Genomic DNA, 57,272 nt, shown 5'->3' with positions numbered 1-57,272 from the left:
CGGTGAGCGCCCCCCACCAGGACCAGGTGATCAGACCGCCCAGCACCGCCGGGAGCACGAAGCTGGCCACCGTCCACAGCGGGAAGAGCTTGTTGATCCGCGCGAGCACCCGGTCCTTGAGCAGGTCGGGGGCGAAGCGGTCGGCGTTGGTCACGTCCCGCTCGAACAGCCATCCCATGTGCGCGTGCCAGAAGCCCTTGGCCAGGGCCGCGGCCGAGGCCCCGAACCTCCAGGGCGAGTGCGGGTCGCCTTCCCGGTCCGAGTAGGCGTGGTGCCTGCGGTGGTCGGCCACCCAGTTGATCACGGGCCCCTGCACGGCGCTCATGCCGGAGATGGCCAGCAGCACCTGCACGCCGCGGTTGGTCTTGAACGACTTGTGCGTGAAGAGGCGGTGGAATCCGACGGTGACGCCGAGACCGCTGAGCACGTAGAAGAAGACCGCCAGGGAGATGTCCACTGCTCCGAGCCCCCATCCCCAGGCCGCGGGGACGGCGGCGATCAGGGCGATGAGGGGAACGATGACGAACAGGTAGACCAGGGCCTGAGCGACGCGGGGACGTTGCCCCGCGGTGAGGGGTTTGGGCGCCGCGCGCCGGGGCCGCTGTTCGGCGCCCGCGCTTTCGGTCGGTGCGGTCATTTCGCTACCTCAACTGGATCGGAGGAACGGAGGTTGTACCGGCTTTTTCGGAAGCGGCCCACTACCGCGTGCGCATCCGGCTCTCGACGAACACCTCGCCGCCCGTACGACCGGAATGCACCGTTCAGCCTACGGCAGCGTAACCTACGGGAGCGTAGCTTTCCCAGGTTCCTTGCCACTCGGAGATCACCCCGTGGGATCCCCTGCTGCCTCAAGACTCACACCACCCGGGCCCGGAGTCCAATCGATCGCCCCGCGGCGGAGGACGATTCGGGGCGCGGACGGGAACCTCCATCCGGCTGCCGCTGCCGGAGCGGAACATGACATCATGTGTTCGGACACGGCAACGTGTGACCTGACGTCGCCGGTACGCCGCGTGACCGGTAGGCTGCGGCAGCGATACCGCACCGGGCGACATGAGGCGAACAGTGCGATGTCGTGTCGTGCGATCCGCCGTAGTGTAAAGGCAGCACCTCGGATTTTGGTTCCGATAGTCCAGGTTCGAATCCTGGCGGCGGAGCGACCGGCACCCCGGTTCACAACACGCGCCGACCGAGTCGGTCGGATTGGTCAGGGGGTGTGTGCCGCTGCGCGACGACGTGGTTGACGCGCGGGAGGAGGCGGCTGCTTCGCTCGGCGAGATGTCCGACGCGTGGGTGGTCGGTCGCGCCCGCGAACTTCAGGTCGTCGGTCAGCACAGTGACCCGCAGAGGCGGGAGTCCACCCTCCGCGAGGCGGACGAACTGCTGGCCGAAGCCCGTCGCAGGGGCAATCCCAGGATGATCGGGCAGCTCCTGTGCTGTTGCGTGACCTTGCGCCTGTGCACCCCCGGACTCGCCGAGCAGGCCGTTCCGCTGCTCGACGAGCTGCTCACGCACGCCCGCAGGCACCGGCTCGACGTGCTGCGCGCCGACGCGCACGCCCTCCGCGGCCGTCTCGCCCTCATGGACGGCAACGAGGAGAACGCCCTCAACCAGGCCGCCGAGGCCCTGGTGATCCTCGACGACGACCTGGTGCCCGACGCGACGCTCGGCAGGCGCTCCTGGGAACGCCTGCTGGCCACCGCGCTGATCGACATCGGGCGCGTGCTCACCCAGCTCGGGGTCTACGACATCGCCGACGAGGTCATGGCCCGGGCGCACCACCGGATCAGGGAGAGCGGCGGCCCCTACGAGATAGCCACGCACCTGATCAACCGGTGCCGGATGCTGCTCGGCTGGGGGCTGCGGCTCGAGCGGATCGGCAAGCAGGACGACGCGCACGCGCGGTTCGACACTGCCGCTCAGATCGCGCTCTCCATGGACGGGAGCTCGCAGGAGGGGTCGTTCCCCCGCATACCGGGGATGCAGGACGCCGAGCAGCTGCCCGTGCTCGTCGCAGCGTGCGCTCTCGCCGAGCCCGACCCCGCGCACATCGCGCGGCTGGAGCGGGTTTCGCCCCCCGAGCAGGAACTGCCGGTGCGGGAGCGGATCATCGTGGCGATAGCGCTGTTCCGCTGCCACCGGGCGGCGGGCCACCGGGACGCGGCGAACGAGGTGCTGTCCGCGATCAAGGAGGAGACCGCGGGGGACGTCTCCGAGCCGAGCCTGCGGATATCGCTGGTGCGCGAACACGCCCAGCAGACCGAGCTGGACCCGGAGAGCGCCAGCGCCGCGCTCCGGGACTACGCCCAGGAGCTGGAGTCGGAGCTGTGGACCATGCGCGCCTCGCGCAGCGCCACCCTGATGGCCCGGCTCGACCGCCAGCGGTTGAACCGGCAGCACCACGCGATAACTCGCCAGGCCATGCACGATCCGCTGACCGGACTGCCCAACCGCAGGGCGTTGGACGCGAAGCTGGAGAGCCTGCTGCGCGAGCCCGCCTCCCAGCCGCTCTCGGTGGCCCTGGTCGATCTGGACGGCTTCAAGGAGGTCAACGACCAGCGCTCGCACGCGGAGGGCGACGAGGTGCTGCGGGTGGTCGCGCGCACGCTGAGCGACACACTGCGCTCCGACGACCTGGTCTCCCGCTACGGCGGCGACGAGTTCGTGGTGCTGCTTCCCGGGGTGGCGCTGGAGGCCGCCGAGAGCGCCCTGGAGCGCGCGGTCCACGCGGTCGGCGGACTGCCCGGTTCCCTTTCCAGGGGGGTGACGCTGTCCATCGGCGTGGTCGCCATGCAGCCCCAGGAGGACGGCAACGAGGTGCTGGCGCGCGCTGACATGGCCATGTACCGGTCGAAGCGTCGCGGCGGCAACCAGGTGGCGGCCGTGTCGGTCGACTCCGCTCAGGAGCTCTCCCCCGAGCAGCCGATCTGGATCCCCCCGGAGGCGACCTGACGGTCCCGGTAGCTCGGCAGCTCTCCCGAGATCGGGCTCGGCGGGTTCCGCAGCGCAGACCGCACGGGCGGCGCAGTCCGGTGGCGACAGCTCGCCGCCGAAACCCGGGCGTTCGGCGACCACCGGGGGTAACATCCGGACCACCGGCACACCCGCACACCCGTACGAGGCCGGGGCAGCGGTCCGATACCGCGTCCGGGCGGTTACCCTTCACCCGATTGGACGTCACAGGCGCCGTTCTTCCCGTGGTCGTGAGGGCTCGGTTTCCGCGGAGCCCGGCACTGCCTGCGGGTGGGCACGGTGAGTCGACGTCGAAACCGCTGGACTCCGAGGGAGAGCATCGATGCTCGAGGGCGTCACTGCCCAGCCGCCTTCGGACGGCATGTCCTCCGACCCGGTGAGTGTGCTCGTGCTGGCCGCGGGCGAGGGCACTCGCATGAGATCCGCGACCCCGAAGGTGCTGCACCGGATCGCGGGAAGATCACTACTGGAACACTCCGTCCGCGCAGCCGCGGGTATCGCCCCCGACGAGCTGAGCGTGGTGATCGGGCACGGCAGGCAGGCCGTCGGCCAACATCTGGAACGGCTGGAATCCGAACTCGACCGGGGCATCACCCCCGTGGTGCAAGAAGAACAACTCGGCACCGGGCACGCGGTGCGGTGCGCGACGGACCAGCGGGACAGCGCTGGGACCGTGGTGGTCACCTACGGGGACATCCCGCTGCTGGACGCGGACACGCTGGCGAGTCTGCTGCGCGAGCACAGACGTCGGAACGACGCGGTGACGGTGCTCACCGCCGTGGTCGACGAGCCGCACGGCTACGGCAGGGTCCTGCGCGACGGCGCGGGGGACGTCACCGCCATCGTGGAGCAGAAGGACGCCGATTCGGAGCAGGCGGCCGTCCGGGAGATCAACTCGGGGGTCTACGCCTTCGACGCCCGCTTCCTCGACACCGCGTTGCGGCGGTTGTCCACCGACAACTCCCAGGGCGAGCTCTACCTCACGGATGTGGTGGAAATCGCCCGCGGCGAGGGGCGCGGGGTCGGTGCGCTGGTCTGCGCGGACAACTGGCTCGTGGAAGGCGTCAACGACCGCGTGCAGCTGGCCTCCGTGTCCGCGGAGCACAACCGCCGACTGGTGCGGCACTGGATGCGCGAGGGCGTCACGGTCACCGACCCGTCCAGCGTCTGGCTGGACAGCGACGTCGTGCTCGACCGGGACGTGGTGCTCGAACCGAACGTGCAGCTGCGCGGCGGCACGAGCGTCGCCGAGGGAGCTCACATCGGCCCGGACACCACGCTGACCGACTGCTCGGTCGGCACCGGGGCGCACGTGGTGCGCTCCCACGGGGAGAACGCCGAGGTGGGCCCCGCCGCCTCGGTCGGACCGTTCGCCTATCTTCGTTCCGGTACTCGATTGGGCAGCGACGGTAAAGTGGGAACCTTCGTCGAGGTGAAAAACGCCGAGATCGGCGAGGGAAGTAAGGTCCCGCACCTGAGCTACGTCGGTGACGCCACGATCGGAACGCACAGCAACATCGGGGCCGCCACGGTCTTCGTCAACTACGACGGCGTGGCCAAACATCACACGGTGATCGGTTCTCATTCCCGCACCGGTGCCGACAACATGTTCGTGGCCCCGGTACGGGTCGACGACGGTGCCTACACCGCGGCCGGATCGGTCATCACCGAAGACGTTCCTCCTGGCGCGATGGCGGTCGCCCGGGGGAGACAACGCAACATCGAGGGCTGGGTAGCCAAACGGCGCCCGGGCACAGCCGCCGACGAGGCCGCCCAGCGTGCGCTGGCCGACCGTGACAACTCCACCGAAACCGACGAGTGACACCCGAGCTTTTCAGCGTCAACGGGAGGGGACGATGACCGTGAGCGCCATGTCTGCGACGCCGAAGAAGAGCCTCAAGCTCTTCTCCGGACGCAGCCACCCGGAACTGGCCGAGGAGGTCGCCAAGCACCTGGACGTTACCGTCACTCCGCAGGCGGCGTACGAGTTCGCCAACGGCGAGATCTTCGTCCGCTACGACGAGTCGGTGCGCGGTTGCGATGCCTTCGTCATCCAGTCGCACAGCGACCCGATCAACGAAGCGGTGATGGAACAGCTGGTCATGGTCGACGCGCTCAAGCGCGGCAGCGCCAAGCGCATCACCGTGGTCATGCCGTTCTACGCCTACGCCAGGCAGGACAAGAAGCACAAGGGTCGCGAGCCCATCTCGGCCCGCCTGATGGCCGATCTGTTCAAGACCGCGGGGGCCGACCGCATCCTCACCGTGGATCTGCACACCGACCAGATCCAGGGCTTCTTCGACGGCCCGGTCGACCACCTGCTCGCCCAGACGGTGCTGTCCGACTACGTCAGGGACGCCTACTCCGAGGAGCGGATCACCGTCGTCTCGCCGGACTCCGGCCGGGTCCGCGTCGCCGAGAAGTGGGCCGACAACCTGGGGGGCACTCCGCTCGCGTTCATCCACAAGACGCGCGACCCCACCAAGCCCAACGAGGTGGTCGCCAACCGCGTGGTCGGTGACGTCGAGGGCAGGCTCTGCGTGCTGGTCGACGACATGATCGACACCGGCGGAACCATCGTCAAGGCCACCGAGCAGCTGCTGGAGTCCGGGGCCAAGGACGTGATCATCGCGGCCACCCACGGCGTGCTGTCCGGCCCGGCCGTGGAGCGGCTCTCCAACAGCGGGGCGAAGCAGGTCGTGATGACCAACACCCTGCCCATCCCCGAGGAGAAGCGTTTCGAGAAGCTCACCGTGCTCTCGATCGCACCGCTGATCGCCAAGGCGGTGCACCAGGTGTTCGAGGACGGCTCGGTGACCGGGCTGTTCAACGGCCAGGCATAACGCCTCCGGTGCCGGGCGGCGGAGTCCCGACTTCCCCGGGGTTCCGCCGCCCGGATCCCGGCTTGCCCGGACCTTCCACGGCGGTTCGCGCCGGGAGGCCTCCCCAGCGCGGCGGCTCCTCGTCACCTGCACGATCGGGCGTCTTCCGAGCAGCGAGGCCACTCATCCGACCGCCAGGAACTCCCGGAAGAAGGGCACCGTTCAGTCCAAGCGCTCTGAGCCTGCGCAGTCGGCACCCGCCGCGGATTCTCAGTCGAGTGCCCGGCGAGGACGGCCGACGACGTGGCGCAGGTAGCCACCCGGTGTCGGGGCACCCGCAGCGAGAGCCCGCGAGAGGTTCCGCCACCCGCACCGCCACGCAACCCCCTACGCCAAGCGAGTCCTCGAGAAGCCTGGCACCCCAACGCAGGTGCTCTGAGCCTGAGCAGTCGGCACCGCCGCGGGTTCTCAGTCGAGTGCCCGGCGAGGACAGCCTCGACGTTGTGTAGGTCGCTACCCGATGTCGAGGATCCCGCAGCCGGGCGCCGACTGAGGTTCCGCCACGCAACCACCTACGCGATCGGCAGTGCCGACCCTCATCCCCCGAAGTAGCCGAGCAACTTGTGCACTGCCAACACCCCGAACAACACCAGGCACAGGGTCAGCACGGTGTTGGACGCCCAGCGCGAGCGGTGGGCGGCGGGCATCCGGCGCGAGTTCAGCAGGAACAGCAGGGTTCCGGCCAGGAAGGGCATGAACAGCGCGCCGAGCACCCCGTAGGCGATGGTCAGCTGGAACGGCTGGTCGAGGAAGAGCAGCGCCATGGGCGGGATGGTCAGCCACACCACGTAGCCGCGGTAGGCGGTGCTGCGCGGGAGCGCCACCCGCTCGTGATCCTGCAACGAGTCGAGGCTTTCCGCGCGCGGCAGTCGCCAGGTTCGCCACCAGTCCGCGAACAGCAGGCTGACCCCGTTCCACACGCCGAGCAGCGAGGTGAACGTCACCGCCAGGAACCCGATCAGGAAGGGCAGGCGCGCCCACTGCCCGTACTCGGCTGCCAACCGTCCGCCCAGTTCGAGCAGCCCCTGGTCGCCCTCGGTGATCCCCTGCCCGAGCAGCAGTTCCGAACCGACGATCAGCATGGCCACCACGAACACGCCGGTCGTGACGTAGCCGACGGCGTTGTCTGTGCGCATGAAGGGGATCCAGCGCGGCGCGTGCCACCCCTTCGCCATGGTCCAGTACCCGTAGGCCGCCATGGTGATGGTGCCTCCTACGCCTCCCATCAGGCCGAGCACGTAGGCCAGGGAGCCGTCGGGCAGTCGCGGGGTCACCGCGCCGCCGAGCGCGGTCAGGTCGGGGCCGACCAGCACCGCCGTTCCCACCACGGCGACGAACATCACCCCGACGAGCAAGGTCATCAGGCGTTCGAGCAGGCGGTAGCGCCCGTACCAGACCAGGGCCAGGCCGAGCACTCCGCAGATCACCCCCCAGTAGCGCACGGACAGCCAGGGGAACAGGGCGTTCAGCGGGAGCCCGGTGGCGGACATGGCCGTGGCTCCGTAGACGAATCCCCAGATCACGATGTACACGCCGAAGAAGGTGGTCGCCCAGCTCCCCAGGGAGCGCCAACCGGCCAGGATGGTGCGCTGCGAGCCCAGGTGCCACCGCCCCACGGCCTCGCCGAGTCCCAGTTTGAACACGGTCCCGAGCAGGACCGCCCAGAAGAGGGTGTACCCGAATCGGGAACCGGCCACCAGGGTGGCCACCAGGTCGCCCGCCCCGACCCCGGTGGCCGCGGCCATGACCCCGGGGCCGACGCGGCGTAACCGACTGGCCCAACCGGTGTTCTCCGAACCGTCCACGGTGGTCTCGGCACTCATGCGGGTCAAAGTAATACCCGCAGGGCTGACACGGAAAGTATTGACAACACCGCGCGTCGCCATCGAAACCGCACGCACCCCTGCCCGAGGAGGTCGCGCGGAGGGTTCCGCCCCGCGCCGGAGACCGCGCGCGGCGTGGCCGCACCCACCGCTTGAGCAGCTCGAACAACCGGGGCATACAATGGCCTGGTTGCCTCGGCGAGGTCGGGTGAAATCCCGGCGTTATCGGCGTGGCGGCTGGCGATCGCCGGCGGTTCCGTCGGCGCATCGGCCCCGGTTCGGACTCCGGTGAGCGTTCGACGCTCCGTTCCACCACACCAGTCGCGCGTCGCGCCGCCGCAGGTCAGCGACTGATGCACGTCAGCCCGACGCCAAGGAGTACGTCACCGTGTCCGAAGTACGTCTCGCAGTGGAAAAGCGCACCGAGTTCGGCAAGGGAGCCGCGCGCAGGACTCGTCGTGCGGGCAAGGTCCCCGCGGTGCTCTACGGCCACGGTTCCGAGCCGAAGCACCTCTCCCTGCCCACGGTCGAGTTCGCCAGGGTTCTCCGCGAGAACGGCCGCAACGCGGTGCTGACCCTCGAGATCGAGGGCGACGAGAACGAGACCGCGCTGTGCAAGTCGGTCACCAGCCACCCGACCAAGAACTACCTCGAGCACGTGGACCTGCTGCTGGTCAACCGCGGTGAGAAGGTCACGGTCAACGTGCCCGTCGTGATCACCGGCGAGGCCGCCCCCGGGACCCTGGTCACCCAGGACACCAACGAGGTCCAGGTCGAGGCCGACGCCATGAACATCCCGGAGCAGATCGAGGTCTCGATCCAGGACGCCGAGGCGGGCACCCAGATCCACGCCCCGGACCTGACCATGCCTCGCGGCGCGACGCTGCAGAGCGGCGAGGACGTCCTGGTCGTCCTCGTGGCCGAGGCCCCGAGCGAGGCCGACATGGAGTCCGAGATCGACACCAGTGGTGCCGGTATGGTCGAGGAGGCCTCCGAGACCGCGAACGAGTGATCGCAGCGGTTCTCACCTTCGACGAGCGCGGCCGCGCGGGTGGACCCGCGCGGCCGCGCTCTCGGCAAGTACGAATCCGAGGTTCTCGTGACTACACCGGGCAGTGAAGGCTCCGACCAGCTCGCCCTGATCGTGGGGCTGGGCAATCCGGGACCGCGCTACGCGGGCAACCGGCACAACGTGGGTTTCCTGGTGGCCGACGAGCTGGCCGAGCGCATCGGCGGCAAGTTCAAGCGGCACAAGTCCGGGGCCGACGTCGCCGAGGGCAGGCTCGACGGCACTCGCGCGGCGCTGGCGAAGTCCCGTTCGCTGATGAACCTGTCCGGTGGTCCCGTCGCCGGGGCCGCCCGCTTCTACAAGGTCCCGCCCGAGTCGGTGATCGTGATCCACGACGAGCTGGACCTGGCCTACGGCACCGTGCGGCTCAAGCGCGGTGGCGGCGAGAACGGGCACAACGGTCTGCGCTCGATCAGCAAGTCCCTCGGCACCCGCGACTACCTGCGGGTGCGTTTCGGCGTGGACCGCCCGCCGGGCCGGATGGATCCGGCCGACTACGTGCTGCGCGACTTCTCCCGCGCCGAGCGCTCCGAACTGGGGTTCTTCGTCGACCGCTGCGCGGACGCGGTGACCGCGCTGGCGCAGAAGGGTCTGGAAGCGGCGCAGAACGAGTTCCACTGACCGAGGGGTCTCCGTTCCGCTGCTCGGCCTCCACGACGGGAACCGCAGCGCGGTGCACCGCAGCGCCGTGGCTCGAACGGTGCGGTTTCCGGTTCCGACGAGTAGCCGTCGGTGGCTGGAAAGAATGACGGTGGTCCTCGATAGTGGATCACTTCTTGTAGGGGGCGCGGTCTCCTCACCAGCATTCTGGTTGTCCCAAGCACCGCTCGGACCAGAATGCGAGGAGCAATCGTGTTGCGGAATCGTCGTATGCTTCGCCGCGCCGTCGTCGGCGTGACCGGTGTGCTCGCCCTGACCGTCGCACCGGCGACGCCCGCGGCGCTGGCCACGACTCCGGAGTCCTCCCCGGCGGAGTCCCCGCGCGCAGCGGAGCCGAGCTCGCAGCAGGGCGTCGAGAAACTGGCCTTCAGCTCGTCCGGAATGGAACTCGAGCTGGGCAACCAGAACTTCGCGATTCCGCTGACGGGAACGGTGATCATGGAGGGCACTCCCCCGGTGGTTCCCGGATCGACCACCGCCATCGATGTCCGGAATCTGACGGCGCACTCGATTTCCCCGGACCACAGCTCCGCCCCGCGGCAGGCCACCGCTGCCCAGCAGGGTCTCGGGGAGGTCCACGTCGAGCAGAGCTCCACGCCGAAGGCTTCGCTGACCATGAGCCAGAAGTTCCCGCCGAAGTTCGAGCAGACCGTGTTCCTCGACTTGAACATCACGATCGAGAACCCGCCCGAGGGACTGCGGGAGCGGGTGGCCCCGCGCTCAGCGCCGCAGGAACCCCTCGTCCTGACCACGAAGAACCCGGCCGAGATGCTCGGCAAGCTCGACAACTTCCCGCCGCAGGGCGCGCAGTACCAGCTGCAGAACCCGATCGAGCTGGCCACCGAGAACAGCCAGGAGACGGTGGGTCACGTTCTCGGCATCCCCGCCGAAATCGACGTCCTCTGAATCCCGGCACGTCGTGAGTCGGCCCGGTCTCCTCGCGCGCCGAGGAGACCGGGCCGAGACGCGCCCGGGGGGGTTCAGCGGTGCGACGCCTCCGGTCGGGGCTCCGGCCGGAACCCGCGCGAACCCGGCGAAGCAGCGCAGAACCGGTATCAGCTCAGCGGTATCAGCTCAGCTGCTCGGCGAGCTCCATCCACCTGTTCTCGAGCTCGTCCTTCTGCTCGCGCAGCTGCTGCAACTGGGAGTTCAGCTTCTGCAGCTGGTCCGGATCGTTCGCGGCCTCGGCCAGCTCGGTGTGCAGGTTCTGCTCCCGATCGGAGAGCTTGTCCAGTTGGCGCTCCACCCGCGACATCTCCTTGCGCGCGGCCCGCTCCTCCGAGCCGGACCGGCCGGATGATCCCTTGCCGGACTTGCTCTCCTGCTGCTGCGCCTGCTTGCCGAGGTTCTGGTCGCCGGACTCCAGCAGCGACTGCCGGTGCTGCAGGTACTCGTCGATGCCGCCGGGCAGGTGGGTGATACCGCCGTCCCCGAACAGCGCGACCACGTGGTCGCAGACGCGTTCGATCAGGTAGCGATCGTGCGAGACGACGACCAGGGTACCCGGCCAGCCGTCCAGCAGGTCCTCCAGCTGCTGCAGGGTGTCGATGTCGAGGTCGTTGGTCGGCTCGTCCAGCACCAGCACGTTGGGCTCACCCATCAGCAACCTGGCCAGCTGGAGCCTGCGCCGCTCCCCGCCGGAGAGATCACCGACCCTCGTCCACTGCCTGCCCTTGCCGAAGCCGAACCGCTCACCCAGCTGCGAGGCGCTCAGCTCGTACTTGCCGAGCTGCACGTGGGAGGCGACGTCCTCGATCGCCTCGAGCACGCGCCACTGGCCGGGCAGATCGTGCAGCTCCTGGGTCAGGTGGGCCAGCCGGACCGTTTTGCCCTCGACCCGCTTGCCGGAGTCCGGTTCCCGCTCGCCCGCCAGCAGGCGCAGCAGGGTCGTCTTGCCCGAACCGTTCACGCCGACCACGCCGACGCGGTCCCCCGGTCCGAGCCGCCAGGTCACGTCGTCCAGCAGCTTGCGGTCGTCCACCGCGAGGTCGACGTCCTCCAGCTCGATGACGGTCTTGCCCAGCCTCCGCTTGGCGAAGGAGACCAGTTCCACGGTGTCCCTGGGTTCCGGGACGTCGGCGATCAGGGACTCGGCCGCCTCCACCCGGAACTTCGGTTTGGAGGTGCGGGCCTTCGCCCCGCGCTGCAGCCAGGCCAGCTCCTTGCGGGCCAGGTTGCGGCGCTTCTCCTCGGCCTGCTGCGCGAGCCTGGCCCGCTCCGCCCGGGCGTAGACCCAGTCGGCGTAGCCGCCCTCGTACTGCTCCACCTTGCCGTCGACGACTTCCCAGGTGCGGTTGCAGACCGCGTCGAGGAACCAGCGGTCGTGGGTGACGATCACCAGCGCGCAGCGACGTGCCAGCAGGTGGTCGGCCAGCCAGCGCACCCCTTCGATGTCCAGGTGGTTGGTCGGCTCGTCCAGCACGAGGACGTCGAGCTCGCGCACCAGCGCCGCCGCCAGCGCGACCCTGCGCCGTTCGCCCCCGGACAGCTCGGTGGCCTTCGTCTCCAGCCCCAGGCTGGTCATGCCGAGCCCGTTGAGTATCGAACGCACCCTGGGGTCGGCGGCCCACTCGTACTCCTCGGTGAATCCCCGCGGGTCGAGCACGGCGTTGCGCACCGTCGCGTCCTCGGGCAGGTCGGTGCGCTGGGTGACGACAGCGCTGCGCAGGTCGCGCGCCTGGCTGACACGTCCGGCGTCGGGTTCTTCGAGGCCGGTCAGCACTTCGAGCAGGGTCGTCTTGCCCCCACCGTTGAGGCCGACGACCCCGATGCGGTCGGTTTCGGTCACACCGAGCGAAACGCCGTCCAGCAGCGGCCGGACGCCGTAGCTCTTCTCGACCGACTCCAGGTTGATCAGGTTGGCCATCGGGGGTGAGTCTCTCCGTTTACTACGGCGAATGCGCCACAAAAGGCGGTGAGCGGTCCCGGCGGGACCGCGCATTTCAAGCGTGGACCTGTGGTGGGGTGGGTCGGTCGGTTCGCTCGTCGCCGACCAACCGCGCCCCCGGCACCGGTCCCTGAGCCACACGTACCGTCCGGCACACCCCTGCCCCGGAGAGCTCCGCGGCCACCCGGACCGCCTCGTCCGCGTCCGTGCACAGGAAAGCGCAGGTCGGACCCGATCCGGAGACGATCCCGGCGAGGGCTCCCGCGTCCACACCGGCCCGCAGGGTGCGCCGAAGCACCGGGCGCAACGAGACCGCCGCGGCCTGCAGATCGTTTCCGAGCAGCAGCGCGAGCTCCCGCGGGTCCCCGGAGGCCAGCGCCTCCAGCACCGGTTCGACGTCACCCACCCGGCTGCCCGAGTTGCGGCGCAGCCGGTCCAGCTCCCCGTAGACCTCCGGGGTGCGCAGCCCGTCCTCGTGGAGCGCGATCACCCAGTGGTAGGTGTGCCTGGCCAGCACCGGCACCAGACGTTCACCGCGCCCGGTGCCCAGCGCGGTGCCTCCCTGCAGGGCGAAGGGGACGTCGCTGCCGAGCGCACCTGCGACCTCGGCGAGCTCGTCGCGTCCCATCTCCAGCCGCCACAGCGAGTTCAACGCGAGCAGCGTGGCGGCAGCGTCGGAACTGCCGCCGCCCATCCCGCCCGCCACGGGGATGCCCTTGTTCAGCGAGATCCGCACCCCCGGGTCCTCGGGGTCGCGACCACTGGCGCGGGCGAGCTCACCGACCGCCCGCCAGGCCAGGTTGTCCGCACCGGTCGGCGTGGAGTCGGCGCCTTCTCCGTGCACTTCGAGACCGGGCTCGTCGGAGGCCCGTATCGTGACCTCGTCGATCAGCGACAGCGCCTGGAAAACGGTCACCAACTCGTGGTAACCGTCCGAGCGACTGTCGCCGACCGAGAGGTGCAGGTTCAACTTGGCCGGAACCCGGACGGTGATCGGGGTAGGTACCACGGACAGCACGACTCCCAGGGTACGTGTTCGAAACAGCCCGTGGCGCGCGAGCTGGCAAGCGAGTCGTGTGCGCTCGCGCCCGTCCGGGATCGACCGAGGTCAACCGGCAGATCAGCTGGCCGGAATGACCGACTTGCCTCCGTACTCGCGCTTGATGAAGTCCTTCACCTGCTGGGACTGCAGCATCTCGACGAGCTTGTTGACCCGCGGGTCGTCCTGCATCTGCGAGTTGGTGACGACACCGTTGACGTACGGGTTGTTCTCGGTGGACTCGAGGGCCAGCGGGTCGTCGAGGTTCGCCTTGAGCGCGTAGTTGCCGTTGATCACGGCGGCCTGCACGTCACCCAGGGTGCGCGGGAGCTGCGCGGCCTTCAGCGTCCTTATCTCGAGGTTCTTCGGGTTCTCGGCGATGTCGCGGACCTCGGCCTCCTGCTCGGCGCCCTCCTTGAGCTTGAGCAGCCCCTGCTCCTGGAGCAGGTTCAGCGCACGCCCCCTGTTGCTCGGGTCGTTGGGGATCGCCAGGGAGGCTCCCTCCGGAATGTCCTGCACCGAGTCGTGCTTGTCGGAGTAGATCCCCAGCGGCTCGAGGTGCACGCCACCGACCCAGTGCAGGTCGCCGCCGCGCTCGGACTTGTACTCCCTCAGGAAGGGCTTGTGCTGGTAGTAGTTGGCGTCCAGCGAACCGTTGGCCACAGCGGCGTTCGGCCGGTTGTAGTCGCTGAACCGCTGGAGCTCGATCTTGACGCCCTCGTCCTCGGCGAGGTTGTTCTTGACGTACTCCAGGATCTCGCCGTGCGGCTGGGGCGTGACACCGACCTTGATCGCCGCGTTCGGGTCGTCCTGCGCCGCCGTACCGCCCGAGCAGCCGGCCAGCGCCAGCCCGCACACGGCGATCAAGGAGGCAAGAACTCTTCTGGTACGCATGTTCATCCCTTCGGGATTCGTTTCCGGTGGCGCGCGAGCACCACCGCTCGCTCGAGCGGAGGCCCCGCGGGCGCTTCACGAGGCACGCGCGGGCCCCATCGGACGGGAAGTTCTTCGTGGTCGCGGGCCGGGAGAGCTCCCAGCGGCCCGCTGTCGGTCAGACGTTGGCCAGGGACCGACGCCGGTCGACGAGCTTGGTCACCCAGTCGGTGAGCAGCTGCATCCCCCAGGCCAGCACGCCGAGCAGGACAACGGAGGTGTACAGCACTCTGTCGTCGTAGGCGTAGTACCCGTTCTGGATCGCCATGGAACCCAGTCCGCCGCCGCCGATGGCTCCGGCCATGGCGGCGTAGCCGATCAGGGCCAGCATGGTCACTCCGACCGCGCTGACCAGCGCCGAACGGGCCTCGCTCAGCAGGACGGTCCACACGATCCGCGGTTTGCCCGCTCCGGTGGTGACCGCGGCCTCCACCACTGTGGAGTCCACTTCGCGCAGCGCGTTCGAGGCCAGCCGCGCGAAGAACGGGATCGCCGCGATGGACAGCGGCACGATCGTGGCGGTGCTTCCGATGGCGCTTCCGACCAGCAGCCTGCTGAGCGAGGCGACCACCACAAGCAGCACCACGAACGGGACCGAGCGGACCACGTCCACGACAGCGCTGATGATCCGGTGCAACACGGGCATGGGGCTCAACCCGGCCGGTGAGGTCAGGTGCAGCCACACACCCAGCGGTAATCCGCCCAGCACGCCGATCAACGTCGAAACCAGCACCATGTAGATGGTCTCGATCGTCGCGGGACGTGCCAGTTCGAAGACCTCCGACCAGGGGGTCACTTCAGTCACGCGGCAACTCCATCAACGCTCACGGGAGCGCGGCGCACGTGCGCATCGCGCTCGATCATCCACTTCAGCGCGGACTCGGAACGTTCACCGGACAGCCCGATACGGAACTTGGCGACCGGTGTGTCCCCGAGCCGCGTCAATCCACCGCCGAGAATGGACAGTTCCACCCCGAACCGGCTCGAGGCCTCCGGCAGCAGAGCGCCCACGGCCGCGAAACCGACCAGCACGACCTCGGCGGTCACGTCGTGCTCCCCGCTGGGCGAGCGAACCAGCTCCGCCTGGTCGGTCTCGGGCAGCAGCGTGGAACCGATCCGACTGCCCGGCTCGGAAACGAGGTCCAGCACCTTGCCGTGCTCGACCACGCTGCCCTCCTCCAGCACCGCGACGTCGTCGGCGATGCGCCGCACCACGGCCATGTCGTGGGTGACGACCAGCACGGTCACCCCCAGCTCGGAGCGAGCGCGGTCCAGCACCGTCAACACCGAGTCCGTGGTGCTGGGGTCCAGCGCGGAGGTGGGCTCGTCGGCCAGCAGCACCGAGGGCTTCGCCGCCAGCGCGCGGGCGACGGCGACTCGTTGACGCTGCCCCCCGGAGAGGTGATCGGGGTAGACCGAGGCCTTGTCGCTCAGTCCCACGAGGTCCAGCAGCTCGGCCACCCTGCTGCGCCGTTGCGCCGCGGGCACCTTGGCCGACTCGAGCGGGAGGGCGACGTTGCCCGCCGCGGTGCGCTGCCGCAGCAGCGAGTCCCCCTGGGGGACGACCCCGATCTGGCGCCGAGCCGCACGGAGCCTGCTGCCGTCCAGGGAGGCCAGGTCCGTGCCGTCCACCCGGATGGCTCCGCTGTCCGGCTTCTCCAGCAGCGAGATGCAGCGCGCCAGGGTGGACTTGCCCGCACCACTGGTTCCGACGACCCCGCAGACGGTGCCGTCCGGGACTTCGAGGCTCACGTCGTCGAGCGCGGTTACACGGGTGTTGTTCTGGGTGAAGGACTTGCTCAGGTTTTCGACAGTGATCACGATCGAACTCCGCTTCAGCTCACCCCGGCGTGAGGACGTGCTTCATCGCACGCAGCCGGTTTGGGGAGGGAACCAGGGGCCAGTACGGGGATTCAGGCGCGGCGCCGACAGGCGGTCGTAGTACGACGCTCGAGGTCGACGACACGGCGCTCCGTCAAGCCGAGGCGGGTTGCCACGGGCTGCGCCCTCGCGGTGGCGGTGGAACTTAGAGACAAATCAACTCCATCGTTCCTGGCTGTAGCACCTGCCCGCTCCGGGTGGTTGCTGCGGCGTCTTCGAGCCAGATCTCTCAGCCGCTCAGGATGGACTCCGCACGAGAGTAGACATCATCGAAGACCGCGAATGCAAGTTGATGTCAGTCACTTTCCGCTGTTTGTCGCATTCATCACTCACACAGCGGAGTGAGCCGAGGCCGGGAACACGACCGCGCGTACATGCCCTCGCGCAGCGAAATCCCACGAGAGTGGTCGTGCACCCCGGTGGAGTCCCCACCCGCGCAGCGGGCCGCCCCAACAGCGGAGCGTGACGCCGAACGCCCCGGCAGCGCGCCCGGGACGGGCGGACCGACCGACTAGCGCTGTTCAGCGGCAGCCGCGACGGAGGCGAACTCGGCTATGGACAGCTGCTCCCCCCGCGCGGCGGGATCGATCCCGGCGGCCCGCAGCAGTTCCTCCGCCCGCGCGGGCGAACCGGCCCACCCGGCCAGCGCCGAGCGGAGGGTCTTGCGGCGCTGCGCGAACGCGGCCTCCACCACGGCGAAAACGCGATCGCGCGGCACCTCCGAAGGAGGCTCGCGCCTGGTGAAAGCGACCAGGCCGGAATCCACGTTCGGCACCGGCCAGAAAACGTTGCGGGACACCGCCCCGGCGCGCCGCACGGAGGCGAACCACGCCGACTTCGCGCTCGGCGCGCCGTAACTGCGACCGCCCGGTCCGGCGGCCATCCGGTCGGCGACCTCGGACTGGACCATGACCAGACCGTGCCGCAGGCTCGGCAGCTCCGCGAGCAGGTGCAGCACCACGGGAACGGCCACGTTGTACGGCAGGTTGGCGACCAGCGCCGTGGGAGGGCCGTTCCCCGCGGAGGCCTCCTCCGCCGTCAACCGCAGGGCGTCGGCGCACAGCACCCGCAGGTTGTCGACCAGGGCGGGGGCGTGCTCGGCCACGGTGCCGGGCAACCGTTCCGCCAGCGCGGAATCCACCTCCACCGCGGTCACCGAGCCGGCCGCGGAGAGCAGCGCGAGGGTCAGCGAGCCGATCCCCGGACCGACCTCGAGAACCACGTCCTCGGGTCCCACCTCGGAGGTGTCGACGATGCGGCGCACCGTGTTCGGGTCGTGCACGAAGTTCTGACCCAGCTTCTTGGTCGGACGCAGTCCGAGCTGCTCGGCCAGTCCGCGCACCTCGGCGGGGCCGAGCAGCCGCGCTGCCTGCGGTCGCTGCTCCACCCGACCGAACCTAGTAGGGCCGTCTCGGCCCGGCTCGCGCGGGTTCGCTCGCGGGCAGCGCGTCATCCCATCCGCCGACATTCGCCCGACGCGCGTTTCAGCACGATCGGCAGCGGGCAGTGCGCTCGCATGAAGTCACCTCGTGTTCCCATCACCGACAGCACGCCGGCCGTGCTCACCGAGGGCTACGCCTGGTTGCCCTCCCGCTGGAACAACGCGGCAGGCCCCCTCGTCCGCACCCGGCTGCTGGGGCAGCACGCGGTGGGTCTGCGCGGCCCCGAGGCGGTGCGCCTGTTCTACGACGAGCAGAACGTGAGCAGGAGCACGGCCGTGCCGGAGCCGGTGCTGAGCACGCTGTTCGGCCACGAAGCCGTGCACACCCTCGACGGACCCGCCCACCGCACGCGCAGAGCGATCTTCGGCTCCCTGGTGCGCGAGGCGGGCAGCACGAACGAGCTCGTCGAGGCCGTCACCGCCGCGTGGGACGAGGAGAGCTCCTCCTGGAGGGACCGCCCGCGGGTGGTGCTGTTCGACGAGGCGAGCAGCGTGCTCACCCGAGGGGTCTGCCGCTGGGCGGGCATCCCGCTGAGCGACGACGAGGTGCGCCCCACCGCCCACGACCTGGTCTCCCTGGTCGACGGGTTCGCCACCGGCGGCCCGCGCCACTGGCGAGCCCGGTCGGCCCGCAGACGTCAGCAGGACCGGCTGGCACGCCTGATCGAGGACGTGCGCTCGGGCAGGAGAACCGTGCCGCGGAACTCCGCCGTCGACGTGGTCGCTCGGCACCACGACTCCGACGGAACAGCGCTGAGCCCCCGCGTCGCCGCGGTGGAGCTGCTCAACGTCATCCGGCCCACCGTCGCCGTGTGCTGGTTCCTCACGTTCGCCGCGCACGCGCTGCACCGCTGGCCCGCCCACCGGGAGCCGCTGGGCGCGGACGATCCCGCCCGCACCGAGGGCTTCGTCCAGGAGGTCCGCCGCTTCTACCCGTTCGCACCGTTCGTCGGCGGCAGAGCGGTGCGGGACCTGAGCTGGCACGGCGAACCGATCCCGGCGGGCACCCTCGTGCTGCTCGACCTGTACGGGCAGAACCACGACCCCGCGCTGTGGAAGGACCCCTACGCGTTCGATCCGCGACGCTTCCTCGACCGCCCGGTCGACCGCGACGAGCTGGTTCCCCAGGGAGGCGGTGATCCGGACACCTCGCACCGGTGCCCGGGCGAGGACGCGACCCGCGCGCTGCTGCGGGCTCTCGTCCCCCGCTTGGCCCGACTGGAGTACGAGGTTCCGGAGCAGGACCTGACGATCTCCCTGCGCCGCGTGCCCGCTCGTCCGCGGAGCGGCTTCGTCATCGAGTCCGTCCACCCGCCGAAGCGGTGACCACCCAGCCGGCTCGGCGGGAACGAGAACGGGCCCGGGCGGAGAGGCACCGCCCGGGCCCGGAACGCTTCACGAGCGGATTCGCTCCCGCTCCGGGCGGGGATCAGGTCAGGCCGAGCTGCGACGCGCAGGACGGCCAGGCGCCGTAGCCCCCGCGCTCGTCGCGGACCTTGCTCGCGATCGCGATCTGCTGCTCCCGCGTCGCCTGGTGGGGATAGGCGGCGTACTGATCGCCGCCGTAGGCGTTCCAGGTCGACTTGTCGAACTGGATGCCGCCGTAGTAGCCGTTGCCGGTGTTGATGTGCCAGTTGCCGCCGGACTCGCACTGGGCCAGCTTGTCCCAGACACCGCTGTTCGGGGGCTCCTTGCCGCCGACCCGGACGACCTTCGGCTCGGCCTCCTTGGCCACGCGCTCGTCGATGGACTCGCGCTTGACCTCGTCGCCGTTGTGCTTGGTCACGCGGAAGAAGACGATCTTCTCGCCGGCCTGCCCCTGCTTCTCGACCTTGCGCTCGCCCTTGAGCATCGTGTCGTCCACGATCTCCTTGACCGGGGGCTCGATCGGCTCGCGGACGTTGATCGTGGAGGTGCTGGTGCGGTCGATCCGCACCTCGGCACCGTCGGTGATCTTCTTGTTCCCGCCCGGGGTGACCTCGTCGTCGCCGTCGACCTTGATGCCCTGCTGGCGCAGCAGCTCGTCAACGGTCACCGCCGTGGTGGTCAGCTGGCGCGGCTCCTCGCCGCCGTCGACGACACTGATCGACTTGGAGGTCTTGACCTCCAAGTTCATGCCGTCCTCCGGGACCTGCATGGTCCGCTTGGCCGACACCCAGGAACCGTCCGTGGGGACGCCGAGCTGCCGGAGCGCCTGTCCGACGGTCACCGAGCGGACCCACTCCTCGCGGGTCTCGCCGTCGACGGTGAGCTCGATCTTCCGGCCCTGATCGAGGGTGATGGTGTCGCCCTGCGAGATCTTGGAGTCGAGCGACGGGCTCAGCGCGTCGTGCTTGTCGACCTCGATGCCCTCGTCCTCGAGCACCTCGCCCACGGTCGACTCGTAGGTGCTGACCTGGTGCTCCTGGCCGTCGACCTCGAGGGTGACGGACTTGTCCATCGCGGCGGCGGCACCACCGGTACCTCCGATGGAGAGCACGACGGCGGCCACCGCGCTCTTGAGGAAACGGCGCTTCCAGGTGCTGATCGCCTCGGCGACTTCCGGGGACGGTTCCTCGAGGCTCTCCTCGGCTCCCAGCGTCTCGGGCAGCGAGAGCGGGGGCATGACCGTCGTCTCGGCGTTGAGCAGCTGGATGAGCTCGTCGACGTCGAGGTCGGCGTCGGCCATCAGGTCCTCGACGTCGGGGCCGAGCACCGCGTAAACGTCCTCGGGGGTGATGCTGAGGGTCCCCGAGGGCATGCTCGGGTGATCCTCCTGAGCCGGATAGGGCTGGTGGGTTCGGGTCTGCTCCTCTGGGCGGTCCAGCACACCGACGGCGGTGCGCGTCTCGGGCGCGACAGCGGGGGTGAACCAGTCGGTTCCGTCGAGCGAGTCACCCCAGTGGGCGGAGTGGTGGTCGATCGAAGCGTTCCGACCGAAATAGCCGCGTTCGTTCACAGGGTCGTTACCTCCCGAAGGCGGGAAGGCGCACCCGGGCGGGTTGGTCCGGCACGTCGAATCAACGTCCTGATCCCCCCGGCGGGCACGCAACCTTCGTGCTTCGTGTCCGTATCCGACTCCCGTAGCCAGCGCCGCCATAGTCCACTGCCGCTTCCGCGTCCACTTTCGACCCGGACCGCGCCAGCGGAACTACCCCGACGTACACCGGCGAAGACTGCGGGCGTAATCCATGACCGTCGTCATCGGTTTACGAGTTCGAGACTCTAGCGTGATGATCTGCGTGCTGCCAAGGACAACGAAATCGTTGTGATCCGAGTTACCGGACCGAAAATCGGCACCCCTGCGCAAGTGGTATCGGAAACACTCACCCGATCGGGCAAGACCGCGGGAACCGATCCGATTTCACGTCCCATTACGCGCAGATCTCGACACCAAGCGTGACCGGTTCGATTGTTTTGATAATACTTTTTCGCACCTTCGGACGATGCCGTCTCCGCGAGCACGAGCGATCGTCACCGCGGCAGCCCCAGCTCGCGGGCGCACGCGGGCCAGGCCCCGTAATCCCCGTGAGCCGCGCGGAGCTTCCGCGCCACGGCGATCTGCTCGCCCTTGGAGGCGTGGTGCGGGTAGTGGGCGTAGTGCTCGCCGCCGTAGGCCCGCCAGGTACTGCGCATGAACTGCAGTCCCCCGTAGTAACCGTTCCCGGTGTTGATGTGCCAGTTGCCGCCGGACTCGCATCGAGCCAGTCGTTCCCACACCCCGGTGCTCTCCCGGTGCTCGGCGACGGCAGCGGCCGGTGCGGCCGTGGTCGACACCGCCACGAGGACGATCACGATGCGAAGGACACTCCGAGTTGTCATGGCAACCTCTCCGCCGCGCTTCCGGTCGCGGAGAGCCGTCCGTCGTCAGCCAGTGCGACGGCGCGGTTCCCGAGAGGATGCCCAGCCGATCACAACTCCGTACGCTGCGATGATCGGCCCACCCCTCGTCCCGGTCGGCTCTCCATCCCGGCTTCCACAATGGACGGTAGGAGCACACTGCCACGGCGCAACTCGACGCGCTCGCACCTGATCCTCTTTGCCTGCGAAGCGTGATCAGTACTCAGGAACCCACTACACGATCGAGTTGGAACACTCGTTCGGCGGTGGTAGACACGGCCACTGCCAGTTCCTCGACCGACTCCCCGCGCAGTTCGGCAAGGTCACGAACGGTGTAATTCACGCAGTACGGTTCGTTGGGACGTCCGCGGAAGGGGTGCGGCGCGAGGAACGGAGCGTCCGTCTCCACCAGCATCTGCCCGGCCGGAACCGAGGCCGCCGCCTCCCGGAGTCCCCGCGCGTTCGCATTGCGGAACGTCGCGGTCCCGGCGAAGGACAGGACGTAGCCCGCGTCGACGCACCGGCGGGCGAACTCGGCGTCGCCGGAGAAGCAGTGGAAGATCACCGTCTCGGGAGCGCCCTCCTCGTCCAGGATGCGCACGATGTCCTCGTGCGCGTCCCGGTCGTGGATCATCAACGGCTTGCCCGTCTCCTTGGCCAGCCCGATGTGCCACCGGAAGGCCTCCTGCTGCGGTTCGGGCGGGGAGAAGTCCCAGTAGTAGTCCAGCCCGGTCTCCCCCACCGCGACCACGCGCGGATCGCGCGCGAGCTCCCGCAACGTCTCCCGCTCGGTCTCGCCGAAGTCCTTCGCCCGGGTCGGGTGCAGCGCCACGGCCGAGTGGACGCGTTCGTCCCAGTGGGCGGCCTCCACGGTCCAGCGCGCCGAGTCGAGATCGTCGGCGACCGTCACCACGCGGCCGATCCCGGCGGCCTCGGCGCGGTCCACCATGCCGTGGACGTCCTCGGCGCTCGAGGCACCGCAGGCGTCGAGATGGGTGTGCGCGTCGACCACCGGAACCGAAAGCGGTTCCGGAGCCGGAGGCGGTGTTCGCTTGTCGCCCTTGCTCACTTCGCTTTCCCCTCGCAGACGTTCATCGGAACGGAGACGACCGCGCCGTTCACCGGGTCCGTACCGGTGCCGGTGCGTCGACGGCTGGCGTAGTGCTCCCGACGCGGCGAGCGCCGGAACACGCCCCGAGCAGCTCGCGCCGCCGCGGGTTCTCCCGTGGTGCTCTCGCGAGGACGGCCGGAGACGTTGTGCAGGTCGCTACCCGATGTCGGGACACCCGCAGCGAGAGCCCGCGAGAGGTTCCGCCACGCAACCACCTGAGCCGGGGGAGAACGGCAAACCTCAATCGGTGCGGAGCGGGGCCCAGTCCGGACCGGTCTCGGCCAGTTCGGGATCGAGCTTGCCGAACAGCGGGGTCGGCTTGCTCAACGGCCTGCCGACCGGGATCGGCTCGGACTCCCAGCTCGCCTGCTCCGCGGAGTAGTCGCCCGTCAGGATCGGGTAGGAGCGCTCGGCCACGTCCAGATCGGCCACGTCCTCCATCCGCGGCTGGGCCGCCCAGGTGCCGCTGCCGCCGAGCAGCTCGTGAACTCGCTGGGCCGAGTGCGGCAGGAACGGGGTGAGCAGCGTGTTGGCGTCCGAGACCACCTGCAGCGCGGTGTGCAGGATGGTGTCCCGCCGGTCCGGGTCGTCCTTGCGCTTCCAGGGCTCCTGCTCGGACAGGTACTTGTTGGCCGCGGTGACCACGCGCATGGCCTCGTGGGTGGCCGCGCGGAAGCGGGACCGCCGCAGATGCCCCCCGACCACGTCGAAGGCCCCGCGCGCCATGGTCTTGAGCTCCTCGTCCGCCTCCCGAGTATCACGCGGCTGGGGGACAGCACCCACGTTCTTGGCCGCCAGGGAGACGGCGCGGTTGACCAGGTTCCCCCACTCGTTGACGAGCTCGAAGTTGATCCGGCGGACGAACTCCTCCCAGGTGAAGTCCACGTCGTGCGTCTCGGGACCCGCCGCCGAGATGAAGTAGCGCAGCGCGTCCGGGCCGAACTCGCGCACGAAGTCCCGCACGTAGATCACGGTCCCCCGCGAGGTGGAGAACTTCGACCCGGTCATGGTGAGGAACTCGCTGGAGGCGATCTCGGTGGGCAGGTTGAGCTCCCCGTAGGGACCTGGCGTGCCTCCCCGGTCACCCGAGCCGTTGTGCCCCATCAGCAGGGTGGGCCAGATCTGGGCGTGGAACGTGATGTTGTCCTTGCCCATGAAGTAGACCCGCAGGGCCTCCGGGTCGTTCCACCAGGCGCGCCACGCCTCCGGGTCACCGGAGCGGCGGGCCCACTCGACGCTGGCCGAGAAGTAGCCGATCACCGCGTCGAACCAGACGTAGAGCCGCTTCATCGACGGCTCGTCCCAGCCCTCGAGCGGGATCGGCACCCCCCAGTCCAGGTCGCGGGTGATCGGCCTGGGGCGCATGTCCTCGACGAGGTTGCGCGTGAAGTTCAGTACGTTGGAGCGCCAGTCGGTGCGCGTGGACAGCCACTTGCCCAGCGAGTCGGTGAACGCGGGCAGGTCGAGGAACAGGTGCTCGGTCTCCACGAACTGTGGAGTCTCACCGTTGATCCTGGACACGGGGTTGCGCAGCTCGGCCGCGTCGATCTGGTTGCCGCAGTTGTCGCACTGGTCGCCGCGCGCCCCGTCCTGGTCGCAGATCGGGCAGGTTCCCTCGATGTAGCGATCCGGCAGGGTGCGGCCCGTGGAGGGACTCACCGCGCCCGTGGTGGTGCGCGGAACTATGTAGCCGTTGTGGTACAGCGCGCGGAAGATGTCGCGCACCACCGCGTAGTGGTTCCCCGTCGTGGTGCGGGTGTAGAGGTCGTAGCTGACCCCGAGCGAACGCATGTCCTCGGCGATCACCCGGTGGTACTTGTCCACCAGCTCGCGCGGGGTGATCCCCTCCTTCTCGGCCTGCACCAGGATGGGGGTTCCGTGCTCGTCGCTGCCGGAGACCATGAGCACCTTGTTCCCGGACATTCGGTGGTACCGCGCGAAGACGTCCGAGGGGACACCGATTCCGGAGACGTGACCAATGTGCCGCGGCCCGTTGGTGTAGGGCCACGCCACGCCAGTAAGCACGGAGGTACTCATGGTTCACAGCCTACGTACCCCTGCCCCAGGGCATCGAACGGGTTTGGGGTAAGCGGGCGCGCTCGGCTGCGCGGTGCCCCGGACCGCGCCGCGGACGGCTCCTGCGACCGCGCACCACGCCGTGAGCAGCGAGCACGACGACGGCGCGGCGCGAGTGTTCCGCACGCGATCACGGGCTTAGACTGCGGCCATGGCCGATTCGCCGTCACCGAGCCGAGCCGGGCCCCAGCACGTCCCGGCCCGGCTGCCTCCCGACCTCGCCGACGCGGCGCGCGGCGGGGCCACCCTGGAACGCTTCCTGCACGGGCTCGCCGGCGTGGACCGCGTCGGGCTGGAGCAGCGCGCGGCTTCGCTGGCCACGCGCAGCGTCAAGAAGGACGCCAAGCTGCGCGCCGTGGACGCGGCCATCGGCATGATCGACCTCACAACTCTCGAGGGGGCCGACACCGCGGGGAAGGTGCGCGCGCTCGCGGCCAAGGCGCGCAACCCCGACCAGCAGCACGCGGGCACTCCCCCCGTGGCCGCGCTGTGCGTGTACCCGGATCTGGTGGCCGACGCGGTCACCGCGCTGGGGGACTCCGGCATCGGGGTCGCCTCGGTGGCCACCGCCTTCCCCTCCGGGCGGTCCACCCTGCGCGCCAAGCTGGCCGAGGTCGAGCTCGCCGTGGACTCGGGGGCCGGCGAGGTCGACATGGTGATCGACAGGGCGGCCTTCCTCTCCGGGCAATACGCGCAGGTCTTCGACGAGATCAAGGAGGTCAGGGCCGCCTGCGGCGGGGCCCACCTCAAGGTGATCCTGGAAACCGGGGAGCTCGGCACCTACGACAACGTGCGCCGGGCGAGCTGGCTGGCCCTGCTCGCCGGAGCCGACTTCGTCAAGACCTCCACGGGCAAGGTATCCCCGGCCGCGACGCTGCCGGTCACCCACGTGCTGCTGCAGGCGGTGCGGGACTGGCGCGAACGCACCGGACAGCTGCGCGGGGTCAAACCGGCCGGTGGCATCCGCACCACCAAGGACGCGATCCGCTACCTCGTCGCGGTGCACGAGGTGGCCGGTCCCGAGTGGTTGAGCCCGCTGCTCTTCCGGTTCGGCGCGTCCGGCCTGCTCAACGACCTGCTGATGCAGCGGAGAACGCAACTCGACGGCCACTACAGTGGCCCCGACTACGTGGCGGTGGATCTGTGACGGAGCCGAGTTCTGACCCCTGGGGTTACGTCCCCGCCCTCGAATCCGCGGAACTGGCCCGGCTGCGGGACGAGTACCGGCTGTTCGTCGGTGGTTCGTTCGTCGACGGCTCGGGCGAGCCGACCACCGGTGTGAACCCGGCCACCGCGGAACGCCTCGCCGAAGTGCCGACGACCACCGAAGCCGATGTGGACCGGGCCGTGGCAGCCGCGCGGGAGGCCTTCCACGACGGCTGGGGCCGCCTGACGGGCACCGAACGGGCCAAGTACCTGTTCCGCCTGGGCAGGCTGCTCCAGGAGCGCACCCGCGAGCTCGCGGTGCTGGAGACCCTCGACAGCGGGAAACCGGTGCGGCAGGCAGGCGAGTTCGACCTCCCCAACGCGGCCGCGTACTTCCTGTACTACGCGGGCTGGGCCGACAAGCTGGACTACGCGGGTTTCGGCCCCTCCCCGGAACCGCTCGGCGTCTCCGGGCAGGTGCTGCCGTGGAACTTCCCGCTGCTGACGCTGGCCTGCCAGGTCGCCCCCGCGCTGGCCTGCGGGAACACCGTGGTGCTCAAACCGGCCGAGACCACCCCGCTCAGCGCGCTGGTCTTCGCCGAGCTCTGCGAGCAGGCGGGACTTCCCGCCGGAGCGGTCAACGTGATCACCGGGGGAGCCGGGGTCGGTGACAGGCTGCTCACCCACCCCGAGGTGGCCAAGCCGGTCTTCACCGGCTCCACCGAGGTCGGCAAGCGGGTCCAGCACCGGTTGGCCGGAACCGGCAAACGCCCCGCGCTTGCGCTGGGCGGCAACGGCACGAACATCGTCTTCGCCGACGCGGCCCAGGAGCAGGCCGTTCAGGGCGTGGTCGACGGTGCTTTCTTCAACCAGGGCAACGTCTGCGGAGCCGGGTCGCGACTCCTGGTCGAGGAGTCGATCGCCGCCGAGTTCGCGGAGCGGGTGCGGGAGCGGGTGCGCGGCCTGCGGGTGGGCGATCCGCTGGACCGCAACACCGACGTGGGGGCCCTCAACTCCGCGGCCGAGCTGGATCGGATCACCAGGCTCGTCGAGGCCGGCGAGGCCGAGGGGGCCGAGAAGTGGACCAGCCCCTGCGCGCTGCCGGGGCGCGGGTACTTCGTCGCGCCCACCGTCTTCTCCGGGGTGCAGCAGTCGATGCGCCTGGCCCGGGAGGAGCTCTTCGGACCGGTGCTGTCCGTGCTGACCTTCCGCACGCCGCAGGAGGCCGTCGGCAAGGCCGACAACACGCCGTACGGTCTGACGGCCGGGGTGTGGACCGAGAAGGGCTCCCGCGCGATGTGGACGGCACGTCAACTGCGCACCGGTGTGGTCTGGGCGAACGCGTTCAACGGATTCGATCCCACTGCCCCGTTCGGCGGCAACCGCGAATCGGGTTCCGCCCGCACGGGTGGACAAGCGGGTCTGGAGGCCTACCTCGATGTCTGAAGGTGAACAACCGGTGAGCGGACGGGAGCGGGTGACGGTGCCCAAGACCTACAAGCTCCACATCGGAGGGACCTTCCCCCGGTCCGAGTCCGGCCGCGTCCACGCCGTCGAGGCACCCGACGGCCGTTTCCTCGCGAACGCGGCCATGGCCTCGCGCAAGGACCTGCGCGACGCCGTTTCCGCCGCGCGGAAGGGGTTCGAGACCTGGTCCGCGGCGACCGCGCGGAATCGCGGCCAGGTGCTGTTCCGCGTCGCCGAGATGCTGGAGGACAGGCGCGAGCAGTTCGCCACCGTGGTCGCCGACTCCGAGGGGGTCTCCCGCGAACAGGCGGAAGCCGCTGTGGACGCCGCTGTCGACCGGGTCTTCTGGTACGCGGGCTGGACCGACAAGCTCGGAACCGTGCTCGGCGGCGCGAACCAGGTTTCCGGGCCCCACACCTCCCACTCCGCGCCGGAGCCCCTCGGGGTGGTCGGCGTGCTGGCTCCCCGGCGCTCCTCGCTGCTCGGGCTGGTCAGCGCGCTCGCTCCGGTGATCGCGGTCGGCAACGGTGCGGTGGTCCTCGTCGACCGCGAGCGCCCGTTGCCCGCGGTGACGCTGTGCGAGGTGTTGGCCACCTCCGACGTGCCGGGCGGGGTCGTCAACGTGCTCACCGGTGACGTGGGCGAGCTGGCTCCGTGGCTGGCCGCGCACGCCGATGTGAACGCCCTGGACCCGAGCGGGGCTCCGGAGGAGCTCCGCGCCGAGCTGGAGCGCAACGCCTCCGGAACGGCGAAGCGGGTGTTCGACGCCCCCGTCGCGGAGCCGGACTGGAGCCGTGACCCCGGTTTGCGGCGCATGCGCGCGTTCACCGGCCTGAAAACGGTGTGGCACACCCTCGGGACCTGATCCCCGGAGCGCCGGAGCGGTCCGGGGACGTTTCGCGGGCGGGGTCGCGAGAAGCGCGGGGCCGGGCGGTCACCTGTCCGAGGTCGCCCGGCGGGCTCACGAACCCCCGCGAGCACTGGTCCTGGGATCCACGATCCAGTTCTCGCGGATGAACCGAACCAGCAGGGCAACCGTGCCGAGCAGGAGCACCGCCGCGACGACGAGGGCCAGCGGGCGCGGCATCGTGAACAGCACCTGCTCCGCACCGACCGCTCGCTCGACCGCGTTCGCCACGAACGGTGCGAGCACCAGCGTCGCCAGCGCCCCCAGCCCGAACCACAGTCGCCGCCCGGTGCTGCGGAGTTCGGTCGCCGCGCGCACGGCCAGCAACAGCGGCACCACCAGCAGCGCCAGCAGGACGAGGATGCCGAGCAGCTGACCGATCGTCAGCGCGACCTCGCTCGTGGTGACGGCGGAGGTCACCAACTCCGCACCGCACAGCGCCAGCGCGCAGACCAGCAGCACGCCGGGGCGCAGCACGGCTCGCCGGGGTGAACCACCGGCCGGACCGAACTCCTCGGCCACGCGCGCCGCGTACTCCCCGGGCATTCCGAACGCCTCCACCGGGTCCTCGCCGCTCTCCGCCACGTGGGTCTCCACCTCGGCCAGCACGTCGCCGATCCGATCCCCCGGCACATCGCGCACCCGCAGCGCGAACATCAACTCGTTGCGGTACTTCTCCGACGACTCCGCGGTCATGAGCTCATCCCCCGTTCGAGTACAGCGGTGGCGTTCTCGGCGAACTCGGTCCACAGCGGCCCCTGCTCGGCCAGCACCGCGCGGCCCTGCTCGGTGAGCAGGAAGAACTTCCTGCCCGGCCCGCCCGAACCCGCTCGCCACTCGCTGCGCACCAGACCTTCCGAGTCCAGGCGATTCAGCAGCGGATACAGCGTTCCCGGCTTCATTCCGGGCAGTCCTGCCTCGTCGAGGCGCCGGACCAGCGTGTAGCCGTAGTCCTCCCCGCTTTCGGCCAGCAGTGCGAGCACGGCCAGATCCAGCACACCGCGCAGCCACTGCGTCTGCCGTTCCACTGGCTTCTTCTCCGACACGACTAGAAAGTAGCACCGATTAGTATGTCTCGCCAAGTAGTAGCTCGACACGAATAATGCCGATCGCCTTCGCACGCCCGCCCCACCGGGCCGCCACGAGAATCCGAACGGGAATTCCCGGCGAAAAGGAGCCCCTCCGACGCAGGCGCCTGCGCGCCCGGGCAGTCGGCACCGCCGCGAGCAGCACGAGCTGCTACGAAAACCCGGGGAGGAACTCCCCGCGCAAGGCTTCCGCTCAACGCAGGCGCTGTGAGCCCGAGCAGTCGGCACCGCCGCGGGTTCTCAGTGAGGGTCTCGCGAGGACAGCCTCGACGTTGTGCAGGCCGCTACCCGATGTCGAGGCACCCACAACGAGGCCCCACGAGAAGCTCCACCACGCAACCACCAACAAGCCAGTCCCCGAAAAACCTGCCACCCCAACGCAGGCGCTGTGAGCGCGAGCAGTCGGCACCGCCGCGGGTTCTCAGTCGAGGGTCTCGCGAGGACAGCCTCGACGTTGTGTAGGTCGCTACCCGATGTCGAGGATCCCGCAGCGAGACCCCGACTGAGGTTCCGCCAAGCGACCACGCACCCAGGCCGACCCCGCCGACCCCAAAAACATCAGCGGATTTGCCAATCGAGCCTTCCGTCCTCGGTAACCACGGCGCGGCTGTAGCCGGCCGAGGCTCCCTCGGTGAGCGCGCGGTGAACATCGGCCAGCAGCGTGGCGAGGTCGGGCCACACCGGTGGGCCGACCCGGGCGACCTCCTGCTCCCACTCCAGCACGCATCCCCGCAGCGGGCCGGGGCGCAGGTCGATCACCAGCTCGTCGGCGAAGCCGTCCCCCGCGATGGGCAGCCAGGCCGGGTGGAAGCTGTTGCCCGCCGAGCCCGCGTAGTAGTCGCAGGCCGGGCGTTCCCACTTGCTCGTCCAGGTGCTCCGGAAACCGGACCAGACCCGCCAGGCCCCCGCGACGCTGTACGGTGTGTAGAACGGGGGGAGCACGTCGATCAACGTGCCCTCCTCGGCTCCGCCGCAGCAGGACCACCATTCACGCAACTGCTTGGGCAGGCTCAGCGCGAATTCGTCCTCGTAGGCGTCCAGATCCGGCGCCGGGACGGCCTGCTTCAGCGCGGCCGCCGTCGCCGGGGCGTACTCGGCGAGCCAAACCGTGATCTTGGTCCACAGCAGGGTGACATCCATTCGATTCATGATCGTCCGAACCGCCCCCGCGTGGGTACCGCCAACCGTGACCGGTTGCCGGTCCACCCTCCGCTCCGCGCCTGCGGAGCCGCGCCGGAGGGCACCGTCACCGGAATCCCCGCGACCGGGACCTCAGCCCCACGAACCCGGTGGGAACGCTCCCACGGGTGGCACCGTCGAAGCGGGGCAACGGGCAAAGGTAGCGTAGTGCGGACCGCTTCGACACGGTACGCCACCGTACCGATGATCAATTCCCATCCCGTAGGCTTCGGCAGCGTCTGCTTCGGCGACCGGAGGTAGCAAGATGGCGCAGGACATCGTCCCGATCGAGCTCGGGCTGCCGCAGGGCGATCTGGTCACCCTCTGGGCTCCCCGATGGCGCGAGGAAGGCGAGGAGTGGGAAGCCTTCCTCGGCCACGACGAGAATCTGTACGCGTTCCCCGACCCCGCTCACCTCGCCGCGTTCGTCAGGTCCGGCGCGGACAACGACCTGGACGACCACCCCGCGTGGCACGTGGTCCCCGCGCTGTCCGCCGTGGACCTCAGTCCGGACGAGGACCACCAGTACGACCTGGTCGGGGTTCCCGAGCTGGTGGCCGAGCCGCCGGACACCTGGACCATCAACGAGCTCTCGGAGATCGTGGAGATGGCCCGCTCGCTCGCCGAGGTGTGCGAGCTCGAGACCGTCACCGAGATCCTGCAGGCCGCCGAGGGCTTCGACCTGCTCGACGAGGGCACCCTCCCGTTCAGCGGGAAGGAGGGGCAGCGCCGCTGGAAGCGGCTGTGCCAGGTCGTGGCCGAACGGTGGGACGAGCTCCTCGACGCCATCGACGCCGTGGTGACCACCCCCGAGGTGGACTCCACGGCCGTGGCGACCGCCGAGAGCGAACTCGCCGAGGCCTTGGAGAGCGACGACGAGAACGCCTCGGCCACCAGCTCCGCCGAAGCCACCGAGATGGACGAGGTCAGCTCCACTCCGGAGGAAGAGGACGAGGAGGAGCCCGGTTTCTGGCGGGAGATCGGCATAGACCCCATCCGGATCATCACCGGTGGCTCGGAGTACTACTCGCTGCGCTGCTACCTCGACGACGAACCGGTCTTTCTGGGCTCGGACGGAAGCATCGACGTGTGCACCTCACCGCGGGCGCTGGCGCGCTACCTGGCGGAGGACAAGGTCGACAACTCCGACCTCGCGCGCGTGGCCACCTGGCACCGGATCAAGAGCAAGGCCACCGCGGGGGAGCTGGAGGTGGAGGTCGAGCAGGACAACACCTATCTCCTGGACGGGCTGGACAACGATCTCGCCGAGGGGCCTTCCGAGGTGGATCCGACCCAGCTCGACCTGGCGGAGGAGCTGCTCTACGACGCCGCGGTCTGGGCCGGGGACGAGAGCGTGGACGCGGCACTGCACCCCTCGGAACGCCTCGGCTGGATGGTCTCCTTCGTGCTGCGCCCGGACCCGAACCGACTGCCTCCCACGCCGCCGTTCGACGACGAGGTCGCCAAGTGGCGCGAGCTCGTGGAGGGGTTCGAAGCCCGGTTGCGCGTCCACTGAGCGAGTTCCGCCCCTCGGTTGTCCCGGGTGGTCGCTTGGCGGAACCTCTCGCGGGCTCTCGCTCCGGCCAGGCCCGACATCGGGCAGGCACCTCGGGAGTTCCTGTTCGGGGGTTCGGCGGACTTCGGGGTGAAGCGTTTCCCGATTTTTATTCACGCACTGTTTTGTCCGAAAGCCCTTCCTCCGGGGGCGAATCCCCCTTCCGGGAGTAACCGGCAGAGCGACGAAGCCCCCGAACAGGGAAAAAGTCCACGCTTCCCGCCGCGGCCCGCGCAGCGTTACCGCGATGCCGATTTCACACCGTCGCGATCTGGCTCACGCACCGGGAGGAACCCCTCCCCGCGAGTGATCGCGAGCTAGTACTGTGGACGGTGTGTGGCTCGCTTCCGAAAACATCCGCGGGGCCCCGGGTCCACCGGGCACCGCCGAAAGTCCCACGTTCGGGGCAGGAGCACGCGCGCCACGCACCCGGGACGTTCGCCGGGTCTCCTCCCGTCGAACGAGTCCGGTCCGGACAGTTCGGGAAACTTTTCGGGGAGCACCAGTGTTGATCAGCGAAAAGGCACAATCCGCTCCCCCGAAAGGCGGAACGACGACCACCGCATTCGTGAAAAATGCCGGGGGGTGTCTGCCGAAGAGGCGGCCCACTCGCTACGCTCCACTAGTCCTCTCCCTCCCCCTCGACGAAGGACGACCTTTGCCGTGAACGAGAACAGCCAAGACACGGTGTCGTTCGACCGTATGCGGAACATGCTGACGCGGGCAGCGGAGATCCGCGAAAGCGAACAGCAGCAGATCTTCGACGCTCTCGACGAGATCAACGCCCGGATGTCGCCGCTGGAGTCCCTCGGCTCCGTACGCAAACGGCTGTCCGAGCTGCCCGATCGCACCGAAGTCAGCGTGCTCGCCGAACGACTCGACGAGGCACTATCCAAACTGGAGTCCCAGGAAAACGCGATCGCGGGGCTCAACACCCAGGTCGAAGGACTCGCCGACAAGCTCTCCAAGCCGTTCGCCCAGCTGGACGGCCGACTCGACGGGATGGCGGGCCGTTTCGACGGCGTCACCGGCCGGATGGACGGTCTGGAGGAAAAGCTCGCGCACGTCCACCAGCGTCTCGAAGAGCTGGGTCAGCACCTGGACAAGCAGGACACTCGCCTCGACGAGGTCCCCGGTTCGGTCCAGGAACCGCTGCGGGAGCGTCTCGAGCAGATGGAGACCAGTCTGCGCGGGCGGTTCGCCGAGATCGACGAGGGCGTGCACGAACATCTCGACGGCACCAGGGAGTCGTTGCAGCGCTCGGTGACCGAGGCGGCCCAGGAGGTCCGCAACGGTGTCGGGGAGAGCATCTCCGAGAGCTCCGAGAAGATCAACGGCAAGTTGGACTCGCTCGCCGAGCGTCCCGCGGTGGACCCCACCGAGCGGTTGCAGCAGCTCGCCGACCGGCTCGAATCACTGGCGGGCCGCCTGAACGAGGTCTCCGGTCGGATCGACTCGGTCGAGGAGAACGTCAACAACCGGATCGACTCGGTGGAGAGCGGAGTCACCGAGCGGATCGGCGACGTCAGCAGCACGCTCAGCAACGACCTGTCGCAGCTGCAGGGCACCCTCGCCGAACGCCCCGACTCGGAGTCGCTGGACTCGCTGGTGCGCAATGCCAACGAGGAGAGCGAGCGCAAGCACGCCGGGCAGCTCGACGAGGCCATGGCCACCTTCGCCGAGCTGATCCTCGGTGGTGGAGCGGCACCCAGCAACAACAACGCCGCCGTCTCCCCGCCGACCACGCTGCCACGTCAGCAGCGCCGCGGTCGGTCCAAGAGCGCCAAGCGGGAAGCGGACAAGCAGGGCGGCACCGAGGACCCCGACGACGACTACACGGCCGACACGGCCTGAGGGAGGTCTACCCGTCCGGGCCGTGGTGGGTGACCGCGCGGCGGAGCACCTCGTCGGCTCGGGATCGGTTCCGACGTCGGCCGGTGCCGCACCGGTCGTCGCTTGCGAGGGATCGCGTGGGGAGCGAGTCCCGCCGGAGCTGCTCCGGCGGGATCACCCGCATGCGACAACTCCCCTCGTCGGAGGCGCGCGTCGAGCGGCCGCTCACGCCGAGTCGTGAGCGGTTGACTCAGCAGCGGGCGGGTCCGAGCGGGGGCGCCCCTCCCCGCCGCAGCTCGGTCGGCCGAGAACGCGTGGGTCGGTTCGCAGCCGGTTTCACGTCTCACTCCCGCCCGTGCGGCGTTCGAGCACGACCGGCTCCGGATCAACCGGACCGTCGGTGACCTCGCAGGCCCCCTCCAGGGCTGCCAGTGCGCGTTCGAAGGCCTCCGGGGTGTCGGTGTGCAGCTCCAGCAGGGGTTGACCGGACTCCACCCGCTCACCCGGTTTGGCCAGGCAGCGCACTCCGGCCCCGTGTCGCACCTCGTCCTCCTTGCGCGTGCGCCCCGCCCCCAGCCGGGAAGCGGCCACCCCCACGGCGTAGGCGTCCAGCGCGGCCAGCCACCCCGTGGCGGGAGCGGGAACCGTGCGCACGTGGGCGGCTTCCGGCAGCTCCGCGTCCGGATCCCCGCCCTGGGCCCGCACCAGGTCCTCCCAGCGGGAAAGTGCCCTTCCGGAGCTCAACACCTCGGCCGGATCCACCCCGCTCAGGCCGCAGTGGTCGATCATCTCGCGAGCCAGCGCGAGCGTCAGCTCGGTGACGTCCGCAGGCCCCTCCCCGCGCAGCACCCGCACGGCCTCGGCGACTTCGAGGGCGTTGCCCACGTTCCGCCCGAGCGGGGTCGACATGGGGGTCAGCAACGCGCTGGTCCGCAGGCCGGTGGCGGTTCCGATCGAGATCAGGGTGTCGGCCAGCAGCGCGGCCTCGGCGCGCTGCTGCACGAAGGCGCCCGAACCGCACTTGACGTCGAGCACCAGCGCGTCGGTGCCCTCCGCCTTCTTCTTGCTCATTATCGAACTCGCGATCAGCGGGATCGACTCCACGGTCCCGGTGACGTCCCGCAGCGCGTACAGCTTGCGGTCGGCCGGTGCGATGCGCTCGTCGGCCGCGCAGATGACGGCCCCCACCTCCTCGAGGTTGCGGCGCAGCTCCGCGGCGGACAGCCGGGCGCGCCAGCCCGGCAGGGACTCCAGCTTGTCGAGCGTTCCTCCGGTGTGGCCGAGTCCGCGCCCGGAAAGCTGGGGCACGGCCGCTCCGCACGCGGCCACCAGCGGGGTCAGCACCAGGGTGATCTTGTCGCCGACCCCTCCCGTCGAGTGCTTGTCCACCGTCGGGCGCTCCAGCCCCGCCAGGTCCACGACCTCGCCCGAGTCGACCATCGCCCTCGTCCAGTCCGCCGTCTCCCGCTCGTCCATCCCCTGGAGCAGGATCGCCATGGCCAGGGCCGACATCTGCTCCTCGGCCACCTCGCCCCTGGTGTAGGCCTCGAGCACCCAGGAGATCCGCTCCGCGGAGAGCCTGTGCCCGTCTCGCTTGGCGCGAATGATCTCGACGGCGGTGTGGGCGGTGTGCTGCATCCGAGAGCTCCAGCGGACTCCTCAGGGGCGTTATCCCCCGGCACTGCGAGCCGGGGGACCAATCATTACCCGATCTCGGCTCCGGACGCGAGGTTCGCGGGGCAGGAGCTGCTGCGCCACCCCGGTGCGGACCGGTTCGACGACCGTGCTCAGGTGGACATGCCGAAAGCGCGCGGCAGCAGTTGCCGCATGGGCAGGACGTCGTCCGGGGTGTCCACCAGGCACTCCGGCCCGCCCAGCTCGTGGAGGAGCTGCCTGCACCTGCCGCAGGGCATCATCAGGTTGCCCTGCCCGTCCCTGCAGGACACGGCTACCAGGCTTCCGCCCCCGGTCATGCGGAGCTCTCCCACCAGAGTGCACTCGGCGCACAGCGTCAGCCCGTAGGAAGCGTTCTCCACGTTGCACCCGACGATCACCCGGCCGTCCGTGCAGCGCGCCGCCGCCCCCACCGCGAGGCCGGAGTAGGGGCAGTAGGCGTGCTCGGCCGCGAAAGTCGCCGCGGCCCGCAACGCGGGCCAATCGATCGAGTCCTCGTCAGCCACGTGTTCCTCACCCCCGCGTTCGCTCGGAGACACCCTCAAGATAGCCGCTCACCGGAGTGAACGCCCCGTGCTCGCCCCGCAGCAGCGCACTCCGCCGGTCCGCACCGCTGATCCGCTCGCTTCAACCCTCGATCGGGTGGCATTCACCGCGGCCGGAACCGTTCCGCACCGCTGCCCGCCCGATCGCCACGTCGCCCGCGGAAGTGAAATATGTCAACATCCGCCCAGAACCGGGCTGCGCACGGACGTGGCCGCGTGCGCGGCCACGACGGGGGTGATGCGGATCTCGCGCGGGCGGGATTGACGATTCCGGAGCGGAGCCCGCTTCCCCCGTTTTTCGGCATCTACATCGATCAACCCGCCCCGTTCGGCTGTCTACTCGATCACAGCGGGCACATGCGAGTAGGACAGGCGAACTCCGCGGGTCTAGCATCCCATGGGTCAAGGGTCCGTTCGGGTAATCGGCACGGGCGTGGACGCTGCGACCACGGGCCGATCCGCGCTACAGCCACCGGGACGGATCCAGAGTCCACCAGCGACGTTGGAGGCCTTCCGTCATGGCCAGCACAACCGCCACCGCGGCGGAGGGGCAACCGCGCGAGAGCAGGCCTCGCGCGAAGGGCACCCTCTACCGCGGCGACCTGGGCATGTGGTCGTGGGTCGCCCACCGGATCACGGGCGTGCTCACCTTCTTCTTCCTGTTCGTACACGTACTGGACACCGCGCTGGTGCGGGTCTCGCCGAACGCGTACGACACCGTGATCAACACTTACAAACACCCGCTGATGATCGTGTTCGAGCTCGGCCTGCTCGCAGCGGTGCTCTTCCACGCCTTCAACGGGATCCGCGTCATGCTCGTCGACTTCTGGGCCGAGGGGCCGAGGTTTCAACGGCCGATGCTGTGGACCGTTCTGGTGCTCTGGCTGGTGCTGATCATCCCGGCCGCCATCAGCATGATCACTCGTGCCGTCACGGAAATGTTCGGGGGCTAGTACCACCATGACCACCACAGAAGCACCACTTTCCGTCGACAAGCCGCGTTCCTCGGCACGTCCGGCCGCCCGCCGCAGCAACTTCGAGCTCTACAGCTGGATCTTCATGCGGTTGTCCGGTGTCGTGCTGCTGTTCCTCGTCCTCGGACACATGCTGATCATGCTGTTCCTGGAGGGCGGGGTGCACCGCATCGACTTCGCCTTCGTGGCAGGCCGCTGGGCCTCCCCGTTCTGGCAGGTCTGGGACCTGCTGATGCTGTGGTTGGCTGGTCTGCACGGCGGAAACGGACTGCGTACGGTCATTAACGACTACTCGCGTTCTGACCATACCCGCTTCTGGCTGAAGATGCTGCTGTACTGCTCGATCGTGCTGACCGTGGTGTTGGGGACGTACGTGCTGTTCACCTTCGACCCGAGCATCAGCTGACGGCGCCCGGACAGCAGGCGACGAGCCAAGGAGACCACCATGCAATTCCACAAGTACGACGTGGTCGTCGTCGGTGCGGGCGGCGCAGGAATGCGCGCCGCGATCGAGTCCGGCCAACGCGCCCGTACCGCCGTGCTGACCAAGCTCTACCCGACCAGGTCGCACACCGGTGCCGCCCAGGGCGGGATGTGCGCCGCCCTCGCCAACGTCGAGGAGGACAACTGGGAGTGGCACACCTTCGACACCATCAAGGGTGGTGACTACCTGGTCGACCAGGACGCGGCCGAGATCATGGCCAAGGAGGCCATCGACGCGGTGCTCGACCTGGAGAAGATGGGGCTGCCGTTCAACCGCACCCCCGAGGGGCGCATCGACCAGCGCCGCTTCGGCGGGCACACCAGGGATCACGGGAAGTCCCCCGTGCGCAGGTCCTGCTACGCGGCCGACCGCACCGGGCACATGATCCTGCAGACCCTCTACCAGAACTGCATCAAGCACGGCGTCGAGTTCTTCAACGAGTTCTACGTCCTGGACGTCAACATGACCACCGACGCCGACGGCACCCAGCGGTGCACCGGCGCGGTGGCCTACGAGCTCGCCACCGGCGAGATCCACGTCTTCCAGGCCAAGTCCGTGATCTTCGCGACCGGCGGTTTCGGCAAGGTCTTCAAGACCACCTCGAACGCGCACACCCTGACCGGCGACGGCCTGGGCATCGTCTACCGCAAGGGCCTGCCGCTGGAGGACATGGAGTTCTACCAGTTCCACCCGACGGGCCTGGCCGGGCTGGGCATCCTGATCTCCGAGGCCGTGCGCGGCGAGGGCGGCATCCTCCGCAACGCCGACGGCGAACGCTTCATGGAGCGCTACGCCCCCACCATCAAGGACCTCGCCCCGCGGGACATCGTGGCCAGGTCCATGGCCATGGAGGTGCTCGAGGGACGCGGCGCGGGCCCGAACAAGGACCACGTGCTGCTGGACGTCACCCACCTCGGCGAGGACGTGCTGGAGAGCAAGCTCCCCGACATCACGGAGTTCTCCCGCACCTACCTCGGTGTGGAGCCGCTGAACGAGCCGGTCCCGGTCTACCCGACGGCCCACTACGCGATGGGCGGCGTTCCCACCAACGTGGACGCCGAGGTCCTCGCCGACAACGAGAGCGTCGTTCCCGGGCTGTACGCCGCGGGCGAGGTCGCCTGCGTCTCGGTGCACGGCTCCAACCGGCTGGGGACCAACTCCCTGCTGGACATCAACGTGTTCGGCAGGCGCGCGGGAATCGCGGCCGCCGAGTACGCCAACAGCAACGACTTCCTCGAGCTCCCCGAGGAACCGGCCAAGCTGGTCGAGGGAATGGTCAACCACCTGCGCACGGCGGAGGGCGGCGAGCGCGTCGCCAACATCCGCACGGCACTGCAGGAGACGATGGACGCCAACGCCTCGGTGTACCGCACCGAGGAGACCCTCAAGCAGGCGCTGTCGGACGTGCAGCTGCTCAAGGAGCGGTACGGCCGAGTGGCCGTGCACGACAAGGGCAAGCGCTACAACCACGATCTCCTGGAAGCCATCGAACTGGGCTTCCTGCTGGATCTGGCCGAAGCTCTGGTCAACTCCGCGTTGGCCCGCAAGGAATCACGTGGCGGACACGCGCGCGAGGACTACTCGACGCGCGACGACACCAACTTCATGCGGCACAGCATGCAGTACAAGCAGTTGCCCGACGAAGAGGACCCGAACGCACCGCTCGGGCTGACCGGCTTCCGCTCGGACATTCGCCTGGACTACAAGCCCGTCACCATGACCCGGTACCAGCCGATGGAGCGTAAGTACTGATGACCGCCCCCACGAAGAACGCGAACAGCGAGACCGCGGACCTCCCCTCGGACGCCCCTCCGATCCCGGAGGGCGCCACGATGGTCACGGTCAAGATCGAGCGGTACAACCCCGAGGTCGACGACGACCTGCACTGGGAGTCCTACCGGATCCCGGCCATGCCGAGCGACCGCGTGCTCAACCTGCTGCACTACATCAAGTGGTACATCGACGGGACGCTGACCTTCCGGCGCTCCTGCGCCCACGGTGTCTGCGGCTCGGACGCCATGCGGATCAACGGCGTCAACCGGCTGGCCTGCAAGGTCCTGATGAAGGACATGTTCGCCAAGAAGGGCGAGACCACCCTCACCGTGGAGCCGATCAAGGGCCTGCCGGTGGAGAAGGACCTGCTGGTCAACATGGAGCCCTTCTTCGAGGCCTACAAGGCGATCAAGCCCTACATGGTCACCACCGGCAACGACCCGACGCGCGAGCGGTTCCAGTCGGTCGCCGAGCGGGAGCGCTTCGACGACACGACCAAGTGCATCCTGTGCGCGGCGTGCACCACCTCGTGCCCGGTGTACTGGTCCGAGGGCTCCTACTTCGGCCCCGCGGCGATCGTCAACGCCCACAGGTTCATCTTCGACAGCAGGGATGAGGCCGCCGAGGAGCGCCTGGACATCCTCAACGACATCGACGGGGTGTGGCGCTGCCGGACCACGTTCAACTGCACCGACGCCTGCCCGCGCGGCATCCAGGTGACCAAGGCGATCCAGGAGGTCAAGCGGGCCCTGATGTTCCGCAGGCGCTGAGCGAGCCCCCTCCAGCGCCGAGCGTCCCCACCGGCCCCGCGTGGCGCCCCCGTTCCGGGGGTGGCGCGCGGGGCCCGTCCTTCCGGAAGCCGCTGCCCGGCGCCGGTTCACGCGGAAGCTCCCCGGCTCCGGGCAGCAACGAGTCGCTCAGTCGCGCGCTGCTCGGTAACCGCGCCACCCGAGCACACCGATGATCGTGCCCAGCACGAGCGAGACGGTCGCGATCACCAGGTGCACCCACAGGAAGGGCGTCGGCGACCCGCCCGACCAGGAGTCCTCGCTGGCGAGGATGTTCTTGAAGAAGGTCGGCCACAGCACCCACGACCAGACGCCGAAGGCGAGCAGGAACAGTCCCATACCACGTGAGATACGCACGCCCTCAGTATCGTGCTGTGCCCACGCCCACAGCATCGTGGGGTCCGCTCGGCGGATTCGCGTTCCCGCCCACCTGATCTAGGCTGACTCGCGTGCCCCCAGCAGTGCCCACGGCAGCGCCCCCGGCGTCCGGCCGCGTCCCACCGGCTCTCAGGTGCCTGCTCGCGTCCATGACCGCGCTGTCCCTGCTGGCGCCGCCGTCCCTCGCCGCCGCGGACGCCCGGAACCACCGGGAAGCGGGCGCGGCCTGTTCGAACGCCACGCTGCCCCCGTCCCCCGTGGACAGTTCCGAGGTCCCTCCACCGGGCGAGCCCACCCCGGATCCGCTGCCGGTGCCGGACGAGCCGCCCGGCGGGGAGCGGATGGGCGCCTGCGGGGTCGTGGCACCACCGCAGGCACCTCCCCCGCCCCCGGAGGTGGGGGCGAAGGGCTGGGTGGTCGCCGAGCTGGGCAGCGGCGACGTGCTGGCCGCGCGGAACCCGCACGGCAGGTACCGCCCCGCTTCGGTGATCAAGATCCTCACCGCGCTCGTCGCGGTCCGCGAGCTCGAGCTGTCCGACGAGATCACGGCCACCCGGGCCGACGCGGCTACCGAGGGCAGCTCGGTCGGCCTCGAACCGGGGGTCACCTACACGGCTCGTCAGGTGCTGACCGGACTAATCCTGCAGTCGGGCAACGACGCCGCGCACGCTCTCGCGCGCGAGCTCGGCGGGCGGCGGGAAACCGTGCGGCGGATGAACGAGCTGGCCCGGCGGCTCGGCGCGACCGACACCAGGGCCGCCACCGTGTCCGGACTGGACGGACCCGGGATGAGCACCTCGGCCTACGATCTGGCGCTGATCCTGCGCGCTGCCATGGCCAACCCCGAGTTCGCGGAGATCGCGAGCACCCGTCGGGCCGAGCTGCCCACTCCCCCTGGGCAGCCGCCGCTGCGCATCGCCAGTGACAGCGATGTGGCCATGAACTACCCCGGGGCCCTGTTCGGCAAGACCGGTTTCACCGACGACGCCAGGCACACCAGGGTGGTGGCCGCCGAGCGCGGCGGGCACCGGCTGGTCGCCGTGCTGCTGCGCGGGGAGCACCGCCCGGTCGAGATGTCCGAGCAGGCCGCCGCGCTGCTGGACCACGGGTTCCGGCTGACCGAGCGCGGAAAGGTGGGCGAGCTGGCCGCGCCGCGCACCACCACATCGGCCACTCCCGACGCCCGGCGAACCGCGGAGTCCCCGCGGCAGGCCGCGGGCTCCGACGAATCCCGCGGGATCCCTCCCGTCCTCGGCTTCCTCGGCACGCTGCTGGCCGCCCTGGCCGTGCTGACGACCGTGGTGCTGCACCGGAGGAAGAGCCGCTGAACCGAAGCCCGCGGAGAGCGCACGCGGATCGGTTCGCTCGGGTGGTTCCGCGGGGAAACCTCACTCGGGGGTTCGCTGCGGGTGCCCGGACATCGGGCAGCGCCCCCGCGCGGCCCGCACCGCCTGCGCTCCAGAACGTCAGCGGCGTCCGCGGGTCAACCACCCGAGCAGCACACCGAGCCCGAACATCCCGAGCACGGCACGTGCGCCGCCCCGCTGCCCCACCACGGGTCTGATCACGGCAGGCGGGGGCGGTTCCGGGGAGAGCATTCGCAGGTTCGCCCCCGCCGAGGCCGTCCACGCGGTCACGAACAGCAGGAACCGGGAGGTCAGGTAGGCGAAGACCAGCAGGCCGAGTATCGGACCGAAGGCGGCCGCGGCCGGGGAGCCGCTCAGGCTGTTCAGGTAGAGCACGCCGACCTGCTTGAGCACCTCGAAACCGACGGCCGCGAACAACGCGCCCCACACCGCCGTCCGGAGCACCACGGGCTTTCTGGGCAGCCTGGCCAGCACCCACAGGAACACCAGCCAGCTCGCGGCCAGCGACAGCAGCAGGGCCAGCACCCACAGCACGAAGTCGGCCGCGGCGGTGTTCTCCACCCCGGCCATCCGGAACAGCATTCGCCCCACACCGCCGCCAAGGGCGCTGATGCCGAACGAAACGACCATGGCCAGCCCCAGCCCGAGCAGGGCGGCCAGATCGGCGAGCATCCGGCGGGGCATGGACATCGCGGTGGGCCCCTGCCCCCACTGCGCGGTCAGCGCCTCACGCAGGTTGCTCATCCAGCCGAGACCGGAATAGAGGGCGGCCAACAGCCCGATGATCCCCACGGCGCCCGCCTGCTCGATCGACTCCTCCACCACCCCGTTGACCAGCTCGCTCAGCTGGGCGCTGGGCACGGACTCGGCGATCGAGCCCTGGAGGCGCTCCAGCAGGTCCGGGTTGCTGGTGAGCACGAAACCGGCGATCGCGAAGGCGATCATCAGCAGCGGCACGAGCGCGAGCACGCTGAAGTAGGTGATCGCGGCGGCGTAGTAGTCCCCGTAGTTCCGCTGGTAGCGCTGGGCCGCTCGGACGAGGCGGTCGAACCACGGGTACCTGCCGCGCAGCCGTTCGACCCTGCCCGGTGCGGGGCTGCGCTGCGCGGCACGTCCGGGCTGACTACGGTCGGCCACTGCTCACCTCCGCACCGTCGAACTTCGGTGGAAGGCTACCCCAAAAGGATCAGTTCAGCCCACCGAAGGCAGGAATCCCACGCGGTCGTAGGCCGCGCGCAGGGTCTCGGAGGCCACCGAGCGGGCGCGTTCCGTGCCGCGGTGCAGGATCTTGTCCAGCTCCGCCGGGTCGTCCAGGTACTCCTGGACGCGGGTCTGGAAGGGCGTCAGGAAGTCGACCAGCACCGCCCCCAGGTCCTTCTTGAGGTCCCCGTAGCCGCTGCCCTCGTAGGCCGTCTCCAGCTCGGCCACGGACCTGCCGGTCATGCCGGAGTAGATGACCAGCAGGTTGCTCACCCCCGGCTTGTTCTCGGGGTCGTAGCGGACGTCGCGCTCGTTGTCGGTGACCGCGGAGCGGATCTTCTTCGCGGTGCGCTTGGGGTCCTCCATGAACTCCACGACCCCGGAGGGGATCGACTTGCTCATCTTCGAGGTCGGATCCTGCAGGTCGAATATCCGGGCCGTGTCGGAGGGGATGTGCGCGTCGGGCACGCTGAAGGTCCGCCCGAAGCGCGAGTTGAAGCGCTGGGCGAGCGTGCGGCTCAGCTCCAGGTGCTGGCGCTGGTCCTCGCCCACCGGGACCAGGTCGGTTCCGTAGAGCAGGATGTCGGCCGCCATCAGCGCGGGGTAGGTGAACAGCCCGACGCTGACGTGCTCGTCCTCCTGCCGCGCGGACTTGTCCTTGAACTGGGTCATCCGCGCGGCCTCACCGTAGCCGGTCAGGCACTCCAGCACCCAGCTCAGCTGGGCGTGCTCGGGGACGTGGCTCTGTACGAATAGCGTGCTGCGCTCCGGGTCGATCCCCAGCGCCAGCAGCTGGGCGGCCGCGTTGCGGGTGTTGGCGCGCAGCTCGGCGGGATCCTTGGGAATGGTGATCGAGTGGAGGTCGACCACGCAGTAGAAGGCGTCGTGCGACTCCTGCAGCGCTATCCAGTTGCGCAGCGCTCCGAGATAGTTCCCCAATTGGAAAGAACCGGCAGTGGGCTGGATACCGGAGAAGACGCGCTGACGTGCCGACGACGCGCCGGACTCCTCGGCAACTGAACTCTCGCTGTGCACGTTCACGATTCTGGCAGAGCGATCCCAGCGGTTTTCGTCCGAGGGGCCGCGCCACCACCGGCCTGATCCCCGCGAAGCGCGACTCCAGGGGCGCGGGGGTTGCCGGGGGTCACGTCCTGCGCTGGTTCTCCGGTTGCACGGGAACCTTCTTCCTGCGCAGCGCCCCGACGAGCATTCCCGTGACACCGAGCGCGACGGTCACCAGCCCCACCGGGGTGCTCAGCGCGTCCAGCGGGGTCGCCTGAGCCTGCGTGTGGTACTCCGGAACAGCGGCGTGCGCCGAGACGCCGCCCGTGAGCAACGTCAACACGAGCGCTGACAGCCACGCACCCGCGCGAGCCGTGTGTTTACGCACGAGCTCTGCCTCCCTGGTCGGATCTCGCATCTCGAAGCAGCGCGGAGTCGCGAGCACGACCCGCGCACGTCACCCAACCCGTGCGCCCCAGGAACGATCCACCGAACCGCCGGAACGGCGACGTTCCACGATCGTGTGATGACCGCGCAGATCGTAATCGGTCGCACACGCACGAGGACGCACCGGGGGCGGGCACGCACGACCGCCCCGGAGGGACACCTGTCCCCACCCGTGGGACGCCCGGGCCGAGGCGGGGTTGCGCCCGCTCCGACGGAAAATCCGGCAGGAATCGGGCGGAACCCGGTCGGCCCCCGGTCGGAACTCGGCACGGAGCGCGGACCGATCCGCGCTCACTCAGCGTACTGCGCCTCGATCGACTCGTCGGGCGATACCGAGGCGACGAACTGGTGAAAATCATCCGTCAACTCGGTGAACTGCTGCTGATTCGCGGTGAGAACCAGTCGCAGGACCACGCGCCGCTCGGGATCGGACACGTCGACCAGCGCCGGAGGATCCGAGACCGGAACGGATGGCCGCTTCCGATCTCGGCGGCAATCCGTTCGACCTCGTCGAGCGGCCGCACGGCTTCCCGATCTCGGCGTGCTTCGGCGTGCAGCCATCCGGCGCAGGCGTTGCGCAGGGCTACCCCCGCGCGTGCGGGGCCTACTCCTGGCAAAGCATCGCGAGCGCGAGCGCGGCAGCTCTATCCCCGCGCGTGCGGGGCCTACGCCAACATCGGAACCATGATCCACACGGGGCTGGGTCTATCCCCGCGCGTGCGGGGCCTACGTGGAACTCCCCGAACGAGGGCGCCAGCATCGAGGTCTATCCCCGCGCGTGCGGGGCCTACCGCTCGCCCACCTCGTCCAGCAGGTCGTACAGGGGTCTATCCCCGCGCGTGCGGGGCCTACGCCCGACGACCTCGACGGGCTGCGCCAAGCGTTGGTCCATCCCCGCGCGTGCGGGGCCTACACCTCGATGACCTGCGATCCTAGCAGCGCTTTCCCGCTGTGAGAACCACTTCCGTTCCGGGACGCAGCCGGGGTCAGTACCACTGGCCGGGTTTCCAGTGGACGCAGGTGGGGCGTTTCCTCGGTGGTGTGCGGGTTGTGGGAGTCGAGGAGCTCGTGCTGGTAGTGGTGATAGCTGAGCGCGCCGATCTCGCGGTCGGGTCGAGCGCGACACGCAGGGAGTGTTCGGGGAAGGCCTCTCCTTCGGGGACGCGCCATGATCGGCACTGGCGGTCCCAGACGTAGCACAGACCGACTTCGTGTGCTGGTGTCTCGCTCACTCGCGTGATGAGCTGATCGAGCTCCCCGGTGGCCGTGGCGATCAGTGCGTCGACGGGCAGCCCGGCCGCCAGCGTGTGTCGGTCGCGGGTGGCGTCGCGCATGCCGGGGCCGTCGAGGGTCACGTCCCAGGGGTGTGCCATTCGATGGCGATCGTGGCCGCGCTGTGGGCGGTGAGCTGCTCGGCGATCCATTCGGCTCCGGCCTGCGGGGTGGACAGCACCGCCTCGGGGGAGTAGTTGCGGCGCAGCTTCGCGGTGCTGGAATGTTCGGACAGGTGTGCGTGCCAGTGCAGTTCGTGGTCGACCCAGCGCGTCGGCAGAGTCTCGGTCATGGGTGTCTCCGTACGGGGGTGGTGGGAGCCCGGCCGATGCCCTCGGGGGCGAGCACCGGCCGGGCGGCGACCCGGCGCCGGAGGCTGGGGCTCGAACGGCGCCGGGGTGTGGACTACAGGGCGCGGAGTCCGCGCAGCACGCGGGCCAGCAGATCCTCGTCCGGGTGCGGATACAGCCCTGGGACAGGTTCGGGAGGGCGAGCTGGCAGATTGGTCCTGCCTGGTCGGTGCTTCGCCACGGCGGACAGCGGCAGCGTGCCGCGCCAGTGCGACCAGCGCGGCCCTCGGATCGCTGCGGGGATCACCTCGGTCAGTGCTGCGTCCGCTCGGACGGGCGCTGCCGGTAACGGGCCGCTACTCATCGACGTCTCCCTCGACGGTCTCCGTCCCGTCGAGCTCGTCGGCATAACCGCGCAGCTTCTCGGCGATCCGCTCGAAGGTCACGGCCGCGTCGCGGCACTGCTGGCCCGTGGCCGCACCGCGGGGAATGTCGTAGGCCAGCTGTTCCATGCGCCACTGCTCGTGCGCGGCCCACACGGCCAGAGCTCCCGACTTCATACCTGCCCCCGGATCGCCACGTCGAGCACATCCCGCAGCTGCCGCGCCTGCTCGACCGTCCACGTGGTCCGGTTCCAGATCGTCGGCGTAGTGATCCGGATCTGGCCGTCCACCCGCGACACCCGGAGCGACGCCACCCCACCCTCGGAGTCACACGGCACCTTCACGCCAGGGCCATCAAGTGATCCGGATCTCGTCGTCATGACTTAGGCTCCCAGTGGTCGATTACCAAATATCTGCGATTTCCAGATCACCATCGCTTACCGGTAAGTCGCTTGCAATGCCCTGTTCGTGTGTTGTCTGGTAATTCATCGATGCTTACGCTGATTTCATGGCTGGTAACAACGAGCATCCTCCGAAAGCACGTGCACTCGGCGCTGAACTGCGCGAATGCCGAATTGCGGCAGGAGTAAAACAACGTGAGCTAGCAAATCAGCTCGACGTGAGCTACGTGTCGATCTCGCGCTACGAGACCGGAGCGCGTACCCCAAAACCCGAAGACGTCGCGCAGATCCTCGCCACTCTCGGCGTCGTCGGCGCGAAATACGACGAGCTGGTCGACATGGCCCGCGACGCCGACCAGCCGAACTGGTTGGATACCAGCCATACCGGTATCCGCCGCGAACTCACCACGCTGATCGAGTTCGAACGCACCGCGCAGCGGATCACGGACGTGGCCACCATCGTGATTCCGGGCCTACTGCAAACCTCGGACTACGCACGCGCCATCCTCGGCGAAACCAGCAACGATGTGGATGCCCGCGTGGCCATGCGCGTCGGACGCCGCGATGCACTGATGCGCCGCGACGCTCCCGAGTTCGTTGCGCTCATCTGGGAAGTGGCTCTACGTGAACCGCTCGGTGGCTACAGGACGATGGTCGATCAGTTGCACCACATCACGGCGATGGCCGAACGCCCCAACATCACCGTGCAGATCCTTCCGGCGGGAAGCACTCGTTGGCACCCCGCGCACGCCGGGTCGTTCATCCTGTTCAACTTCCCGAAGTCAGCACCGATCGTGCACGTGGAGCACTTCCACTCCACCGCGTTTCTCCACAAGGAAAAGGACGTCCTCGCCTACGAAGCGGCAACAACTACCCTGCAACAGTTGGCGATGAGCCCAGAAGACTCGGTCGGGCTCATCGCCAAGATACGAGACGAAATGGAAGGACAAGCATGACAGTACACCCCGAAGGCTGGCGCAAGTCGACTCGCTCCCAACAGCAGACGAGCTGCGTCGAGGTCGGCCGGATCGGTGACGGTGCGGCGGTGCGCGACACCAAGGACCGCAGCCTCGGCTACTTCACTGCCGACCGGCAGCAGTGGCAGGCCTTCCTCGACGCGGTGAAGTCCGACCGCTTCGAGTGAAGCGTCGACCACGACCGAGCCCCCGGCCTGACGAGGTCGGGGGCTCGGTGTACGTAGGGGGCGTGCTACGTCCATTCCCTGCGTCCTCGGAGTTCGGCAAGTGGGACGCTCTGCCTGCGGACCCCTCGGACGATGAGGTCGACTACGACAACGCCGATGTCGTGGACGCGATCCGGCGTCGCGAGCTCCTCAAGGAGCAGTGGCGAGCAGATCTGGACTACCCCGAAGGGGTGTGGCGACCGGAGCAGATCGAGGCGCATCCTCAGTGGGCGGAGGCGTGGCGCAACTGGTTCCTGCGCCGTTCGTGGCAGGGGATAGCGTTCGCCAACGCCTGTACCCGCGCCTGGTCCCGCAGAGACTAACCGCCCCCGTGCCGACGGGGCGGCAACCTTATTCCTTCTCGCCGCGGCACCGCTCGCACAACGCGGAGTCCCGCTCGGCATCGCGCCCGCACATCGAACACGTGCCCGCCATCTGCGATCACCTCCGGCAGGGCAGTGCGATCGCAGACGATTCCGAGCGGAATCGCCAACCGAGCGACAGCACTACGACGAACGGGGCGTCCGCTCCCACGGCTGACACCCCTCGGTGCGGAACACCCCGGCGGACGGCTCGATCGTGATCGTCGCCCGGCCACGGGTCATGCCCGAGCCGATCACCGCGTCCGCCCGGCCAGTGTCCGCGTGCATCCGCATCCACGAACACAGCCCGTCCCCGGGTCCATCCCCGCGCGTGCGGGGCCTACCGAGTCTGCCTGTGTGGGGTGGACTGTGTGGGAGGTCTATCCCCGCGCGTGCGGGGCCTACAACACCAGATCGTCTGCAACGACTGCGACGAGGGGTCCATCCCCGCGCGTGCGGGGCCTACCCCTTTTTGTCCTGCGGTTCCGCGGTCGCGTTATTCGGCTGTGACTTCCGGTGCTGGCGATGTGGATCTTAGTAGGCACCACCGACCCCCACAACGTCCCGTCGTCGCTCGCGGGCGGACCTCCGGTGTCCGACCAAGGCCCCGTCCGGTGGTGGAGTCACCACGTCCGAGTCGTTCTCCCGGGGAGACCACGCGCCGCTCGGGATCGGACACGTCGACCAGCGCCGGAGGATGACTGCTCCGGATTGCCTCCCCGCTCACAGCTTGCCGAAGGCGACGCCGCGCCAGGTCCAGCCGTGGGCGAGGACCGCCTCCCTGAGCGGGGCCTTCAGGTCCTCGGAGGAGAAGGTGGCCTGCCGGTACGCGCGGAGCTTGCCGTTCTCGTCCCGTTTCAACGTCCAGGACGCTTCGCGCTTCTTCTGCGGCCCGCGCTCGTACTCCAGCCCGTGGACGAGCTCGGGATAGCCGCGCGTCCAGTCCACGGTCCACGTCCGGTCCGTGGAGCGGACCTCGCGCTTCTCAGGATTCAGCCGCATCAGGACGCTGTAGAACTCGCGCTGGCTGAACGTCCTGAAGTGCTCGTACCAGGCCGGGTTCATGACCCGCCACTCGGAAACCAGGTCGACCCCCTCGGGGGATCCGTCCCGCACGAGGAAAGAAGCGTCCGGTCTGTTCACTCCCACCAGGGCCTGATGGACCTCCTGGGGTGAACGCGGCGGCACGTTCCCGTCCGGCCGCTCGGTACCGGTCAACCAGTCGAGAATTCCCATGTCCAGCTCCACGACGATCGGCGCGGTGCGAGCGTACTGGCGATCGCACAGCGGGCCTCCGCGGGCTCGAGCACGATCCGTCCGCACCGGACGAACCGTGCTCACGGTGCGCCACCGGGGCGTCGATCGAGCGCTTCGCGGAGCGCGCCCGGCACGTCGCTTCCGGCTCAGTCGTTCCCCGAAGCAGTGTCCGCGCCGGATCCACTGCCCGCGGAACCACCGCCCTGACCGGGAACACCGCCCTGCCCAGTGGCGCCACCTCCCTGGCCGGGAACACCGCCCGGAGCGCCGCTCGCCTGCTCGCTGGTGACGGTGCTCGCGGTGGCGGAGTCCCCGGACGGAGTCGCCACGACGGTCACGGTCTCCCCGCTGCTCAGGTCGTCGATCGTGGAGTCACCGCCGTCGACGACCGTGGATGTGTCCACAGTGTACTTGCGGCTGTACCCGTCCTCGCTCTCCACGGTGAGGCTCTCCGAGCCCACCGCAGTCACGTCCCCAGTCTGCAGCTTCCTGGTGGCGTACTCACCCTGCTCGGTCCGCACGGTGAACTCCCCGTGCAGCGCGTCGGACAGCGCGGAGGCCCCACCGGTGCCGCCGGACCGACCGCCGGGAGCCTGGAAGCCTCCTCCCGGGCCACCACCCATCGCGCCGCTACCGCCGGAGCCCCCGGAAGTGGCGGCGTACACGGCCACGCCGCCCGCCACCGCGAGCCCGCAGGCGATCAGCACTGCCGCGACGGTGCGGTTCCCACCCCACGGAGCCCGCTTCCCACCGGACTCTCCGCCGGAGTCACTACCGGAATCGCCACCGGACTCGACGGGGCTGCTGTTGCCGGGCTCGCTCGAGGCGTCCTCCCGGAAAAGATTCGTGGTGCTCTCGGTCTCTTCCCGCATGGTTATGTTCCGCACTCCCACGACGTGTTCCCTTCCTGCGGAACACACGCTGGCAGCGGAAGCTGGACGTTCGCCGGGAACGAGGTAACGATTCGCCGGGAAAACGACGGGAGCGACGACCCCGCGACCGCGATGACGAACCCCGGATCCGGTGTTCTGTCCGGGAAGATCGCGCAGTGGGCTCCCGGCCGACGGTCAGCCGACGTCCAGGCAACGTTCAGCTTCCGGGAGCACGCTCGCCGAACATGGACACCCTCACCCGACGGCGAGAGCCGAGCGCCCCCGAGGAGCGAGCCCCGGGCAATCGGTTCGCGCGGATGCTGCGCGGCGGGCCGAACGACCCCGCCTGGGTACGCCCCGCGCTGCTGGCGCTGCTCGCGCTGACCGCCCTGCTGTACCTGTGGGCGCTGAACGCCTCCGGCTGGGCCAACGGTTTCTACTCGGCCGCGGTGCAGGCCGGAACGCAGAGCTGGAAGGCGTGGCTGTTCGGCTCCAGCGACGCCTCCAACGCGATCACCGTGGACAAACCGCCCGCGGCGCTGTGGTTGATGGTGCTGTCGGCGCGGATCCTCGGGTTCGGTTCCTGGAGCGTGCTCCTGCCGCATGCCCTCGCCGGCGTGGCCACCGTGGGACTGCTGTACGCGACGGTGCGGCGCTGCTCGGGACCAACCGCGGGGCTGATCGCCGGAGCCGTGCAGGCCCTGACACCGGTGGCGGTGCTGATGTTCCGGTTCAACAACCCGGACGCCCTGCTGGTGCTGCTGCTGGTCGCCGCGGCCTACTGCGTGGTGCGGGCCACCGAACGGGCCGGACCGTGGTGGCTGGTCCTGGCCGGAGTCGCGATCGGGTTCGGTTTCCTGACCAAGATGTTCCAGGCCTTCGCGGTGCTGCCCGTCTTCGCGCTCGTCTACCTGCTGGCCGCCCCCACCACGCCGTGGCGACGGCTCTGGCACCTGCTCGCGGGCGGGGTCGCGGTGACGCTGTCCGCCGGTTGGTACATCGCGCTGGTCGAGCTGTGGCCTGCCGGGGCACGCCCCTACATCGGAGGGTCCCAGCACAACAGCCTGCTGGAGCTCACCTTCGGCTACAACGGCTTCGGCAGGCTGACCGGAGAGGAGACCGGTGGACTCGGCAACACCAACTCCGACGCCGGATGGAACCGACTGCTCGGCAGCGAGATGGGCGACCAGATCGGCTGGCTGATCCCCGCTGCGCTGATCGCGCTGGCGGTCGGGCTCTGGACAACCCGCAAGGCACCGCGCACCGACCTCACCCGGGCCGGGCTGCTGCTGTGGGGCGGCTGGCTGCTGCTGACCGGAACGATGTTCAGCTACGCGAACGGGATCATCCACTCCTACTACACCGTGGCCCTGGCACCAGCCGTGGCCGCGCTCTTCGGCACGGGGGCGAAGCTGCTCTGGGACCGCCGCGCCGATCCGCGCGCCCGCACCACCCTGGCGGGCACCGTGGTGCTCACCGTCGTGCTGGCCGCCCTGCTACTGGCGCGCACCCCGGACTGGAACCCGTGGTTGCGCTTCCTCATCGCCGGGGCCGGACTCGGCGGCGCGTTCCTGCTGCTGTTCGCCGACGGCCTGACCCGCGCGGTAGCCAGGACCGGTGCCGTGCTGGCCCTGGTGGCCTGCCTCGCGGCTCCCACCTCCTACGCACTGGCCACCGCCGCCACTCCGCACACCGGGGTGCTGCCCTCCGCGGGCCCGAGCGGTTCCGGCGGCCCCGGAGGCGGCGGAGGGCCCGGAGGCGCTGGAGGAGGCGCCCCCGCGGGCGCCGGAGGTCGCGGAGGTGGCGGAGCCACCGGCCCGACCTCGGGGACCGGCGGAGGTCCCGGCGGAGGAATGGCTGGAGGAATGGGCGGAGGAGCAGGTGGCCCCTCCGGAGGTGGCGGCGGTGGCAGCCCCTTCTCCGTCCAGGTCGCGGGCGACGAGGTAGCGGAGACGCTGCGGCAGGACGCGGACTCCTACACCTGGGTGGCCGCGGTGACCGGATCCAGCAACGCGGCCGGCTACCAGCTCGCCGCCCGCGAACCGGTCATGGCCATCGGCGGCTTCAACGGGACGGACCCGTTCCCGACCCTGGAACGCTTCCAGGAGCTGGTCACCAACGGGCGGATCCACTACTACGTCGCGGGCTCGATCATGGGCGGACGCACCGGGTCCACGACGGACACGACGGCCTCCCGGATCGAGAGCTGGGTCCAGCGCAACTACACCGCCACCGAGGTCGGCGAGGCCACGCTCTACGACCTCACGGCCGGTTCCTGAGCGCACCGTCCGCGCAACTCGGCCGGCCGCGCCCCAGCGGGGCTCGCCGCGGAATTCGTCGCGCACGGTCGGCACCGGGCGCCGGTGAACCGGCCCCGCACGAAGTCGGCGCCGGCGTTTCCACCCTCCCCGGAGGAGGCGGAAACGCTGGCGCCCCGCTCAACTCGAACCGCTCACACCGGCTGCTCGGAGATCCCGAGCTGCACCACCGGGGCCGGCCCGTAGGCGGTGTCCCGCTGCCGAGCGCTCCGGCCCGCGCGCCGCGAAACCGCGTCGAGCTGCTCGATCGTGCGCTGCGATCCGTGCTCGGAACCGGCCATCCTGCTGATGGTCTCCTCCATCAACGTGCCGCCGAGATCGTTGGCCCCGCCGCACAGCACCTCGGCCGTCTCCTCGTCGCCCAACTTGACCCAGGAGCACTGGATGTTGTCCACCCGGCCGTGCAGGGCCAGCCGCGCCATGGCGTGCACCGCGCGGTTGTCCCTGCGGGTGGGCCCGGGCCTGGCCAGCCCCGCGAGGTAGATCGGGGCGTTGCGGTGCACGAAGGGCAGCGCGACGAACTCGGTGAAGCCTGCGCTGCCGTTCTCGCGCGCGGTGTCCTGCACCCCGGCCAGGGTGCGCAGGTGGCCGAGCCAGTGCTCCGGGGTGTCCACGTGCCCGTACATCATCGTGGAGGAGGAGCGGATCCCGAGCCGGTGGGCGGTGCTGACCACGTCGATCCACTCCGCGGCCGGGAGCTTGCCCTTGGTCAGCACCCAGCGCACGTCGTCGTCGAGGATCTCGGCCGCGGTGCCCGGGATCGTGTCCAACCCGGCGTCCCGCAGCTCGGTCAGCCACTCCTCGACGCTGCTGCCCGCCTTGGCGGCAGCGCTGACGATCTCCATCGGGCTGAACGCGTGCACGTGCATGTCGGGCACCCGGTTCTTGACCGCGCGCACCAGCTCCGCGTAGGCGCCGACGGGCAGCTTCGGATCGATACCGCCCTGCATGCACACCTCGGTGGCACCCGCGCGACGTGCCTCCTCGGCCCGGTCGGCCACGTCCTCCGGGGAGAGGCGGAAGGCGTCGGCGTCCCGCTCGCGCTGCGCGAAGGCGCAGAACCGGCAGCCCACGTAGCACACATTGGAAAAGTTGATGTTGCGGTTGACCACGTAGGTGACGTCCGGGCCCACCACATCGGCCCGCACCTGGTCAGCCAACCGCGCCATCTCGTCCAGCGCGGTCCCCTCGCAGGTCAGCAGCGCCATGGCCGCTTCGTTGTTGGCCTCGTCCAGCAGAGCCGCCGGATCCCGCTCGGCCAGCCGGAGCCCGGCGGCCACATCGGAGTCGAGCCGCTCCGGCTGCCGGGTCCCGGGGAGCCTGCCGCGCAGTTCCTCCCAGTCACCGTAGACGCTGTCGAAGTCCCCGCGGCGCTCCGCGCTGCGCCCCTCGGTGTCGATGCTGCTGTTCAGATCGGTGCGTCCGACCGATTCGAGCCCGCCGTCCGGCTCCTGCCACGGCAGGCCCTCCGGGCGGGCGTCCGCCCGCGCCATGCCGTCCGACTCGGCCAGCTCGGCCACGTGGGTGGCCACCCGCGGATCCAGCCAGGGGGTGCTGTCCCCGGACAGCCCGGCACGCACGTACTTCGGGTAGGCCGTCAGCCGCTCGCGGAGCTCGAAACCGCCCGCCCGGGTCTGCTCGGCCAGCTCGTCGATGCGCGGCCAGGGACGCTCCGGGTTCACGTGGTCCGGGGTCACCGGCGACACGCCGCCCCAGTCGTCGATGCCGGCGCGCAGCATCAGGGCGTGCTCCGCACCGACCAGGTTCGGCGGGGCCTGCACGCTCACCCCGGAGGGCATCAGCAACCGCGCCACGGCGATGGTCGCGGCCAGGTCCTGCAGATCGGCGTCGGGCATCCCGCGCATGGCCGTGTCCGGCTTGGCGCGGAAGTTCTGCACGATGATCTCCTGGAGGTGCCCGTACTGGCGGGCGCTGGCCCGCAGCTCCAGCAGGGAGTCGGCACGCTCGGCCGTGGTCTCACCGATCCCGATGAGAACGCCACTGGTGAACGGCACGCCCACCCGCCCGGCGTCGGCCAGCACCCGCAGGCGCACCGCGGGTTCCTTGTCCGGGCTGGCGTAGTGCGGGTTGCCGGGTTGGCTCCACAGGCGCTCCGAAGTGGTCTCCAGCATCATCCCCATGCTCGGGGCGACCGGTTTGAGCCTGGTCAGCTCGGACCAGCCGAGCACGCCCGGATTTAGGTGGGGCAGCAGCCCGGTCTCCTCGAGCACCGCGATGGCGCAGGACCGCACGTAGTCGATCGTCGAGGAGTAGCCGCGCTCGTGCAGCCACTCGGCGGCGACCGACCACCTGTCCTCCGGGCGGTCGCCGAGGGTGAACAGGGCCTCCTTGCACCCCGCCTCGGCACCCTGCCTGGCGATCTCCAGGACTTCCTCCCGCTCCAGGAACGGCGCTTCCACCTTGTGCGGAACTGTCGCGAACGTGCAGTAGTGGCAACGGTCCCGGCACAACCTGGTTAGCGGGACGAACACCTTGCGGCTGTAGCTGACGATCCCGAACCGACCCTCGGCGCGCAGGTGGGCGTCCCGGACCTTTCCCGCTGCTTCGAGCAACGTGTCCAGATCGGACCCGCGCGCGTGCAGCAGCACGGCTGCCTCCGTGGCGTCCAGGGTGACTCCCTCGGAGGCTCTGCGCAGCGCACGACGCATGGCCGAGGCGCTCGGTGTGGACTCTGGCGGCGGCACTTCCGAATCGACCGACACGCCAAGACCCTAACTCCGAACAGGAACCGGCGACACGGATCGACACGCGACGTGGACCACGCCGCGCGATCAGACCACAGGCCGATTACTCCATTATGACCTATCGAGCGGAACCGTTCGGGCGCAAACTTCCACATTCAGTAATGTGTTGAGCCCCTTGGGAGGTTCGGTGTCATCCAAACAACTGGGACTGAGACCACTCAGAATCCTCGGATCAGCTCTCGCGCTGACCATGCTCGTGCCCGCGGCCGCCGCTGCGGCGCCCCGAACGGCCCCCGCTGACTCGAGCCCGGCGCACTTCATCGTGGTGGGCCCCTCCGAGGGCGGGTTGGAACGCACCGCCGAGTCGGTGCGCGCCGCCGACGGGACCGTGACGCAGCGCTGGCCGGAGATAGGCGTGCTGCTGGCGGGATCGACCGCCCCCGACTTCGCCGCGCGGGTGCGCGGCGAGCCCGGCGTGCGGGCGGCGGGGGCCAGTCGCAACCTGGCCGAGAAGCTCCCGGACGAGCAGCGGAGCTCGCCCGCGGACGTGGGCCGGGAGCAGGCGGTCGAGACCGTCGAGCCCTCGCGGGGCCCGCAGGATTCGCAAGCCCCGCAGCAGGGGCAGGACCCGCTCTCCGAGCAGCAGTGGGACATGCGCATGATCGGCGCGCCCGCGGCCCACGAGATCGGGAACGGCTCCGGCGCCACGGTCGGCGTCCTGGACTCCGGGATCGACCCCGACCATCCCGACCTCGCCCCCAACATCGACGCAGCGCGCTCGGTCGGCTGCACCGACAACGGTGTCCCCGACCGCTCCAGGGAGGCGTGGACGCCGAGCACGAGCTACCACGGCACGCACGTGGCCGGCAGCGTGGCTGCCGCGCGCAACGACGTCGGCATCGCCGGAGTGGCCCCCGAGGCGGACCTGGTCTCGATCAAGGTCGTCAACGACGAGGGCTTCATCTACCCCTCGGCTGCCATCTGCGGATTCATGTGGGCCGCCCAGCACGGGGTGGACGTGACCAACAGCTCCTACTTCGTCGACCCCTGGTACCTGTGGTGCGCGAACAACCCGGACCAGGCCGCGGTGGCCGAGGCAGTCCGCCGCGCCGTCGGCTACGCGAGCGACCACGACGTGGTCAACACGGTGGCCGCGGGCAACAGCGGTTGGAACCTGTCCCAACCGATCCACGACACCAACAGCCCCAACAACGGCGGCCCCACGCAGGACCGGTGGGCCGGGCCCGGTTGCGAGGTGCTGCCCGCCGAGCTTCCCGGGACCGTGTCCGTCTCGGCCGTGGGGCCCGAGCGAAGCAAGTCCTTCTACTCGAACCACGGGATCAACTCGATCGACGTGACCGCTCCCGGCGGGGACAGCAGGCAGGACGCGGACACCCCCTCCGGCAACGGCGAGGTGCTGTCCACACTGCCCGACGGCGAGTGGGGTTACGCGCAGGGAACCTCGATGGCCTCCCCGCACGCGGCCGGGGTGGCCGCGCTGATCCGGGCCGAGCACCCGGAGTGGAGCTCCGAGCGCGTGGTCTCCGCGCTGCGCGGCCAGGCCGACACGATCCCGTGCCCGAAGAACTACGACACCGACGGTGACGGGGCCAGGGACGCCAAGTGCCAGGGCGGCGCGACCGGGGCTGGTTTCTACGGCGCCGGTCTCGTCGATGCGCTGGAGGCCGTGCGCGGCTGACTCCGGGCGCGGAGGTCGAGCGGTGGGCAGCGGTGACACCGCTCGACCGTCCACTCAGGAACGTGCACTCGGCCGAGCGGGGACCCCCTCCTGAGCGGGCCCTCTGCTCGGCCGGGTGTTCTTGTCCGG

At 69.6% G+C, this 57,272-nt stretch carries 51 protein-coding genes, 1 tRNA gene, 1 CRISPR repeat array and 1 riboswitch (1 of these 54 running past the window's edge); of the genes, 23 read left to right on the top strand and 29 right to left on the bottom strand.

Annotated elements, in window-relative coordinates:
• Positions 1–637 carry the 5' portion of an acyl-CoA desaturase gene (locus G9Q41_RS06985; RefSeq protein ID WP_165631748.1) on the bottom strand. It extends 332 nt beyond the left edge of the window, so only the first 637 of its 969 coding nucleotides appear in the window; the start codon lies at positions 635–637; its stop codon lies beyond the left edge, outside the window.
• A 449-nt stretch (positions 638–1,086) separates the two neighbouring features.
• Between G9Q41_RS06985 and G9Q41_RS06980 the strand changes: the two genes are divergently transcribed.
• From G9Q41_RS06980 to G9Q41_RS06965, 4 genes are all read left to right on the top strand, one after another.
• Positions 1,087–1,157 (top strand) — tRNA-Gln (locus G9Q41_RS06980).
• Positions 1,158–1,218: 61 nt separating this feature from the next.
• Positions 1,219–2,952 carry a GGDEF domain-containing protein gene (locus G9Q41_RS06975; RefSeq protein WP_165631749.1) on the top strand — a complete coding sequence of 578 codons (1,734 nt, stop codon included), beginning with the start codon at positions 1,219–1,221 and terminating at the stop codon, positions 2,950–2,952.
• A 343-nt stretch (positions 2,953–3,295) separates the two neighbouring features.
• Complete coding sequence (gene glmU, locus G9Q41_RS06970; RefSeq protein ID WP_165631750.1) at positions 3,296–4,795, top strand: bifunctional UDP-N-acetylglucosamine diphosphorylase/glucosamine-1-phosphate N-acetyltransferase GlmU; 1,500 nt, start codon at positions 3,296–3,298, stop codon at positions 4,793–4,795.
• Positions 4,796–4,844: 49 nt separating this feature from the next.
• On the top strand, positions 4,845–5,816 hold the full coding sequence (locus G9Q41_RS06965; RefSeq protein ID WP_242687145.1) for a ribose-phosphate diphosphokinase: 972 nt from the start codon (positions 4,845–4,847) through the stop codon (positions 5,814–5,816).
• A 575-nt stretch (positions 5,817–6,391) separates the two neighbouring features.
• Here G9Q41_RS06965 and G9Q41_RS06960 read toward each other — a convergent pair.
• Positions 6,392–7,678 (bottom strand): Nramp family divalent metal transporter, encoded by a 1,287-nt coding sequence (locus tag G9Q41_RS06960; protein ID WP_165631751.1) that lies wholly within the window; start codon positions 7,676–7,678, stop codon positions 6,392–6,394.
• Between the two features lie 388 nt (positions 7,679–8,066).
• Between G9Q41_RS06960 and G9Q41_RS06955 the strand changes: the two genes are divergently transcribed.
• The 3 genes from G9Q41_RS06955 (at position 8,067) to G9Q41_RS06945 (ending at position 10,313) form a co-directional block, all read left to right on the top strand.
• Entirely contained in the window at positions 8,067–8,690 is a 624-nt protein-coding gene (locus G9Q41_RS06955) for a 50S ribosomal protein L25/general stress protein Ctc (RefSeq protein WP_092526429.1), read from the top strand.
• A gap of 87 nt (positions 8,691–8,777) precedes the next feature.
• Positions 8,778–9,368, top strand: coding sequence for an aminoacyl-tRNA hydrolase (gene pth / locus G9Q41_RS06950; RefSeq protein WP_092528007.1), 591 nt, complete (start codon positions 8,778–8,780; stop codon positions 9,366–9,368).
• Positions 9,369–9,599: 231 nt separating this feature from the next.
• Positions 9,600–10,313 carry a hypothetical protein gene (locus tag G9Q41_RS06945; protein WP_165631752.1) on the top strand — a complete coding sequence of 238 codons (714 nt, stop codon included), beginning with the start codon at positions 9,600–9,602 and terminating at the stop codon, positions 10,311–10,313.
• Between the two features lie 163 nt (positions 10,314–10,476).
• Here the strand turns inward: G9Q41_RS06945 and G9Q41_RS06940 are convergent, their stop codons facing one another.
• The 6 genes from G9Q41_RS06940 to rsmA all read right to left on the bottom strand — a co-directional run bounded on the left by G9Q41_RS06940 (position 10,477) and on the right by rsmA (position 17,534).
• Positions 10,477–12,273, bottom strand: coding sequence for an ABC-F family ATP-binding cassette domain-containing protein (locus G9Q41_RS06940; protein ID WP_165631753.1), 1,797 nt, complete (start codon positions 12,271–12,273; stop codon positions 10,477–10,479).
• A 76-nt stretch (positions 12,274–12,349) separates the two neighbouring features.
• Complete coding sequence (locus tag G9Q41_RS06935; protein ID WP_092528004.1) at positions 12,350–13,303, bottom strand: 4-(cytidine 5'-diphospho)-2-C-methyl-D-erythritol kinase; 954 nt, start codon at positions 13,301–13,303, stop codon at positions 12,350–12,352.
• A 111-nt stretch (positions 13,304–13,414) separates the two neighbouring features.
• Positions 13,415–14,227: a MetQ/NlpA family ABC transporter substrate-binding protein gene (locus G9Q41_RS06930; RefSeq protein ID WP_165631755.1), complete on the bottom strand. Its 813-nt coding sequence runs from the start codon at positions 14,225–14,227 to the stop codon at positions 13,415–13,417.
• A gap of 157 nt (positions 14,228–14,384) precedes the next feature.
• Complete coding sequence (locus G9Q41_RS06925) at positions 14,385–15,071, bottom strand: ABC transporter permease subunit (protein WP_092526420.1); 687 nt, start codon at positions 15,069–15,071, stop codon at positions 14,385–14,387.
• On the bottom strand, positions 15,068–16,087 hold the full coding sequence (locus tag G9Q41_RS06920; protein WP_092526417.1) for a methionine ABC transporter ATP-binding protein: 1,020 nt from the start codon (positions 16,085–16,087) through the stop codon (positions 15,068–15,070). The genes G9Q41_RS06925 and G9Q41_RS06920 overlap by 4 nt, the downstream gene beginning before the upstream one ends.
• A gap of 219 nt (positions 16,088–16,306) precedes the next feature.
• Positions 16,307–16,396, bottom strand: a riboswitch (SAM riboswitch).
• Between the two features lie 262 nt (positions 16,397–16,658).
• The gene (rsmA, locus tag G9Q41_RS06915; RefSeq protein ID WP_165631756.1) at positions 16,659–17,534 is read right to left on the bottom strand and encodes a 16S rRNA (adenine(1518)-N(6)/adenine(1519)-N(6))-dimethyltransferase RsmA; all 876 of its coding nucleotides are present in this window, start codon (positions 17,532–17,534) and stop codon (positions 16,659–16,661) included.
• 129 nt (positions 17,535–17,663) lie between these two features.
• Between rsmA and G9Q41_RS06910 the strand changes: the two genes are divergently transcribed.
• Positions 17,664–18,914, top strand: coding sequence for a cytochrome P450 (locus G9Q41_RS06910; RefSeq protein WP_092526414.1), 1,251 nt, complete (start codon positions 17,664–17,666; stop codon positions 18,912–18,914).
• Between the two features lie 103 nt (positions 18,915–19,017).
• On the opposite strand, the gene G9Q41_RS21815 is transcribed toward G9Q41_RS06910, so the two are convergent.
• The 4 genes from G9Q41_RS21815 to metG all read right to left on the bottom strand — a co-directional run bounded on the left by G9Q41_RS21815 (position 19,018) and on the right by metG (position 24,555).
• Positions 19,018–20,526 carry a resuscitation-promoting factor gene (locus tag G9Q41_RS21815; RefSeq protein ID WP_165631757.1) on the bottom strand — a complete coding sequence of 503 codons (1,509 nt, stop codon included), beginning with the start codon at positions 20,524–20,526 and terminating at the stop codon, positions 19,018–19,020.
• A gap of 515 nt (positions 20,527–21,041) precedes the next feature.
• Positions 21,042–21,389, bottom strand: coding sequence for a transglycosylase family protein (locus tag G9Q41_RS06900; protein ID WP_092526409.1), 348 nt, complete (start codon positions 21,387–21,389; stop codon positions 21,042–21,044).
• Positions 21,390–21,630: 241 nt separating this feature from the next.
• Positions 21,631–22,476, bottom strand: coding sequence for a TatD family hydrolase (locus G9Q41_RS06895; protein WP_092526406.1), 846 nt, complete (start codon positions 22,474–22,476; stop codon positions 21,631–21,633).
• Between the two features lie 282 nt (positions 22,477–22,758).
• Positions 22,759–24,555: a methionine--tRNA ligase gene (metG, locus tag G9Q41_RS06890; protein ID WP_165631758.1), complete on the bottom strand. Its 1,797-nt coding sequence runs from the start codon at positions 24,553–24,555 to the stop codon at positions 22,759–22,761.
• Positions 24,556–24,745: 190 nt separating this feature from the next.
• On the opposite strand from metG, the gene deoC reads away from it, so the two are divergent.
• The 3 genes from deoC to G9Q41_RS06875 are packed head-to-tail and all read left to right on the top strand — an operon-like array spanning position 24,746 to position 28,072.
• Complete coding sequence (deoC, locus tag G9Q41_RS06885) at positions 24,746–25,741, top strand: deoxyribose-phosphate aldolase (RefSeq protein WP_165631759.1); 996 nt, start codon at positions 24,746–24,748, stop codon at positions 25,739–25,741.
• A complete protein-coding gene (locus tag G9Q41_RS06880; RefSeq protein WP_165631760.1) occupies positions 25,738–27,186 on the top strand; it encodes an aldehyde dehydrogenase family protein in 1,449 nt (482 codons plus the stop codon). The genes deoC and G9Q41_RS06880 overlap by 4 nt, the downstream gene beginning before the upstream one ends.
• Positions 27,179–28,072, top strand: a complete 894-nt coding sequence (locus G9Q41_RS06875; RefSeq protein ID WP_175455153.1) for an aldehyde dehydrogenase family protein — start codon at positions 27,179–27,181, stop codon at positions 28,070–28,072. The genes G9Q41_RS06880 and G9Q41_RS06875 overlap by 8 nt, the downstream gene beginning before the upstream one ends.
• Positions 28,073–28,168: 96 nt before the next feature.
• On the opposite strand, the gene G9Q41_RS06870 is transcribed toward G9Q41_RS06875, so the two are convergent.
• The 3 genes from G9Q41_RS06870 to G9Q41_RS06860 form a co-directional block, all read right to left on the bottom strand.
• Positions 28,169–28,810: a hypothetical protein gene (locus tag G9Q41_RS06870; protein ID WP_165631761.1), complete on the bottom strand. Its 642-nt coding sequence runs from the start codon at positions 28,808–28,810 to the stop codon at positions 28,169–28,171.
• On the bottom strand, positions 28,807–29,142 hold the full coding sequence (locus tag G9Q41_RS06865) for a PadR family transcriptional regulator (protein WP_165632091.1): 336 nt from the start codon (positions 29,140–29,142) through the stop codon (positions 28,807–28,809). The genes G9Q41_RS06870 and G9Q41_RS06865 overlap by 4 nt, the downstream gene beginning before the upstream one ends.
• 618 nt (positions 29,143–29,760) lie before the next feature.
• Positions 29,761–30,342 carry an SMI1/KNR4 family protein gene (locus tag G9Q41_RS06860; RefSeq protein WP_092526389.1) on the bottom strand — a complete coding sequence of 194 codons (582 nt, stop codon included), beginning with the start codon at positions 30,340–30,342 and terminating at the stop codon, positions 29,761–29,763.
• A 304-nt stretch (positions 30,343–30,646) separates the two neighbouring features.
• Between G9Q41_RS06860 and G9Q41_RS06855 the strand changes: the two genes are divergently transcribed.
• Both G9Q41_RS06855 and G9Q41_RS06850 read left to right on the top strand, forming a co-directional pair.
• Entirely contained in the window at positions 30,647–31,897 is a 1,251-nt protein-coding gene (locus G9Q41_RS06855) for a primosomal protein (protein WP_092526386.1), read from the top strand.
• 702 nt (positions 31,898–32,599) lie between these two features.
• Entirely contained in the window at positions 32,600–33,790 is a 1,191-nt protein-coding gene (locus tag G9Q41_RS06850) for a hypothetical protein (RefSeq protein ID WP_217637922.1), read from the top strand.
• A 315-nt stretch (positions 33,791–34,105) separates the two neighbouring features.
• Here G9Q41_RS06850 and G9Q41_RS06845 read toward each other — a convergent pair whose 3' ends face one another.
• Both G9Q41_RS06845 and G9Q41_RS06840 read right to left on the bottom strand, forming a co-directional pair.
• Entirely contained in the window at positions 34,106–35,407 is a 1,302-nt protein-coding gene (locus G9Q41_RS06845; RefSeq protein ID WP_165631762.1) for a thymidine phosphorylase, read from the bottom strand.
• A 149-nt stretch (positions 35,408–35,556) separates the two neighbouring features.
• Positions 35,557–35,949 (bottom strand): cytidine deaminase, encoded by a 393-nt coding sequence (locus tag G9Q41_RS06840; RefSeq protein ID WP_165631763.1) that lies wholly within the window; start codon positions 35,947–35,949, stop codon positions 35,557–35,559.
• A 557-nt stretch (positions 35,950–36,506) separates the two neighbouring features.
• Here G9Q41_RS06840 and sdhC point away from each other — a divergent pair.
• From sdhC to G9Q41_RS06820, 4 genes are read left to right on the top strand one after another with little or no spacing between them, the layout of a single operon-like run.
• Positions 36,507–36,941 (top strand): succinate dehydrogenase, cytochrome b556 subunit, encoded by a 435-nt coding sequence (sdhC, locus tag G9Q41_RS06835; RefSeq protein WP_017976643.1) that lies wholly within the window; start codon positions 36,507–36,509, stop codon positions 36,939–36,941.
• Positions 36,942–36,948: 7 nt separating this feature from the next.
• A complete protein-coding gene (locus tag G9Q41_RS06830; RefSeq protein ID WP_092526377.1) occupies positions 36,949–37,368 on the top strand; it encodes a succinate dehydrogenase hydrophobic membrane anchor subunit in 420 nt (139 codons plus the stop codon).
• A gap of 39 nt (positions 37,369–37,407) precedes the next feature.
• Complete coding sequence (gene sdhA / locus G9Q41_RS06825; protein ID WP_092526374.1) at positions 37,408–39,198, top strand: succinate dehydrogenase flavoprotein subunit; 1,791 nt, start codon at positions 37,408–37,410, stop codon at positions 39,196–39,198.
• Positions 39,198–39,989: a succinate dehydrogenase iron-sulfur subunit gene (locus tag G9Q41_RS06820; protein ID WP_092526371.1), complete on the top strand. Its 792-nt coding sequence runs from the start codon at positions 39,198–39,200 to the stop codon at positions 39,987–39,989. The genes sdhA and G9Q41_RS06820 overlap by 1 nt, the downstream gene beginning before the upstream one ends.
• Before the next feature lie 147 nt (positions 39,990–40,136).
• Here the strand turns inward: G9Q41_RS06820 and G9Q41_RS06815 are convergent, their stop codons facing one another.
• Complete coding sequence (locus tag G9Q41_RS06815; protein WP_092527989.1) at positions 40,137–40,364, bottom strand: hypothetical protein; 228 nt, start codon at positions 40,362–40,364, stop codon at positions 40,137–40,139.
• Positions 40,365–40,534: 170 nt separating this feature from the next.
• Here G9Q41_RS06815 and G9Q41_RS06810 point away from each other — a divergent pair, with 170 nt between their 5' ends.
• Positions 40,535–41,713 carry a D-alanyl-D-alanine carboxypeptidase family protein gene (locus G9Q41_RS06810; protein ID WP_207630541.1) on the top strand — a complete coding sequence of 393 codons (1,179 nt, stop codon included), beginning with the start codon at positions 40,535–40,537 and terminating at the stop codon, positions 41,711–41,713.
• 138 nt (positions 41,714–41,851) lie between these two features.
• On the opposite strand, the gene G9Q41_RS06805 is transcribed toward G9Q41_RS06810, so the two are convergent.
• The 8 genes from G9Q41_RS06805 to G9Q41_RS06775 form a co-directional block, all read right to left on the bottom strand.
• Positions 41,852–42,889: a YhjD/YihY/BrkB family envelope integrity protein gene (locus G9Q41_RS06805; protein WP_165631764.1), complete on the bottom strand. Its 1,038-nt coding sequence runs from the start codon at positions 42,887–42,889 to the stop codon at positions 41,852–41,854.
• Positions 42,890–42,943: 54 nt separating this feature from the next.
• Positions 42,944–43,987 carry a tryptophan--tRNA ligase gene (gene trpS / locus G9Q41_RS06800; RefSeq protein ID WP_165631765.1) on the bottom strand — a complete coding sequence of 348 codons (1,044 nt, stop codon included), beginning with the start codon at positions 43,985–43,987 and terminating at the stop codon, positions 42,944–42,946.
• A gap of 109 nt (positions 43,988–44,096) precedes the next feature.
• Complete coding sequence (locus G9Q41_RS06795; RefSeq protein WP_245695911.1) at positions 44,097–44,342, bottom strand: hypothetical protein; 246 nt, start codon at positions 44,340–44,342, stop codon at positions 44,097–44,099.
• Positions 44,343–44,692: 350 nt separating this feature from the next.
• Positions 44,693–44,836 carry a hypothetical protein gene (locus G9Q41_RS06790; protein WP_165631766.1) on the bottom strand — a complete coding sequence of 48 codons (144 nt, stop codon included), beginning with the start codon at positions 44,834–44,836 and terminating at the stop codon, positions 44,693–44,695.
• A 145-nt stretch (positions 44,837–44,981) separates the two neighbouring features.
• Positions 44,982–45,314: direct repeats of the CRISPR family, unit length 28 nt; unit sequence GGTCTATCCCCGCGCGTGCGGGGCCTAC.
• 73 nt (positions 45,315–45,387) lie between these two features.
• Positions 45,388–45,774, bottom strand: a complete 387-nt coding sequence (locus G9Q41_RS21810; RefSeq protein ID WP_242687144.1) for a hypothetical protein — start codon at positions 45,772–45,774, stop codon at positions 45,388–45,390.
• On the bottom strand, positions 45,753–45,965 hold the full coding sequence (locus tag G9Q41_RS06785; RefSeq protein WP_242687143.1) for a hypothetical protein: 213 nt from the start codon (positions 45,963–45,965) through the stop codon (positions 45,753–45,755). Before G9Q41_RS06785 ends, G9Q41_RS21810 begins: the two co-directional genes overlap by 22 nt.
• A 113-nt stretch (positions 45,966–46,078) precedes the next feature.
• Entirely contained in the window at positions 46,079–46,327 is a 249-nt protein-coding gene (locus G9Q41_RS06780) for a hypothetical protein (protein WP_165631767.1), read from the bottom strand.
• Positions 46,320–46,523 carry a hypothetical protein gene (locus G9Q41_RS06775; RefSeq protein ID WP_165631768.1) on the bottom strand — a complete coding sequence of 68 codons (204 nt, stop codon included), beginning with the start codon at positions 46,521–46,523 and terminating at the stop codon, positions 46,320–46,322. Before G9Q41_RS06775 ends, G9Q41_RS06780 begins: the two co-directional genes overlap by 8 nt.
• A gap of 331 nt (positions 46,524–46,854) precedes the next feature.
• On the opposite strand from G9Q41_RS06775, the gene G9Q41_RS06770 reads away from it, so the two are divergent.
• From G9Q41_RS06770 to G9Q41_RS06760, 3 genes are all read left to right on the top strand, one after another.
• Positions 46,855–47,703: a helix-turn-helix transcriptional regulator gene (locus G9Q41_RS06770; RefSeq protein ID WP_165631769.1), complete on the top strand. Its 849-nt coding sequence runs from the start codon at positions 46,855–46,857 to the stop codon at positions 47,701–47,703.
• Positions 47,700–47,891, top strand: a complete 192-nt coding sequence (locus G9Q41_RS06765) for a DUF397 domain-containing protein (RefSeq protein WP_165631770.1) — start codon at positions 47,700–47,702, stop codon at positions 47,889–47,891. The genes G9Q41_RS06770 and G9Q41_RS06765 overlap by 4 nt, the downstream gene beginning before the upstream one ends.
• A 62-nt stretch (positions 47,892–47,953) precedes the next feature.
• A complete protein-coding gene (locus tag G9Q41_RS06760; RefSeq protein WP_165631771.1) occupies positions 47,954–48,253 on the top strand; it encodes a hypothetical protein in 300 nt (99 codons plus the stop codon).
• Between the two features lie 762 nt (positions 48,254–49,015).
• On the opposite strand, the gene G9Q41_RS06755 is transcribed toward G9Q41_RS06760, so the two are convergent.
• Positions 49,016–49,528, bottom strand: coding sequence for a hypothetical protein (locus G9Q41_RS06755; RefSeq protein WP_165631772.1), 513 nt, complete (start codon positions 49,526–49,528; stop codon positions 49,016–49,018).
• A 167-nt stretch (positions 49,529–49,695) separates the two neighbouring features.
• Complete coding sequence (locus tag G9Q41_RS06750; RefSeq protein ID WP_165631773.1) at positions 49,696–50,421, bottom strand: hypothetical protein; 726 nt, start codon at positions 50,419–50,421, stop codon at positions 49,696–49,698.
• Between the two features lie 245 nt (positions 50,422–50,666).
• On the opposite strand from G9Q41_RS06750, the gene G9Q41_RS06745 reads away from it, so the two are divergent.
• Positions 50,667–52,700, top strand: coding sequence for a glycosyltransferase family 39 protein (locus tag G9Q41_RS06745; protein ID WP_242687142.1), 2,034 nt, complete (start codon positions 50,667–50,669; stop codon positions 52,698–52,700).
• Positions 52,701–52,873: 173 nt separating this feature from the next.
• On the opposite strand, the gene G9Q41_RS06740 is transcribed toward G9Q41_RS06745, so the two are convergent.
• A complete protein-coding gene (locus G9Q41_RS06740; protein WP_092526362.1) occupies positions 52,874–55,462 on the bottom strand; it encodes a bifunctional FO biosynthesis protein CofGH in 2,589 nt (862 codons plus the stop codon).
• 169 nt (positions 55,463–55,631) lie between these two features.
• Here G9Q41_RS06740 and G9Q41_RS06735 point away from each other — a divergent pair, with 169 nt between their 5' ends.
• A complete protein-coding gene (locus tag G9Q41_RS06735; RefSeq protein WP_347567455.1) occupies positions 55,632–57,143 on the top strand; it encodes a S8 family serine peptidase in 1,512 nt (503 codons plus the stop codon).
• Positions 57,144–57,272 lie beyond the last annotated feature (129 nt).

The organism is Actinopolyspora sp. BKK2, assembly GCF_011291845.1.
Lineage (GTDB): Bacteria > Actinomycetota > Actinomycetes > Mycobacteriales > Pseudonocardiaceae > Actinopolyspora > Actinopolyspora saharensis.
The sequence above is the reverse complement of the archived record's forward strand: the minus strand, read 5'-3'. Positions and strand labels throughout refer to the sequence as shown.

Coding starts and splice junctions, on each gene's coding strand:
- metG (WP_165631758.1), bottom strand. CDS start 24,555: ATGAGTACCTCCGTGCTTACTGGCGTGGCGTGGCCCTACACCAACGGG.
- G9Q41_RS06845 (WP_165631762.1), bottom strand. CDS start 35,407: ATGCAGCACACCGCCCACACCGCCGTCGAGATCATTCGCGCCAAGCGA.
- glmU (WP_165631750.1), top strand. CDS start 3,296: ATGCTCGAGGGCGTCACTGCCCAGCCGCCTTCGGACGGCATGTCCTCC.
- G9Q41_RS06755 (WP_165631772.1), bottom strand. CDS start 49,528: ATGGGAATTCTCGACTGGTTGACCGGTACCGAGCGGCCGGACGGGAAC.
- G9Q41_RS06965 (WP_242687145.1), top strand. CDS start 4,845: ATGTCTGCGACGCCGAAGAAGAGCCTCAAGCTCTTCTCCGGACGCAGC.
- G9Q41_RS06940 (WP_165631753.1), bottom strand. CDS start 12,273: ATGGCCAACCTGATCAACCTGGAGTCGGTCGAGAAGAGCTACGGCGTC.
- G9Q41_RS06775 (WP_165631768.1), bottom strand. CDS start 46,523: ATGAAGTCGGGAGCTCTGGCCGTGTGGGCCGCGCACGAGCAGTGGCGC.
- G9Q41_RS06785 (WP_242687143.1), bottom strand. CDS start 45,965: ATGACCGAGACTCTGCCGACGCGCTGGGTCGACCACGAACTGCACTGG.
- deoC (WP_165631759.1), top strand. CDS start 24,746: ATGGCCGATTCGCCGTCACCGAGCCGAGCCGGGCCCCAGCACGTCCCG.
- G9Q41_RS06860 (WP_092526389.1), bottom strand. CDS start 30,342: ATGGATGTCACCCTGCTGTGGACCAAGATCACGGTTTGGCTCGCCGAG.
- G9Q41_RS06750 (WP_165631773.1), bottom strand. CDS start 50,421: ATGCGGGAAGAGACCGAGAGCACCACGAATCTTTTCCGGGAGGACGCC.
- G9Q41_RS06960 (WP_165631751.1), bottom strand. CDS start 7,678: ATGAGTGCCGAGACCACCGTGGACGGTTCGGAGAACACCGGTTGGGCC.
- G9Q41_RS06900 (WP_092526409.1), bottom strand. CDS start 21,389: ATGACAACTCGGAGTGTCCTTCGCATCGTGATCGTCCTCGTGGCGGTG.
- G9Q41_RS06910 (WP_092526414.1), top strand. CDS start 17,664: ATGAAGTCACCTCGTGTTCCCATCACCGACAGCACGCCGGCCGTGCTC.
- G9Q41_RS06930 (WP_165631755.1), bottom strand. CDS start 14,227: ATGCGTACCAGAAGAGTTCTTGCCTCCTTGATCGCCGTGTGCGGGCTG.
- G9Q41_RS06875 (WP_175455153.1), top strand. CDS start 27,179: ATGTCTGAAGGTGAACAACCGGTGAGCGGACGGGAGCGGGTGACGGTG.
- G9Q41_RS06745 (WP_242687142.1), top strand. CDS start 50,667: ATGGACACCCTCACCCGACGGCGAGAGCCGAGCGCCCCCGAGGAGCGA.
- G9Q41_RS06770 (WP_165631769.1), top strand. CDS start 46,855: ATGGCTGGTAACAACGAGCATCCTCCGAAAGCACGTGCACTCGGCGCT.
- G9Q41_RS06765 (WP_165631770.1), top strand. CDS start 47,700: ATGACAGTACACCCCGAAGGCTGGCGCAAGTCGACTCGCTCCCAACAG.
- G9Q41_RS06820 (WP_092526371.1), top strand. CDS start 39,198: ATGACCGCCCCCACGAAGAACGCGAACAGCGAGACCGCGGACCTCCCC.
- G9Q41_RS06870 (WP_165631761.1), bottom strand. CDS start 28,810: ATGACCGCGGAGTCGTCGGAGAAGTACCGCAACGAGTTGATGTTCGCG.
- G9Q41_RS06780 (WP_165631767.1), bottom strand. CDS start 46,327: ATGAGTAGCGGCCCGTTACCGGCAGCGCCCGTCCGAGCGGACGCAGCA.
- G9Q41_RS06830 (WP_092526377.1), top strand. CDS start 36,949: ATGACCACCACAGAAGCACCACTTTCCGTCGACAAGCCGCGTTCCTCG.
- G9Q41_RS21810 (WP_242687144.1), bottom strand. CDS start 45,774: ATGGCACACCCCTGGGACGTGACCCTCGACGGCCCCGGCATGCGCGAC.
- G9Q41_RS06810 (WP_207630541.1), top strand. CDS start 40,535: ATGACCGCGCTGTCCCTGCTGGCGCCGCCGTCCCTCGCCGCCGCGGAC.
- sdhC (WP_017976643.1), top strand. CDS start 36,507: ATGGCCAGCACAACCGCCACCGCGGCGGAGGGGCAACCGCGCGAGAGC.
- sdhA (WP_092526374.1), top strand. CDS start 37,408: ATGCAATTCCACAAGTACGACGTGGTCGTCGTCGGTGCGGGCGGCGCA.
- G9Q41_RS06855 (WP_092526386.1), top strand. CDS start 30,647: ATGGCGCAGGACATCGTCCCGATCGAGCTCGGGCTGCCGCAGGGCGAT.